Origin of the sequence: Noviherbaspirillum sp. (assembly GCF_035654295.1) — a bacterium.
Classification (GTDB): Bacteria; Pseudomonadota; Gammaproteobacteria; order Burkholderiales; family Burkholderiaceae_D; genus Noviherbaspirillum.
In genome coordinates this window covers 1-46,697 of the sequence record NZ_DASRXF010000039.1, presented here as the reverse complement: position 1 = coordinate 46,697, position 46,697 = coordinate 1, and the positions used below count along the sequence as shown (strand labels likewise).

Below are 46,697 nucleotides of genomic sequence, written 5' to 3'. Positions count from 1 at the left end.
AGGATCTGGGACCAGCGGTAGCTGAACCAGCCGTTGCGGATCACCAGGCATTTCTTGCCGTTGGCGAACTGGCGGCACACCGCTTCCATGCCGAAGGTGCCGCTGCCGGGAACGACGATGGCGGAATGCGCGCCGTACACTTTCTTGAGCGTGGCGGAAACGTCGCGCATCACCCCCTGGAATTGCTGGGACATGTGGTTGATTGCACGATCGGTGTAGACGACCGAATATTCGAGAAGTCCGTCGGGATCGACGTGGGGTAACAAACCTGGCACTCGCGCCTCCATCGTTGTAAGAAGTTCCGGGCCCTTGCAATTGCCGCTGCGTAAGCCGCGCCTGCAAAACGTGCTGCTGTTCAGGCGATTCTACTGGAGCCGGCGGAAAAGGGCAGATAAGGGACAGATCCGCTATTGAACCAGAAAGTGCGGCGATGCACGAAGACCGCGGTCAAGAAAGCACCGGAATAGCGCAAGTCCGTACCGCGGCAGTACACTTGTCCGACACAAATACGACGGGAAAGCAGTGGAATGAACGAGTATCGAGACGCAAGCGCCGCACCCGGCGGCAGCCTGGCGCACTGGATGCGCGAGGGCGCGCGCGCCGCCTTCTTCCTGCGACCGCGATGGAAAGGCCTGCTTCCCACGCCGGCCATGGTCGCGCTGCTGGTGCTGTGCGGCATCCTGCTCAACATGGCGTTCGAACGCCTGTATGTCACCGGCGCGGCGGTCTTCGACTGGCGCGCCGTCGCCAGCGGCTGGCTGCCGACCCTGGCCGCCATCTGGGTCTGTTACATGATGCGCGGCCCGCAGCGCGGCACCGCCAGCCTCGTCTGCATGGTACTGGCGCAGTCGGTGTGCATCTCGCTGCTTACCGGCGCCGTGTATGCGCTGATGATCCACGCGCAGCTTTTCAACGCCCGCGCGCTCGGCACCGCCGGAATGTGGGGCCTGTTGCTGGCGCCGGGGGCGTGGAATATCCTGGCCCAGCTTGCGCTGCTGTGGCGCGAGGGAAACCGGAGGCCGCTGCCGCTGGCCGCACTGAGCCTGGCCGCCGCGGTCGCCCTGCACTACGCCGCACAGCCGCCCAGCTTCTGGCTGCCAGGCGACGATGAGCTGCAGGACCAGCGCAGGCAACTGAGCCTGACGCAGGAGCTGATGGAAGCGCAGCCGCAACTGCTGGCGCAACGCCTGAAGGAAATCCGCAAGCAGCGCCCGGGTACGATCGACGTCTACGCGATCACCTTCGCTCCGTATTCCGACGAGGACGTATTCCGCCGCGAAAGCGCGATGGTGGCCGAGGTCATGGCGCAGCGCTTCGGCGCGGAAGGCAAGAACCTGCAGCTGGTCAACCATGTGCAGACCCTCCAGCAGTGGCCGTGGGCCACGCCGCGCAACCTGCAGCGCGCGATCCAGCGCGTGGCGGAGCTCATGGACCGCAACGAAGACATCCTCTTCCTGCACCTGACTTCGCACGGCGCGCGCGACGGCCAGCTGGCGGCGGAATTCTGGCCGATGACGGTGGCCCCGGTCCGTCCCGCGGACCTGAAAGCCTGGCTGGACGAGGCCGGCATCCGCTACCGCGTGATCTCGATTTCCGCCTGTTACTCGGGAAGCTGGATCCCCGTGCTGGCGGGAGACGGCACGCTGGTGATGACTGCCGCCGACGCGGAGCACACCTCCTACGGCTGCGGCCGCGGCTCGGAACTGACCTTCTTCGGGCGCGCGATGTTCCACGAACAGTTGCGCAGCCGCACGCACTCCTTCGAGGCCGCGCACGCCGCTGCGCGGGACATCATCCGGCAGCGGGAAGAGGAAGCGGGCAAGGACGACGGTTACTCGAATCCGCAGATCAGCGCCGGACCCGCGATCAAGCCGCGTCTTGCCCGGCTGGAAGAACAGCTGAAGGCTCAGCTGCCGCGATAGGTGGAGTATGACCAGGGGGAAACGACCAGCGGTACATGGTAGTTCTGCGCCGGATCGGCGATGCCGAAAGCGATGATCACGCGGTCGATGAAGCGCGGTTCGGGCAGTTTGACGCCCTGGGCGGCGAAGTAGTCGCCGGCGCCGAACACCAGCTCGTACTGGCCGGGACGCATTGTGTCTCCGTGCAGCAGGGGTGCGTCGCAGCGGCCGTCGGCGTTGGTCACGGTGCTGCACAGGAGCGTTCTTTGCGTTGCCTCAACCGCGTACAGTTCGACCTCTACGCCGGCGCCCGGTTTGCCTTGTGTGACGTCCAGTACGTGCGTGCTCAGCTTTCCCATTGCTTTCTCCGGTGGAATTGATGGGGGAATGATATATCGGGGGATGATGCTGCTTATTCAAACTATCGTATAGGTGGCATGTGGGCGGGTGGATAAGGCGGCGCCATCCCTGCAGATTCCCCGTCGTCCCGGCGAATGCCGGGACCCAGTGGCGTTCGTGCGTCCGAAGAAAGACACTGGATCCCGGCCTTCGCCGGGATGACGGGGTAAGTGAGTGGATGCGATGCAACCGTTTGCGCCCGCATGCGCGCCCCTCTACAGGCTTTGCGGGCGGCTGCATACGCCCGCGACATCTCCACCCCTCCCCCGTCGTCCCGTCGAAGGCCGGGACCCCGTGGCGTTTGTGCATCCGAAGAAAGACACTGGATCCCGGCCTTCGCCGGGATGACGGGGTAAGTGAATGGAGGCGATGCAACGTTTGCGCCCGCATGCGCGCGCCTCTACTGGCTATGCGGGCGGCTGCATACGCCCGTGGCATCTCCGCCCCACCCCCGTCGTCCCGGCGAAGGCCGGGACCCCGTGGCGTTTGTGCGTCCGAAGAAAGACACTGGATCCGTGGCCTTCGCCGGGATGACGGGGTAAGTGAATGGAGGCGATGCAACGTTTGCGCCCGCATGCGCGCGCCTCTACTGGCTATGCGGGCGGCTGCATACGCCCGCGACATCTCCGCCCCTCCCCCGTCGTCCCGGCGAAGGCCGGGACCCAGTGGCGTTTGCGCATCCGAAGAAAGACACTGGAACCGCCCTTATATGCCACCCTGTATACCCACTATTGCACCCGTCATCTGACGCCCTAGCCCGCATCTTGCATGATGAAATTTTCAACGATCCTGCCGCCGCCCGATGTTTCCCCTATTGCACATCGAGGATACCCTGCATCATGTTCCGGATATAGCCCGGCGGCGCCCCGGTGCTAATCTAGCGCCACAACAATCCATGGTAGAGAAAGCATGACCCAGCCCATTCGTTTCATTTATCGCGGTGAAGTTCAGACGGTCACGGATGCGTCTCCCACCAGGACCATCCTGCAGCACGTGCGCGAAGACCAGCGCTGCACCGGCACCAAGGAAGGCTGCGCCGAAGGCGATTGCGGCGCCTGCACTGTGGTCATCGGCGAACTGAAGGGTAATACCGTCGCGTTGAAGGCGGTGAATTCCTGCATCCAGTTCGTTCCCACCCTGGATGGCAAGGCACTGTTCACCGTGGAGGACCTGAAGCAGCCGGACGGCGCGCTGCATCCGGTGCAGCAGGCCATGGTCGAGTGCCACGGCTCGCAGTGCGGCTTCTGCACGCCGGGCTTCGTGATGTCGCTGTGGGGCCTGTACCTGAAGCAGGAAGGCAAGTCCTGCCATCCGGAGCGCAAGGAAATCGACGATACCTTGTCCGGCAATCTCTGCCGCTGCACCGGCTACCGCCCGATCATCGACGCCGCGCACCGCATGCTCGACCTGCCGCAGGTGAAGTTCGACCGCGACACCCTCAAGGGCGCGCTGCAGACGATACAGCGCCAGGACATGCTGACTTATACCTTCGAGGGCCAGGCCTTCCACATCCCGCGCACGCTGGAACAGCTGGTGCAAATCCGCGCCGAGAAGCCGGCGGCCACCATCCTGTCCGGTTCGACCGACGTCGGCCTGTGGGTCACCAAGCAGATGCGCGAGCTCGGCGACATCATCTACATCAACGAAGTCGCCGAACTCCAGCGGCTGGTGGAAGACGGTGGCATGCTGGAAATCGGCGCCGCCGTCACGCTGGAGGATGCGTACACTGCCGTGTGCAAACACTACCCGCAGGAATTGTCCGAATTGCGGCAGCGCTTCGCTTCCCTGCCGGTGCGCAATGCCGGCACGCTCGGCGGCAACGTTGCCAACGGGTCGCCCATCGGCGATTCGGCACCCTGGCTGATTGCCCTCGGCAGCGAGATCGTCCTGCGCGGCAAGGAGGGCCGGCGCGTGCTGCCGCTGGAAGCCTTCTACCTCGACTACCAGAAGAAAGACCTGCGCCCGGGCGAATTTGTCGACGCCGTGCGCGTGCCGCTGCCGCAGCCGGACCTGCGTTTCCGCACCTACAAGCTCTCCAAGCGCTTCGACCAGGACATCTCCGCCGTCTGCGCCGCGTTCGCCCTCACGCTCGACGGCAGTACGGTGCGCGATGCGCGCATCGCTTTCGGCGGCATGGCCGCCATCTCGCGCCGCGCGCCGAAGGCGGAGACGGCACTCAAGGGCCGCGAGTGGAATGAAGCGGCCCTCAACGAGGCGATGAAGGCGCTGGCGGAGGATTACACCCCGCTCACCGACATGCGCGCCAGCAGCGCCTACCGCATGAAGGCCGCGCAAAACCTGCTGCGCCGCTTCTGGTTGGAAACCCGTCCCGATGCTCCGCTGCCTGCGCACGCGCTCAATGCCTTCGCCAGCGCATAAGGGGTGACACGATCATGAACAAGACCACCGAATCCTTCCTGCAACAGAAAACCGCGGACTGGGCGGAAGTGGGTGTGCCGCGCCCGCATGAATCCGCCGTCCTGCACGTGATGGGCGAAGCGACCTACACCGACGACATTCCCGAGCTGCACGGCACCCTGCATGCCGCGCTCGGACTGTCGCAGAAGGCGCATGCGCGCGTCAGGGGTATCGACTTGTCCGCGGTGAAGCAGTCGCGCGGCGTAGCCGCCGTCTACACCGCGCAGGACATCCCCGGCACCAACGATTGCGGCCCCATCATCCACGACGATCCCATCCTGGCCGACGGGCTGGTCGAGTATGTCGGCCAGCCGATCTTCCTGGTGGTCGCGGACACGCATGACAATGCGCGCCGCGCGGCGCGGCTGGCCAAGGTCGATTACGAAGAACTGCCCGCCATCCTCACGCCGCAGGAAGCGAAGAAGGCGCAATCCTACGTGCTGCCGCCGATGCGCCTGCAGCGCGGCGATTTCCGCAGGGCCTTCGAACAGGCGCCGCACCGCGTCAGGGGCGAGCTCTACGTCGGCGGACAGGAACAGTTCTACCTCGAAGGCCAGATTTCGTATGCGGTGCCGAAGGAAGACCGCGGCATGCACGTGTACTGCTCGACGCAGCATCCGTCCGAGATGCAGCATGTGGTCGCGCATGCGCTCGGCCTGCACTCGCACCACGTGGTCGTCGAATGCCGGCGCATGGGCGGCGGGTTCGGCGGCAAGGAATCGCAGTCCGCATTGTGGGCCGCCGCCGCTTCCATCGCCGCGGCGAAGCTGAACCGCCCGGTCAAGCTGCGTGCCGATCGCGACGACGACATGATGGTCACCGGCAAGCGCCACGATTTTCACTACGAATACGAAGTCGGCTACGACGGCGACGGCCGCATCCTCGCCGCGAAGGTGGAGATGGTGTCGCGCGCCGGCTACTCGGCCGACCTGTCCGGCCCGGTCGCCACCCGCGCCGTCTGCCACTTCGACAATACCTATTACCTGTCGGACGTCGACATCCTCGCGCTCTGCGGCAAGACCAACACCCAGTCCAATACCGCCTTCCGCGGCTTCGGCGGGCCGCAGGGGGCGATCGCGATCGAGACCATCATCGACGAGATCGCGCGCAATCTCGGCAAGGATGCGCTCGACGTGCGCAAGCTGAACTTCTACGGCCGCAACGACGAGGAAGGCCGCAATGTCACGCAATACGGCCAGAAGGTGACCGACAACGTCATCCACGAACTGGTCGCAGAACTCGAAGCCAACAGCGACTACCGGCAGCGCCGCGAAGCGGTGCGCGCCTTCAATGCCACGAGTCCGGTGCTCAAGAAAGGCATCGCGCTGACGCCGGTGAAGTTCGGGATCGCCTTCAACCTCACCCACCTGAACCAGGCGGGCGCGCTGGTGCACGTGTATGTCGACGGCTCGGTGCTGGTCAATCACGGCGGTACGGAAATGGGGCAGGGCGTCAACACCAAGGTGGCGCAGGTGGTCGCGCATGAACTCGGGCTCGACCTGTTGCAGGTGCGCGTGTCGGCCACCGACACCAGCAAGGTGGCAAACACCTCCGCCACCGCGGCATCCACCGGTGCCGACCTGAACGGCAAGGCCGCGCAGGATGCCGCGCGCCAGATCCGCGAGCGCCTGACCGCCTTCGCGGCGCAAGCCTGGAAGGCGGATCCGGGCGACATCCGATTTGCAGGCAATCACATCCATGTGGCCGGCACCGCGCATCCCTTCAACGAGGTGGTGCGCAAGGCCTACAACGCCCGCGTCCAGCTCTGGTCGGACGGCTTCTACGCCACGCCCGGCCTGCACTGGGATGCGGCGACGATGACCGGCAATCCCTTCTTCTACTTCGCCTACGGCGCGGCCGTCTCGGAAGTCGTGGTCGACACGCTGACCGGGGAATGGAAACTGCTGCGCGCCGATGCGTTGTACGACGCCGGCAATTCGCTCAACCCGGCGATCGACATCGGCCAGGTGGAAGGCGGCTTCATCCAGGGCATGGGCTGGCTGACCACGGAAGAGCTGTGGTGGAACCAGGCGGGCAAGTTGATGACGCATGCGCCGTCGACCTACAAGATCCCCGGCATCTCGGACTGCCCGCGCGACTTCCGCGTGAAGCTGTTCAAGAACCGCAATGTGTCCGACAGCATCCACCGCTCCAAGGCTGTCGGCGAGCCGCCGCTGCTGCTGCCGTTCTCGGTGTTCTTCGCGATCCGTGATGCGGTGGCGAGCGTGGGCGATTACAAGGTGAATCCGCCGCTCAACGCGCCGGCCACCAGCGAAGCGATCCTCAATGCAGTGGACGCGGTGCGTGTGGCATGAACTGGCTTGCGGCAATCCAGCTCCTCGCCGCCCGTGAAGAACCGGCGGTGCTGGTCACGGTGGCGTCCGTCGAGGGCTCCGCGCCGCGCGAACCGGGTGCGAAGATGCTGGTCACGCGCGACAGCCAGTTCGACACCATCGGCGGCGGGCACATGGAAATGCGTGCCTGCGAGCTGGCACGCGACATGCTGGAGATGTCCTCCGCATTACCGGCATCGAAACGCCGCCTCGCGCGCTTCCCGCTTGGTCCCAGCTTGGGGCAGTGCTGCGGGGGCGTTGTGCACCTTGCCTTCGAGCGCGTTGACCATGCTTGCTACGAAGGCCTCAACGAGCGTTGGACGCGCCGGGAGGATAGCTGGCGTGTCGTTGCACTTGACGACGGATCCGTGCCTGTCCTCCTTGTTACGCCGGATGAGACCCTGCCAGGATCGCTCCCCGGTATCGACCGTGAGCGCGGCTGCCATGTCGCTAAAGACGCCGAAGGCCGCCGATGGCTGGTCGATCCCTGCCTCGCCTGGCGTTCGCACCTGGTGCTGTTCGGCGCGGGGCATGTGGGAGCCGCGATCGTGCGTGCGCTTGCCGACCTCCCCTGCCACGTTACCTGGGTGGACGAGCGCGAGGACATGTTCCCGGCGGACGTGCCTGCCAATGTGGCGATCGAAGCGACCGATATACCGGAGGCGGTGGTTGATTCGGTTCCGTCCGGCGCCAGCTACCTCGTGATGACGCACAGCCACGCGCTCGACCAGCAGCTGTGCGAGGCCATCCTGCGCCGCAGGGATCGTGGCTGGTTCGGCCTCATCGGCTCGAAGACCAAGCGCATGCAGTTCGAGCACCGGTTGCGCGAGCGCGGCATCGCAGCGGAAGAACTGGAAACGATGATCTGCCCCGTCGGCATCCCCGGCATCAGCGGCAAGGCGCCGGCGGTGATCGCTGCGTCGGTGTGTGCGCAGTTGTTGCAGGTGTGGGAGGAACAGGCTGAGCGGTGGGTTTCGCTGCGCTCTACCCACCCTACCGTCCTCTATAAAGAATCGTAAAGAACAGCCACCCATAAAGAACCGTAGCGTGGGTAGAGCGAAGCGAAACCCACCAAGCGCCCAAAGAAGAATCCGCCCGTATCCGAAAACATCAAATGAGCATGAACCCCGCATCCCCCCGCTGCCACGCCTACCGCGCCGGCATCCTGCACTTCACCGCCGACCCCGCCTTCGACGACAAGTCCTATGCCTGGCATGAAGACGGCCTGCTGATCGTCGAGGATGGCCGCGTGAAGGCCGCCGGCGATTACGCGCAACTGCACAAGACCCTGCCGCAGGACGCGACGCTGCACGACTATCGCGGCAAGCTGATCATGCCCGGTTTCATCGACACCCACATCCACTACCCGCAGACCGATATGATCGCCTGCCCGGCCCCGGGCCTGCTGCCCTGGCTGGAAACCTATACCTTCCCCAACGAGCGCAAGTTCGACGATCCCGAACACGCGCAGGAAGTGGCGCGCTTCTTCCTCGACGAACTCCTGCGCTGCGGCACCACGACGGCGATGGTCTACTGCACCGTGCATCCGGAATCGGTAAACGCCTTTTTCCGCGAGAGCCACAGGCGCAATCTGCGCATGGTGGCGGGCAAGGTCCTGATGGACCGCCACTGCCCGGAATTCCTGCGCGATACCGCCGAGGGCGGCGTGCGCCAGAGCGAGGAACTGATCAAGTCCTGGCACAATCACGGCCGCCAGCTGTACGCGATCACGCCGCGCTTCGCGCCGACCTCGACCGAGGCGCAGCTGCAGCTGGCCGGTGAGCTGGCGCGCGCCTATCCCGACACCTTCCTGCAGACCCACGTAGCCGAGAACACCGACGAAGTCGCATGGGTGAAATCGCTGTTCCCGAACTCGCGCAGCTACCTGGACGTGTACGACAGCTACGGCATGATGCGCCCGCGCGCCATGTATGCGCACTGCATCTGGCTGGACGACCATGACCGCGCCCGCATGCGCGAGACGCAGTCGGCGGCCTCGGTCTGCCCCACATCCAACCTCTTCCTCGGGAGCGGCCTGTTCGACTTCCAGCGCGCCGACGCGGCACGCGTGCCGGTGGCACTGGCGACCGATGTCGGCGGCGGCACTTCCTTCTCCATGCTGCAGACCATGAACGAGGTGTACAAGGTGGCGCGCATGGGCGGCACCTACCTGCCGGCGCTGCGCATGTTCTACATGAGCACCCTGGGCGGCGCGCGGGCAATGCAGCTCGAAGGCACGATCGGCAATTTCGCGCCGGGCGTGGAAGCCGATTTTGTTGTTTTGGATCCACAGGCCACGCCGCTGCTCGCCCGCCGCACGGCACGCTCCGAAAACCTGGAAGAGCTGCTGTTTGCGCTGGCCCTGCTCGGCGACGATCGCAGTGTGGCTGCGACCTACAGCGGGGGGAACCGGGTCCACGCAAGAGGCGCGGAGCAAGTCATGACCCCATGACAGTTTGACAAAAAAAATTTGACCTCAGTCAAGTTCTCCAGCTTCACCTCAATTTCTCTTACGCAACTGCAAAAAGGATAAGTAGAATGGCTGCCGATTTCGAAGTCGGTGCTGAACGTGTATCGCGGATGCGTAAGTCTTACCGTCCGGGGAGGCCCGGCTTCTTCAACTGCATCGCAACAGGAGACCTCATGCAACAAGCAAGCCTGAAACTGAAACAAACGCTGCTCGCCGCGGCACTTTGCGCCGCCACCGCCGCACCGGCCTTGGCCCAGACCAATGTGACCGTGATGGGCCTGGTGGACACCTACGCAGGTTCCATGCGCATGGCCGGCGACGCGCGTTCGGTCAAAGCCGTCAACAGCGGCGGCCTGACCACCTCCTGGATCGGTTTCAAGGGCTCCGAAGACCTCGGCGGCGGCCTGAAGGCGAACTTCCTGCTGACGAGCTTCTTCCAGGCAGACACCGGCGTGCAGGGCCGCTTCCCCGGCGACACCATGTGGTCGCGCGATGCCGTGGTGGGCCTGTCCGGCGGTTTCGGCTCGCTGTCCTTCGGCCGCGAACTGGCGCCGCACTTCCTGCCGACCATCCTGTTCAACCCGTTCGGCGATTCCTATACCTTCGCCCCGCTGATCCTGCACGCAGACGTACCGCTGTTCAATGCATCGGGCTGGTCCAACTCGGTCGCGGGCGATACCGGCTGGAGCAACTCCATCCGCTACACCACGCCGGACTTCGGCGGCCTGAAGGCCAACCTGCACTACCAGTTCGGCGAGCAGGCAGGCAATACCGGCGTCAACAACATCGGTGCCAATGCGCTGTACTTCAACGGCCCGCTCGCGCTGACCGCGTTCTACCACACCGTGGAAGTGAACAACCCGACGCATACCCCGGGCTCGTCCGTCGGCTTCGGCGCCGCACGCCAGAAGGCATGGATGCTGGGCGGCAGCTATGACCTGAAGGCAGCGAAGCTGTTCGCGACCTACGGCCAGACCTCGCACAACGTCGACCTCGACGACAAGACCCTGTCGCTGGGCGCCACCGTGCCGCTGGGCGGCGGCAAGATCCTCGCCGCATGGGCGCAGACCGATCGCGAAGGCGCAGTCGTCGGCGCCGACCAGAAGCGCAAGACCGCTTCGCTGGGCTACGACTACGACCTGTCCAAGCGCACCGATGTCTATGCGATCTACATGAACGACCGCATCACCAACCAGAACAGCGGCAACAGCTTCGGCGTCGGCATCCGTCACCGCTTCTAAAACAGAATCAGGCAAGGGCGGCAGCCCGAACCTGACTGCCGGGCCGGCCACAAGCCCGCACGGCATGAAACGCAAACCCGGCTCACCGCCGGGTTTTTCTTTTTTAGGCCGGTTTCGCGACCATCAGGTAAAACACCATCACGAAGGCAAAGAATGCCGGGATGCCCAGCGCCACCCAGGTCCAGAAGTAGCGCCAGTAGGTCATGGAAAGCGGCGCATTCCGCTCAACCGCCTCGCGCGCCAGCGCGCGCATGCGGATCTGGAGCCAGACCACCGGCAGCCAGCACGCCAGCGCCAGCGCGTAGAGGATGACGGACCAGCGTATCCAGGTGCTCGACACCGGAAAGCCGGCCAGCCGGATCAGATAGAAACCGGTGAGCGGCTGCAGGATGGCGGTGGTGGTGGTGAACAGCCAGTCGGCCAGTACCACGGTGCGGGTGACGACGGCGATGGCGCGCACGTCGCGGCTGATGGAGGCGAACAACAGGTAGAACGCCGAACCGATACCGGTGCCGAAGAGGAAGGTCGACGACAGGATGTGCAGCCACTTCACGATGACGTAGTCCATCAGCGCCTCTCCATCTCCAGGAGCAACCAGATCGCGGCCAGCATCGGCAGGTTCTTCAGCAGCGGCCCGTAAGGATGCAGCCAGAACTCCGGCAGCCGCCAGCTGATGATCGCGGTATAGAACACGATCACGGCGATCTGTCCCAGCCATAGCCAGTGCCGCCGCTTGAGCAGCAGCGTGGCGATGCCGAACACCAGATCCAGCAGCGCCGCGCCGTAGAGCATCACAGGCGCCAGCATCCCGGTAATGCCGACACGCGCGAGCAACGCGTAGCTTTCCGCTACCGGATACAGCCCGAAGGAAACGATGCCGGTCACGATCCACACGAGCGCGATCGACACGCGCAGCATGGGCAGCAGCCAGTTGAGCTGGGCCGCCTGCCGGACGGCAGGTGCATCGGCGGCGGGAATGAATTCCGCAGGGCTGCGCGGCGTCCGGCCAAGCAGCCGGGTGATGGCATCCGGACTGGCAGTGTTGCCGCGCTCCAGCATCTCCAGCGTCTCCGTGTCGAGAATGCTGCCCGGCAAGGACTGTGCGATTCTCGCGCCCAGGCGGAACAAGGGCATGGGCGCCGCCAGGAAAAATGGCTTGCCGAGTCCCATTGACTGCCGCAGGCCGGCAAGAAAGGCACGGAACGTAGTGGGCGCCGGGCCGACCAGCGCCACGCGTTCGCCGCTGGCCGGAGGACGTGCAAGCAAGGCCATGACAGCGGCCGTCACATCGACGACGTGCACCGGCTGAATTTGCTGCTCGCCGCCGCCCGGCAATGCGGCAAGGGGCAGGCTGGCAAGCGTGGTGAACAGCCGCGCACTCGCCCCGTTTGGGCCGTAGACCAGCGAAGGCTGCACAATGACCGAGTGGACCGGCAGGCCGGCCAGAAAATCGTCCGCGCGCTTCTTGCTCAAGTGGTAGCGGCTGCGCGCCTGCGCATCCGCGCCGAGGGCGGACACTTGCAGCACCAGCCGCACGCCGCTGCGCGCGCAGGCGGCGAACAGGGCGCACGGCGCACGTTCGTGGATCAGCTCGAAGGTCTGGGCGCCGCTCTCGCGGATGATGCCGACGGCATTGATCACCGCATCCACGCCCGCCAGCCGCGGCAGCCAGGTTTCGGGGTCGACGTCGCGGGTGAAGTCCGCGGCCACGTAGCGGAAACGCGGATCACCGTCCTTGCCCGGTCTGCGCGTCGCGCACACCACGACGTGCCCGGCGCTCGCGAGTGCCTCGGCGACGTGTCGACCGATGAATCCGCTTGCGCCTGTCAGCAGCACGACCAAGTTCGTTTCCTTTTCCTTTTCGGGAACCGCCCGCGCGATTCGGCATCACAAAATGACAACGTTACGACCCGTTATCAGTGCGGCAAGTTCATTCGCCGCCAACTTGCATGGAGGAAGCATGAAAACCTGGCCGCAAGCCTTGCGCGACGGTGCCGTGTCCGGCAGCGTCGCAAGCATCCTGTCCACCGCGGTACTCGGCATACGCGGGCAGCAGGAAACCGGAACGCCTTTTGCGCCGACCAATGCAGTCAGCCACTGGTTCTATGGCGACCGCGCCGCGCGGCAAGACGAGCCGAGCGCGCGCTACACCGCGGTCGGCTATGCGATCCATCACGCCTCGGCTACCCTGTGGGCGGTGCTGTACGAAAAATGGTTCGGCGAGCGAGCGGAACGCCGCGAGCTCCTGCCGGCCGTCGCCGGCGGGGCGGCGGTGGCGGCGCTGGCCTGCTTCGTGGATTACAAGATGACGCCGGAGCGCTTGCAGCCGGGTTTCGAGAAGCGGCTTTCCACGCCCTCGCTGTTCATGGTCTATGCCTCCTTCGGCGCGGCACTGGTGCTGCGCGGCCTTGCTGCGTCGGGCAAGGGCCGCCGCTGAAGAAACACAATCCGCTTCGGTGGCCGGATGTACACTGGACTTTCCGGCACACGCGCAGAAGGGAAAGCGATCATGGGCAAAGGGCGTGCAAAACCGCGTAGCGGAATCAGCCGGCGCGAGGCGCTGCTGTTGCTGGGCGCTTCCATGCTCGCGGGGACTGCATCGGGGCAGACTCCGAGACCGACGTGCGTGGTGACGCCCGAACAGACCGAAGGCCCCTACTTTTCCGACTTCATGCTGAACCGGTCGGACATTCGCAGCGACCCGGCGGACGGCAGCGCGAAGCCAGGCGTTCCGCTCGTCCTGAGCCTGCGCGTCCATGCGGTCGACGGCGGACGTTGCACGCCCTTGCCGGGCGCGATCGTCGACATCTGGCATTGCGACGCGGCAGGCGTCTACTCGGATGCCGTCGACTCGTCCTTCGACACGCGCGGCAAGAAGTTCCTGCGCGGATATCAAGTGACCGATGCGGACGGCAGTGTCCGCTTTACGACCATCTACCCCGGCTGGTATCCCGGCAGGGCAACGCACGTGCACTTCAAGGTGCGCACCAAGGCACGCTCGGGGCGGGACGCGGAATTCACCTCGCAGCTGTATTTTCCCGATGCACTCAACGAGCGGGTACATGCCGCCGCGCCCTATGCGCGGGCGGGACGGGACAGAATGAAAAACGAAGGCGACGGCCTGTACCGCCGCGGCGGCCGCATGTTGATGCTCGCGCCGGAGAGCACGGCCGATGGCGGCTATGCGGCGCGCTTCGACATCGGCATTGCCGTGGTGTAAAAATCAGACGAAGCGCCCGATCTTCTTTTCCACCGCCGCGCGCACCGAGCCGCTCGTGACGAAGGATTGCGCCGCGCGGATATCGTCATGGAACCAGCGGTCGCCTTCCAGGCAGGCCGGAATCTGGCGCCGCACTTCCTCGTACGCCGCCTGCGTGCCCTGGCCGAGCACGAAGCCCGGCAGCAGCGATTCGGTCATCGTCAGCGCCTGCGCCGCCAGCAGCATTTCCACGCCCACGATGTACTGCGTGTTGGCCACCACCGTCGCCGCCTTGCGCGCGCACCAGGTCGAGTTCGATACATGGTCTTCGCTGTTGCCCTTGGCCGGGATGCTGTCCACGCTGCCCGGCATGCACAGCGTGCGGTTTTCCATCACCAGCGAACTCATCGAACACTGCACCACCGGATAACCGGTGTTCACGCCGCGGATGCCGCTCATCAGGTTGCGCGGCAAGCCCCAGGACAGCGTCGGGTCGATCAGGCGATTGATGCGGCGTTCGCAGATGCTGCCGAGGTCGGCGACGGCCATCGCCAGCAGATCCATCGCCTGCGCCAGGTACTGGCCGTGGAAATTGCCGCCGGAAATGATTTCGAAGCCGCCGCCCTCCTTGGAAAAGATCAGCGGATTGTCGGTCGCGGAATTGATCTCGCGGCTGACGATGGTATCGATGTAATCCAGCGCATCGAACACCGGGCCGTACACCTGCGGCGCGCAGCGCAGCGAATAGACATCCTGGATGCGCGGCGTGTACGGGATGTCGGTGCGGCGCAGCTCTTCCGGGAACTGGACGGCGCGCGCTTCATGCGTGGTGCGCGTCGATCCCTCGAGCAGCTTGCGCACGATGGCCGCGGCCTTGATCTGGCCGGCATGCGGGCGTGCCTGGTGGATACGGTCGTCGAAGGCCGACATTTCCGCGCGCATCGCTTCCAGCGTCAGGCCGAGCGACAGGCAGGCATCGGACAACAGGTTGCGCGCATCGTGCGCGGCCAGCACCGCCACCGCCAGCGACACGGTGCAACCGTTGATCAGCGCAGACGCGTCCTTGGCCTTGAGGTCGAATTTCACCGGGCCGATGCCGGATTGCCTGATCGCCTCGGGCGCGTTCATGCGCTTGCCCTGGTACATCACTTCCGCTTCATCGAAGCCGGCGACCGCCGCCGCGAGGTAGGCCAGCGGCGCGAGGTCGCCGGAAGCGCCGACCGAACCTTTCTGCGGCATCACCGGATGGATACCGGCGTTGATGAAGTCGAGCAGCCGGTCCACCACTTCCACGCGCGGCGCGGAATAATTGCTGGCGAAGGCGTTCGCGCGCAGCAGCATGGTGGCGCGGCTCACCTCTTCCGAAAACGGCTCGCCCATGCCGGCGGCGTGCGCGCGGATGAGCTGGGTCTGGAACAGCTCGATGTGCTCGACCTTGATGCGCGTGTCCTTCAGCAGGCCGACGCCGGTATTGAAGCTGTACATCATCGGCGCTTCGTCGTGCATCCAGGTGGATTCGATGTAATCGCGGCTCTGCTTGAGCGCGTCGCGCGAGGATTGGGCCAGGCCGACCTTGACCTGCGGATCGCGTGCGATGGCGATGACCTGTTCGGCCGTGAGGGTGAAACCGTCGATGAGAATCGTCGTCATGGTGGTGTCTTTCGTGTTCGTGTTGGCTGGCTTATTGGCTCACTTACTTGGCGCCCGCTTCATACCAGGCACCGACGAGCGCGCGCTCTTCGTCCGTCATGTTGGTCAGGTTCCCGATCGGCATGGACTTCAGCTGCACCGTCTGCTGGTACACCCGCGTCGCATGCTGACGCACCAGTTCGGGCGTATGCAGCAGCACGCCGGCAGGCGCCGTGGCGAAACCCGGCTGCGTCGGCTTGTCCGAGTGGCAGGTGGCGCAGCGCTGCTGGATCACCGGCATGAGCTTGGTCGTGTCGACCACGGCCGCACCTGCCACGGGCGTCGCCGCCGGCTTCGGCGCGATCGAGAACGCAACCACCGCCAGCAGCGCCACGCCCGCGGCCGGATAGCCCCAGGAAATCTGCCCCTTGTGCCGCAGGTTGAAGAAGTGGCGGATCAGCACGCCGGCCGCCATGATGCCCGCCAGGACCAGCCAGTTGTACGGATGGTTGTAGGTCATCGCGTAGTGGTTGCTGATCATGATGAACAGCACCGGCAGCGTGAAATAGTTGTTGTGCACCGAGCGCTGCTTGGCACGCTTGCCGTAGATGGGATCGGGCGACTTGCCGGCCTTCATCGCATCGACCAGCTTGCGCTGCCCGGGGATGATCTGCATGAGCACGTTCCCCACCATCATGGTGCCGATCATGGCGCCGACATGGATGTAGGCAGCGCGCCCGCCGAGGAATTTCGACAACCCGTATGCGGCAGCCACGAGCAGCACGTACATCACGATGCCGAGCAGTCCCTCGCGCTGGCCGAGCGGCGACTTGCACAGCAGGTCGTACACGATCCATCCCGCGGCCAGGCTGCCGAGGCCGATGAGCACGGCCTGCGTGCCGCTGATGTCGGCCACCGACTTGTCCACCATCATCGCCGGCGCATTGAAGTAGTAGACGATGAACAGCAGCGCGAAGCCGGACAGCCAGGTGCTGTAGGCTTCCCACTTGAACCAGTGCAGTTCCTCGGGCAGCTGCTTGGGCGCGACCAGGTATTTCTGCGGATTGTAGAAGCCGCCGCCGTGCACGGCCCACAGTTCGCCCGCCACGCCGGCCTTTTCCAGGTCGGACCCGGGCTTGGGCGGCCGGATCGAGTTGTCCAGCCAGACGAAGTAGAAGGAGGCGCCGATCCAGGCGATGCCGGTGATCAGGTGGAGCCAGCGAACCAGCAGGTTGAGCCATTCGACGCCGTAATTGAGCAGCAAAGCTTCCATGTATTCCTCATAGACAGAAGCTCGTCTGCCTCCGCGGGCGCTTCAGACGAGGGGGATTGCTCCCGGGGTGGTCGCGAACTGTTGAGAGCTCCGCTGCGACCGGTTCCGGACCGTGCATGCCGGGTTTCGCTTCGCTCTACCCAGCCTACGGTCCTCAATACATGCAATGCGAATTTGAATATACCCGGCATTCGCTCCGGGCCATTTGACGCACTGCCGTAACAAGATAGACTTTTTTCTACCCCGAAACATCGGGTGTCCAGTATATTTTACATAGCCGAATCATTATAGAGGGGACGGAATGTCGGGCTTGCCGGAGCACTTGGATATCCATCTTATACGGATCCTTTACCTGCTGCTGTCCGAGAAGAATGTTTCCCGGGTCGCGCTCAAGCTCAACCAGCCCCAGCCCTCGATCTCCGCATCGCTGCGCAAGCTGCGCGAACTCACCGGCGACCCGCTGCTGGTGCGCGGCGCACGCGGCATGGTGCCGACGCAGCACGGCGAGAGCCTGCTCAAGCCCGCCAAGCAGATCCTCGACGAGACCGAGAAGCTGTTCGCGCAGAAGACCGCCTTCGTGCCCCAGCACGATGCCCGCACCTTCCGTATCGCCGCGCCGGACTACCTTGACAGCCAGTTCCTGCCCAACATCGTCGCCAGCGTGCGGCGCGAGTCGCCGAAGAGCCGCGTTGTCATCCACAACATGGGCGCCGACAGCGATTACCTGAAGCTGCTGTCGGACGGCGAGCTCGACGTGGTGATCGCCAACTGGGACGAGCCTCCGGAACACCTGCACCTGTCCAAGCTGTTCGAGGACGAGATCGCCTGCATCATGCGCGCCGACTGCGCCTATGCGCTGCGCACCGGGCCGGACGAAATGACGGTGGAAGACTATCTTTCGCTGCCGCATGTCGCACCGTCGCAGATGCTGCCCGGCTACTCCGGCGTGATCGAATCTTTTCTCGCCAAGCAGAACCTGCACCGCAATGTCGTGGTCGAGTCCTCCTACTTCGGCCTGATTCCCTACATGCTCACGCGCAGCGACCTGGTGCTCACCACCGGCCGCCAGTTCATGCGATTCTACGAGAAGAACCTGCCGCTGAAAATCTTCACGGTGCCGGTCAAGTTCCCGGCGATGCGCTTCTACCAGCTATGGCACGAACGGGTGCACCATGCATCTGAACACAAGTGGCTGCGGGAATTGATCGCTGCCACGGCGAAATCGCTGTTGTCAAAATAAGCCGCGTATATTGACGCGCTGAAGCCGCATATCAGCCGCCACTTATACCGCGGCAGCGATGGCGATTTACTATCGAGCATCAACCACCATGGGTCAAAGCGTGACTGATACTACCAACAACTACCCCCGCGACCTCGTCGGCTACGGCCGCAACCCGCCGCACGCGCGCTGGCCGGGCGGCGCCCGCATCGCGGTCCAGTTCGTGCTGAATTACGAGGAAGGCGGCGAGAACTGCGTGCTGCACGGCGACAAGGCGTCCGAAACCTTCCTGTCCGAGATCATCGGCGCGCAAGCCTTCGAGATGCGGCACATGAGCATGGAGTCGATCTACGAATACGGCTCCCGCGCCGGCCTGTGGCGCCTGCTGCGCATGTTCGAGGAACGCCGGCTGCCGCTGACCATCTTCGGCGTATCGATGGCGCTCAAGCGGCATCCGGAAGCCGTGGCCGCCTTCCGCGAGCTCGGCCACGAGATCGCCTGCCACGGCCTGCGCTGGATCAGCTACCAGCACATCGACGAAGCCACCGAGCGCGCCCACATGCAGGAAGCGGTGCAGATCATCCGCGAGTTGACCGGCGAAGCGCCGCTGGGCTGGTACACCGGGCGCGACTCGCCCAATACGCGCCGGCTGGTGGTCGAGCACGGCGGATTTGCCTACGATGCGGACTATTACGGCGACGACCTGCCGTTCTGGGAATCGGTGACGATTACCGGTCCCGACGGCAAGCCGGTGAGCAAGCCGCACCTTGTCGTTCCTTACACGCTGGATGCGAACGACATGCGCTTCGCCGCGATGCAGGGTTTCAACTCCGGCACGCAGTTCTTCGACTACCTGAAGGATGCCTTCGACGTGCTGTACAAGGAAGGCGACCCCGATGGCCTGGACCGGCCGAAGATGATGTCGGTCGGCCTGCACTGCCGCCTCGTGGGCCGCCCGGGCCGCGCCGCCGCACTCGCCCGCTTCCTCGACTACATCCAGTCGCACGACAAGGTGTGGATCACGCGCCGCATCGATATCGCCAACCACTGGAGTGCGGCGCATCCCTTTACCGGAACCAGCACATGACCACCACCCTGCAGCAGCTCAACGCCTGCGACAGCGCCGAATTCGTGCGCGTCCTGTCCGGCATCTACGAACATTCGCCCTGGATTTCCGAGCGCGCCGCCGCCCGCCGCCCCTTCGCCAGCCTGACCGCGCTCAAGCAGGCGCTGCAGGCGGAGGTGGACAGCGCCCATGAGGAAGAGCAGCTCGGCCTGATCCGCGCCCACCCCGAACTCGCCGGCAAGGCTGCCATCGCCGGCCAGCTGACGAAGGAATCGACCGGCGAGCAGGCCAAGGCGGGCCTCAATAATTGCAGTCCGGAAGAATTCGCCACGCTGCAGAAACTGAATGCGGACTACAACGCGAAGTTCGGCTTTCCCTTCATCCTCGCGGTGAAGGGCCCGGACGGAAAGGGCTTCAACCGGCAGCAGATCATCGCCGCCTTCACCCGCCGCCTGAAGAATTGCCGTGCCGACGAAATGGCGGAAGACCTGCGCCAGATCCACCGCATCGCCGAACTGCGCCTGAACGACCTGTTCGGCTACACGCCCGCGGTGGGCAACACCATCATGGAATGGGCCGAGACCATCGGCGCCTGGAGCGACGACGACGCGGGCCTGACCTGCGCCTACATGACCGCGGCGCACCGCAAGACGGCTGCCCAGCTCGCGACATGGATGCGCGAGGCGGGGATGGAAGTCCATATCGATGCGGTCGGTAACGTCGTCGGCCGTTACCTGTCCGACAGGCCGGACGCAAAAACCCTGATGACCGGCTCGCACTACGATACCGTCTGCAACGGCGGCAAGTACGACGGCCGCGAAGGCATCCTGCTGCCGATCGCCGTCGTGCGCCACCTGCACGAGCGCGGCGAGAAGCTGCCCTTCCATCTGGAGATCGTGGGTTTCTCGGAGGAAGAAGGCGTGCGCTACAAGAGCACCTTCCTCGGCAGCAATGCGATCGCCGGCCGTTTCGACATGACGCTGCTGGACAAGCTGGATGCCGAGGGCATTTCCATGCGTGCCGCGCTGATCGACGCCGGCCACAACCCCGATGCCATCCCGCAGATCGCGCGCAAGCCGGAAGACTTGCTCGGCTTCGTCGAAGTGCACATCGAACAGGGCCCGGTGCTGCTCGAACGCGGGCTCCCAGCCGGCATCGTCACCTCGATCGCCGGCAGCTGCCGCTACCTGGTGGAACTGACGGGCGTGGCCAGCCATGCCGGTACCACGCCGATGCACATGCGCAAGGATGCCGCCGCCGCGGCAGCGGAGATCATCCTGTTCGTCGAACGGCGCTGCGCGCAGGCGCCCTCGCTGGTCGGCACCGTCGGTCAGCTGCAGGTGCCGCACGGCTCTGTGAATGTCGTTCCCGGCGCCTGCCGGCTGTCGCTCGACATCCGCGCCGCCGACGATGCGACGCGCGATGCCGCGCGCGACGACATCCTGCGCGAGATCGAAGCCATCTGTGCACGCCGCAACATCGAATTCAAGATTGACCTGCTGGTGAGCGCGCCGGCCGTGCCCTGCGCGCCGTGGCTGATGGAACAGCTCTCTGCATCCACCGCGCGCGCCGGCATCGCTCCCTTCAAGCTGACTTCCGGCGCCGGCCACGACGCGATGGCGATCGCCGCCGTCACCGACGTCGCCATGCTGTTTACGCGCTGCGGCAACGGCGGCATCAGCCACAATCCGTTGGAGACCATGACCGCGGACGATGCCGAGATATCGGCACAGATCTTCCTCGACTTCCTGAGAAATTTCCGGCGGGATGGGGGAAAATAAGGCCTCCGCCTTATCCGAACTCCCCCCATGGAAAAAACCCTCCTCATCCGCCACGCGCGCGTCCTCGTCACGATGGACGACGCGCGGCGCGAGATTGCCGACGGCGCCGTTTTCGTTCGCGGCAACGTGATCGAACAGGTCGGGCCCAGCGCCGAGCTGCCGCAGGACGCGGATGAAGTGATCGATGCGCGGCACCACGTCGTGCTGCCCGGTCTCGTCAACACTCACCACCACATGTTCCAGAGCCTGACCAGGGCCGTGCCCGCGGCGCAGGACAGCGAACTGTTCAACTGGCTGCAGCACCTGTACCCGATCTGGTCGCGCCTCACGCCGGACATGCTGCGCGCCGCCACGCTGACGGCGATGTCGGAACTGGTGCTGACCGGCTGCACCACCACCAGCGACCACCTCTACCTGTATCCCAATGGCTGCCGCCTGGAAGACAGCATCGAGGCGGCGCAACAGATCGGCATGCGTTTCCATGCGGCGCGCGGTTCGATGAGCCTGGGCGAATCGCAGGGCGGGCTGCCGCCGGACAATCTGGTCGAGGACGAAGCGGCGATCATGAAGGATATGCAGCGCCTGGTCGAGACCTGGCACGATCCTGCGCGCCACGCGATGCTGCGCATCGTCGCCGCGCCCTGTTCACCGTTCTCGGTCTCGCGCGACCTCATGCGCGAATCGGCGGCGCTGGCGCGCCACTACGGCATCTCGCTGCACACCCATCTTGCCGAGAGCAGGACCGACATCGACTACAGCCGCGAGCGCTTCAACATGACGCCCGCGCAGTACGCCGAGGAGTGCGGCTGGGTCGGTCACGACGTGTGGCACGCCCACTGCGTGCAGCTGGACGAGCACGGCATCCAGCTATTCGCGCACACCCATACCGGCGTGGCGCACTGCCCCTGCTCCAACATGCGCCTCGCTTCCGGCATCGCCCCGGTGCGCCGGATGCGCGAGGCGGGCGTGCCGGTCGGGCTGGGCGTGGACGGCTCGGCGTCGAATGATGCCGGCCACATGCTGGGCGAAGCGCGCATGGCGATGCTGCTGCAGCGCGTGGGCCACGGACCGGATGCAATGACCGCGCGGCAGGCGCTGGAACTGGCCACGCGCGGCGGCGCGAAGGTATTGAACCGAGACGATATCGGCGCGCTGGCGCCGGGCATGAGTGCGGATATCGTTCTGTTCGACACCCGCCAGATCGGCTTCGCGGGCGCGCTGCACGATCCGGTGGCGGCGCTCGTGTTCTGCACGCCGCCGCAGGTCGCCTACAGTGTGATCAACGGAAAGATCGTCGTGCGCGACGGCGAGTGCACGACCGTCGAGACGGCGCGCGTGATCGAGCAGCACCAGGTGCAGGCCGCCCGCATCATGGGCGCCTGATTTCTCATTCGATCAGGATCGCGCGGAAGTCGTTGACGTTGGTGCGCGTCGGCCCGGTGGTGACGAGGTCGCCCAGCGCGCTGAAGAAGCCATACCCGTCATTGTTGTCGAGCATCGCCCGCGCCCGCAGGCCGAGTTGTTTGGCCCGCGACAACGAATCGGGCTGGCAGATGGCGCCGGCATTGTCCTCGGAACCGTCGATGCCGTCGGTGTCGGCGGCAATCGCATGGACGCCGGGCAGGCCGTTCAGCGCCGTGCAAAGGCTGAGCAGGAATTCCGCATTGCGCCCTCCCCGCCCGTTGCCGCGCACCGTGACCGTTGTTTCGCCGCCGGAAAGGATCACGCAGGGACGCGCGAACGGTTGGTTGCGCAAGGCTACCTGCCGCGCCAGCGCCGCATGCACCAGACCCACGTCGCGCGCTTCGCCTTCCATGTCATCGGACAGGATGTAGGGCGTTACACCGGCGGCGCGCGCAACCTCGGCCGCCGCTTCCAGCGCCTGCTGCGCGGTAGCAATGATGTGTTGTGCATTGCGCGAGAAGCGCGGGTCGTCCGGTTTCGGCGTTTCGCCGGCGCCGGTGGCCAGATGCCTTTCCATGTTTTCCGGCACGGCGATGCGGTACTTGCGCAGGATGGCGAGCGCGTCCTCGCAGGTGGTCGGGTCGGGCAGCGTGGGGCCGCTGGCGATCACACCGGGATCGTCGCCCGGCACATCGGAGATGAGCAGCGTGACCACACGCGCCGGCGCGCAGGCCAGCGCGAGCCGGCCGCCCTTGATTGCGGAGAAATGCTTGCGCACGCAATTCATCTCGCCGATCGTCGCCCCGCTCTTGAGCAGCGCCTTGTTGACCGCCTGCTTCTGTTCCAGCGTGATGCCCTCCGCCGGCAGGGCGAGCAAGGCCGAGCCGCCGCCGGAGATCAGGCACAGCACGAGGTCGTTTTCCGTCAGGCCCTGCACCATGTCCATGATGCGGCCCGCCGCGCGCCGTCCGGCTTCGTCGGGCACCGGATGCGCCGCCTCGACCACCTCGATACGTCGGCAATCCGCGCCGTGCCCGTAGCGGGTCACCACCAGCCCGCTCAGTTCCCCCTGCCAGTGGTCTTCCACCGTCTTCGCCATGGCTGCCGCACCCTTGCCGGCGCCGATCACGAGCGTGCGTCCCGCCGGCGGCTGCGGCAGGAAGGGAGGCAGGCACTTGCCGGCGCTGACGGCGGCGGTGGCGCTGGAGAACATGTCGAGCAGCAACTGGCGAGCTTTCATCGGATGCGTCCTTTTGTTTCCGGCTATTTTACGCGTCGGCGATCTGGTGGTTGGACAGCAGCTCGATCGCGCGGCACAGCGCCGAATGGTCGAGCCCGCCCATGCCGTGCGCGGCGCAGGCGTTCATGAGTTCCTGAGCGGTCGCGGTGTTCGGCAGCGACACGCCGAGCGCCTTCGCCCCCTGCAGCGCGAGGTTCAGGTCCTTCTGGTGCAGCTCGATGCGGAAGCCCGGATTGAATGTGCGCTTGACCATGCGTTCGCCATGCACCTCCAGGATGCGCGACGAAGCAAAGCCGCCCATCAGCGCCTGGCGCACGCGCGCCGGGTCTGCACCCGCCTTCGAGGCGAACAGCAAGGCTTCGGCCACCGCCTGGATGTTGAGCGCGACGATAATCTGGTTCGCCACCTTGGTGGTCTGGCCGTCGCCGTTGCCGCCGACGAGGGTGATGTTCTTGCCCATCAGTTCGAACAGCGGCTTGACGTCGTTGAACGCGCTCTCCGAACCACCCACCATGATGGTCAGCGAGGCCGCCTTGGCGCCGACTTCGCCGCCCGATACCGGCGCGTCGAGGTACTCGCAGCCGAGGGCGTTGATGCGCTTGGCGAAATCCTTGGTCGCGATGGGCGAGATGGAGCTCATGTCGACCACGATCTTGCCCTTGTCCAGCCCCTTGGCGACGCCGTGCTCGCCGAACAGGACCGACTCCACGTGCGGCGTGTCGGGGACCATGATGATGATCACCTCGGCGCGGCGGGCGACTTCCTCGCCGGAGGTGCACACCGTCGCGCCGCCTTCGATCAGCTCGAAGGGCGGGTTCTTGTGGTCGTGCAGGTAGAGCTTGTGGCCGCCCTTCTGCAGATGCCCCGCCATGGGCGCGCCCATGATGCCCAGTCCGATGAAACCGATTTTTGCCATTGCTTTCTCCGTGTAAAAATTCGCGATTGCTTGCACGCGGGCGGATGCGTTTTGCATGCCCGCATACTCTCCCCCGTCGTCCCGGCGCATGCCGGGACCCAGTGGCGTTTGTCGCGCCGGTGAACGACGCTGGATCCCGGCGTTCGCCGGGATGACGGGGAAAGAAAATGCGGATATTCATCCATCACGTCCCGCATGCATTCTTCCTCGCACTCCGTACAAATGCATGCGTTCCCCCTCCCTCAAACCCCATGCCCCGCACGCCACCCAAGCCCTTCCACCGTCCCCGCGCGCGGCTTGTACTCGCAGCCTATCCATCCGTCATACCCAAGCTCCTCCAGCATCTTGAACAGGTAGCCGAAATTGATTTCCCCCGTCCCCGGTTCAAACCGCCCCGGATTGTCCGCAATCTGAATGTGCCGGATGATGTCCAGGTTGGCCTTGATCGTGTTCGCCAGTTCGCCTTCCATGCGCTGCATGTGGTAGATGTCGTACTGCAGGTAGATGTTGGACGAGCCCGTCTCCTTGATGAGGTCGATGGCCTGCTGCGTGTGCGTCAGGAAGAAGCCCGGGATGTCGTAGCTGTTGACCGGTTCGATCAGCAGCCGGATCCTGTTTTCCTGCAGCATATCCGCGGCGTATTTCAGGTTGTTCACCGTTGTCTTATAAACGGTATCGGCATCCACCCCTTGCGGCAGCTTGCCGACCAGGCAGTTGAGCTGTTTCACGCCCAGCACTTTCGCGTAGCGGAGCGCTTCCTCCACGCCCTCGCGGAATTCGCCCACGCGATCAGGATGGCAGGCGATGCCGCGCTCGCCGGTTTCCCAGTTCCCGGCCGGCAGGTTGTGCAGCACCAGATCGAGCTGGAACGCATTGAGCTTGTCGGCGATCTGGTCCGCATGAAATGCATACGGGAACAGGAATTCGACGCCGCGGAAGCCGGCACGCGCGGCCGCCTCGAAACGGTCCATGAAGGGATGCTCGTTGAAGAGCATGGTCAGGTTGGCTGCAAGTCGTGTCATCTTTCCCTCCTCAATCCAGCAAGGCAATCGCGGTCGGCGCGTGGTCCGGCGAGGTCGCGAGTTCTTCGAATTCGTTGATGTTGTCGATCTCGGTGCCCATGGCGATGTTGGTCACGCGCTCGAGGATGATCTCGACCACGACCGGCACCCGGTATTGGCGCATCCACGCCCGCGCCTGGCCGAAGGCATCCTGGATGTCTTCGTGCCGCCTGACGCGGATCGCCTTGCAGCCCAGCCCTTCGGCGATGGCGACATGATCGACGCCATAACCCTCCAGCTCCGGCGCATTGATGTTCTCGAACGACAGCTGCACGCAGTAATCCATGTCGAAGCCGCGCTGCGACTGGCGGATCAGGCCGAGGTAGGAGTTGTTCACCACCACATGCAGGTAAGGCAGCCGGAACTGCGCGCCGACGGCGAGCTCCTCGATCATGAACTGGAAGTCGTAGTCGCCGGAGATAGCGACGACCTGGCGCTCCGGGTCCGCCGCGCACACGCCGAGCGCCGCCGGCACCGTCCAGCCCAGTGGCCCGGCCTGGCCGCAATTGATCCAGTGCCGCGGCTGGTACACATGCAAAAATTGCGCGGCGGCGATCTGCGACAGGCCGATGGTGCTGACGTAGCAGGTATCGCGTCCGAAGGCACGGTTCATCTCTTCATACACGCGCTGCGGCTTGACGGGCGCGTTGTCGAAATGCGTCCTGCGCAACATCGTGCGCTTGCGCTCCTGGCACTGCGACACCCAGGACGCGCGGCTCTTGAGCTTGCCGGCGGCCTTCCACTCCTGCGCCACCTCGAGGAACAGTTTCAATGCCACACCCGCGTCGGACACGATGCCGAGGTCCGGGCCGAACACGCGGCCGATCTGGGTTGGTTCGATATCCACATGCACGAATTTGCGCCCCTTCGTGAACGCATCGATGGAACCCGTGTGCCGGTTGGCCCAGCGGTTGCCGATGCCAAGCACGAAATCTGATTCGAGCATGGTGGCATTGCCGTAACGGTGGCTGGTCTGCAGGCCTACCATCCCGGCCATCAGCGGATGGTCGTCGGGGATGGCGCCCCAGCCCATGAGGGTCGGGATCACCGGCACGTTGACGGTCTCGGCGAAGGCCACCAGCAATGCCGCCGCATCCGCGTTGATGATGCCGCCGCCGGCGGTGATCAGCGGCCGTTCTGCCTCGTTGAGCATCGTCAGCGCCTTCTCGATCTGCGCACGCGTGGCGGCCGGCTTGTACACCGGCAGCGGCGCATAGGTCTCGGGATCGAACTCGACCTCCGCCATCTGCACATCGAACGGCAGGTCGATCAGCACCGGGCCGGGGCGTCCGGAACGCATCAGGTGAAAGGCTTGCTGGAACGCACGCGGCACCTGCGCCGGCTCGCGCACCGTCACCGCCCACTTGGTCACCGGCTTGGCAATGGCTTCAATATCCACTGCCTGGAAGTCTTCCTTGTACAGCCGTGCCCGCGGCGCCTGGCCGGTCACGCAGAGGATCGGAATCGAATCCGCCTGCGCCGAATACAGCCCCGTGATCATGTCCGTGCCCGCCGGGCCGGAAGTGCCGATGCACAAACCGATATTGCCCGCCTTCGCGCGGGTATACCCCTCCGCCATGTGCGACGCTCCCTCGACGTGCCGCGCGAGGATGTGCCCGATGCTCCCCCGCTTCCTCAGCGCCGCATAAAACGGATTGATCGCCGCGCCCGGCACACCGAATGCCTGGACAATGCCCTCCCTTTCCAACACATGCACTGCGGCTTCCGCCGCCGTCATCCTTGCCATACGTCCTCCTGAGAACAGTGGTATCCGATGGAAGGATGCTAATGGCAAACAATATGTTTGATAAGAAGACAAACTATCGCTGTATTCGATACTTGGAGTATGGAATAATGATGAGCGAAAGGCGGAGAACGGCACTTTCTTCGGTGACCCGGTTGCGGTTGGTTCTCCGTTGTTACTTGCCGGGACTGGCCCCGGCGGGCCACTCACTTTCTTTGCTTCGCCAAAGAAAGTAAGCAAAGAAAGGCGACCCCGGTACGCAGCCCCCTTCGGGGGTTCCCGAAAAAATGCAGCGGAAAGCGGGAAGCGCGGAAACTCGCCTTCGGCTCAGACACTCCGCGCTTCTTTATCCGCTTTCCACTGCATTTTTTCGGCTGCGTACAGGGGCCTAACTGCCGAAACCCATCCCCACCCTAACCCTCCCCTTGAAGGGGAGGGAACTGTTGGGCTTGGCAAGCGGTGAAGATGGCTCGAAGAGAGGCTGTTAGTTCCCTCCCCTTCAAGGGGAGGGCTAGGGTGGGGATGGGTTTCGGTGTTAATCCCTTGTACCGACGCCAAAAGAGCGGACGCAAAATCGGAAAAAGAAGCGCAGATGTCTGAGCCGAAGGCGAGTTTCTGCGCTTCCCGATTTTGCGTCCGCTCTTTTGGGGACCCCCGAAGGGGGCGGCGGTACAGGGTCGCCTTTCTTTGCCTACTTTCTTTGGCGAAGCAAAGAAAGTAGGTCGCCCGCCGGGGCGAGTCCCGGCAAGCGTCCACGAAGAGCAGAACGCGTTGCACCACCGAAGAGAAGCACGCCACCGATTCCCGCCTGCGCGTGAATGACTAAAAGGTTGAAACACCATGGACAAATTCAAGCAGATAGAAGCCTTCGTCGACGTCGTAGAAAAAGGCAGCCTGGCCCGCGCCGCCCTCGAACAAAACATCACCCCCGTCATGCTGGGGCGCCGCATCGACGCCCTCGAACGCAGGCTGGGCGTCAAGCTCATGCACCGCACCACCCGCCACCTCACGCTCACCGAAGAAGGCACCGTCTTCCTCGACCACTGCCGCAAGCTGCTGGACGAACTCGACTTCGCCGAAAAGATCATTTCCGAGGGCAGGCACAAGGCCACCGGCCACCTCGTCGTCTCCGCCCCCGCTGCCTACGGAAGAAAACACGTCGCCCCCCACGCGCCCGCCTTCGTCGCCGCCAACCCCGACGTGCGCATCTCCTTCAACCTGACCGACCGCGTGGTCGACCTCGTGCGCGAAGGCTACGACGTCGGCATCCGCATCGGCGGCGTGATCGACCCCAACTTCGTCGCAGTCAAACTGGCCGCCAACCGCCGCGTGGTGTGCGGCAGCCCGGCCTACTTCGCAAGACACGGCATCCCGAGAACGCTGGCCGACCTCGAACAGCACAACTGCCTCGCCTTCAATCTGCAGGGCGGCCAGCAGCGCGGCTGGTACTTCCAGCAGAACGGCAAGCCCGTCACCATCAAGGTCAACGGCAACCTCGACTGCAACGACGGCGAACTGCTGCATCGCTGGGCCTGCGAGGGCCTTGGCCTGGCGTGGCGCTCGACCTGGGAAATCCAGCCCGAGCTCGCCGCCGGCCAGCTCATCACCGTGCTCGACGAATACGCGCTCGACAATTACGACATCATGGCCGTCTATCCGCAGCAGCGGCACCTGCCGGCGAAGATCCGCTTCTTCATCGACATGCTCAAGGCGGTGTACGCGCAGCCCGGCTACTGGAACCGGCCGCAGAACTGGTGACGAAAAAAAGCCCGCATCTGCGGGCTAATCCTGTCCACTTGCGGTGGATTCCACCACCGTCATCCCGACGAAAGTCGGGATCCAGCGACTTGCATGCGGTATTCAACGACACTGGATTCCTGCTTTCGCTGGAATGACATCCTTGCCCTGCTCAGGCGGCGGCCTGATCGAGCGTCGGCCGCCCCTTGCCGGTGACGACGCCGCAGTAGGCGGGCGCGGCTGCGCCGCAGTAAGCCGCGGCCTTTTCCGCGGCGATGTCGCAGTAAGCCGCAGAACCCTTGTCGGCAGCAATGCCGCAATAGGCCGCCGACGCCTTGTCCGACGCTACCCCGCAGTAGGCGGTCTTTTCGGCAGCGACGCCGCAATATGCAGCCGCCGCCACGCCGCAGTAGCCGGCGTCCGGCTGTTTCGCGGCGCCGAACTCCTGGCGGTACAACTCCTGGGTCCTGCCCGATGCCTTGGCAAGATTGGCGGCATCCTCTTCGTCGCGCATGCCGAAGTAGGGGAAGTGGTGCAGGAAGTAGCCGAACACGTTCCGGCAGTCCTCCGCATACTTCATCGTATCCAGGATGTGGCCGTGCCAGAACTTGTCCACGTTCTTGTCCGGCACGATCGCTTCCTCCGGATATTTCGCGACCAGCGCCAGGAAGCGCTTGTATTCCAGTTCGTGCCGGTCTGCCTCGGCACGCGTCCAGCCATAGCCCTCGTCGGCGTCCATCAGCTTGAACTTGATGGGGTCAAGGTCAAGCGCGAACACGGCTTCAACGATCTGTTCCGGTGTCTTTTGCTGAGCATGCTGGTTCATTTTTCGGTCACCTCTCGATGTTGTTGACTTCAGGTTTGATTCGACGAAAAGGCATTCCTGGCGTTGTTGTCCGGCACCCTTTCGGACGGCCAATGTAGCATGCGGCTCCCGTTGCAGACTTGTAACACTGTTGAGGAAAATCAAATTTCCTGTGGGGTACAAGCATGGGCCGCAGCGAGCCTGAAACAATACGCTTGCATGACCGCCGCTGCCCGGCAGGGCGGCAATGCCCGTGTCATAATTTCTCGACAGAAATCGATATACACTGCTGTTTTCCTCCGCCGCAACGCATGCGGAGAGACGCCCCGACCACCGCACAGTCACCGTACCGATGCCCATCTCCAGACGCTTTGTCAGGTCGCTTTTTGCTTCTCCCGCCTGGTGGGTCGGGGTGGCCGTATCGCTCGTGCTGTACCTGCTGGTGGAGCAGGCCATCACCCAGCGCAGCCAGGCCGAGTTCGAGTATCGCGTCGAGAACGCGCAACTCTCGATACAGAACCGGGTGCGCTCGTACGTGGACGTGCTGCGCGGCGCTGCCGCCCTCTTCCATACCGCCGACGAGATCACGCGCGACCAGTTCAGGGCTTACGTCCGGGAACTGAACCTGCAGCAGACCTTCCCCGGCATCACCAACCTGAATTACGCCCGCCGCGTCACTCGCGAAGAGAAGGCGGCCTTCGAGGAGGCGGTACGCGCCGATACGCGCATCGACAAGCGGGGCTATCCGAACTTCGCCGTCAAGCCCGCCGGGAACCGTCCGGAATACCATGTCATCACCTATATCGAGCCGATGGAAACCAACCTCGTCTCGTTCGGCTTCGATATTGCTTCCAACGCTGTCGTCGCCAATTCCCTGGACGTGTCGCGCGACAGCGGCCGGCTGGCATCGTCGGGGCGGCTCATCCATATCACCGGCCCGTACCAGCATGTTGCGCTGGCCATGCGCATGCCGCTTTACCAACGCGGCATGCCGACCGGCACTGTGGCTGAGCGGCGGCGCGCGTATGTCGGTTCGGTCGGCGCGGGATTCGATATCAACAAGCTGATGCTCGGCGCGGTGGACAAGAACACCCTCGACCGCATCCGGTTGCGCCTGTACGACGTCGGCCGTGGGGACGGTTCCGCGAGTGCGGAGACCCTGCTCTTCGACAGCAGCGCCGGGCCTGAGGCGACGCCTGCCCATGGACTGGACGCACCGGATTCGCGCCTGTTCGTGAAACGGGTGTCGATGAGCGTGGGTCCGCGCGTGTGGTCCGCCGAATTCACCGCCCACAAGTCGTCCATGATGAACAGCTTCGAAGCCTATCTGCCATGGCTGGTGCTGGCGACCGGGCTGGCGGCATCGCTGCTGCTCTACGGGGTGTACTACTCGCTGGCCACGGCGCGCCGCCGCTCGGTGGAGCTGGCGCGGGAAATGACCAAGGACCTGCGCGCGAGCGAGGCCAGCCTTGCCGAGGCGCAGCACATGGCGCGCCTGGGAAGCTGGGTGCTGGATCCGTCGAACGGCAGCATGTCGTGGACCGCCGAAACTTATCGCATCTTCGGCATGGACCGTTTCAACGCCACGCCGACGCAACTGGATTTCATCCACCGCATCCACGAAAGCGACCGTGCGCACGTCGAGGAAGGCCTGGAGAAATGCCTTGCCAGCGGCATCGAGTTCGATACCGAGCACCGGATCACGCAGGTGGATGGCTCGGTGCGTTGGGTGCATACCATTTGCCGGCTGGGCTATAGCGGCAGCACCAGGCTGCTGCGCGGCACCATCATGGACGTGACCGAGCGCAAGGATACGATGGAGGCATTGAAGCGTTCGCAGGAATTGCTGCGCGAACTGACGGCGCACCAGGACCGGGTGAAGGAAGATGAACGCAAGCGCATCGCGCGCGAGATCCACGACGAACTCGGGCAGACGCTGCTGGCGCTGCGCATCGACGTCTCGATGCTCGACGCCCGCACCGGCCAGTCGCATCCGCGCCTGAACGAAAAGGTGCGCGGCGCGCTGCAGCACATCGATGCGACGGTGAGGACCATCCGCACCATCATCAACAACCTGCGTCCGGCGGTGCTCGACCTTGGCCTGAACGCAGCCATCGAATGGCAGGTCGCCGAATTCCGCCGCCGCACCGGCATCGAATGCGAGCTGCGCATGGGCGAGGCGGAGATCGTGGTGGACGACATGCGCGCCACCTCGCTCTTCCGCATCCTGCAGGAGTCGCTCACGAATGTGATCCGCCACGCCCAGGCGACGCACGTCGTGATCGAGCTGTACCAGGAGGACAAGCGCCTCGTCATGAAGATCACGGACAACGGCATCGGCATCTACCCCGAGACCCGCAAGTCATCGAACTCCTTCGGCCTGGTCGGGGTGGAGGAACGCGTCAATGCGCTCAACGGCGAATTCATCATCACCAGCGCGCCGGGCAAGGGCACGATGCTGACCATCTACATTCCGCTGGAGAGCGGCGGGCAGGACCTGTACGGCTTCAAGCTGGTCGACAGCGGCCGGTAAGGCCTAGCGTATCAGCTGGATGCCCACCAGCGCCCACGACATGGCAGCCGCCGCGGTGGCCAGCTTCAGGTGCGTGATCTCGCGCTGTTCGGCCTTCTTTTCATCCAGCCGGCGCCGGAATGCTTCATTCCTTTTCTTTGCCTGCCGGCGCAGGCGCTGCCGCGCCGCCGGCGACAGTTCCGCATCGAATAGCTCCATGATGTTCCCCCTGATGTATTTGTCATTCTTATTCTCTTGGCAACTCGCCGGGTAAATTTGCGGTGGCGCAAACCCGCCCGGGCGGGAGTTAGGGAAAACTCAAGGAAAGTGAGGCTGAGTAAGTTTATGTCCGTAGGGAAACGGAACAATCAGAGCCTTGCGCCGACCAGGCCGGCGAGCTCCGCATCGTGGAGCACGATCGGGTTGGTGCGCATGCTGCCGCCCCGGCTGCCCTCGACGATCCTGCCGATGTCGCTCGCCGTCACGCCGAAGTCAGCGAGCCGCGGCAGGCGCAAGCGTTCGGTCCATGCGCGGAGGATGTCGACGAGCGCGTCGCACCCGTCCGTCTCCGATGCATCGGATGCAGCACCGAGGACGCGACCGGCATCCGCATATTTTTTCAGGGACGGCGACTGCGGCGCCCTCTCCCGCAACGCGCGTATATTGAGCGCGGTCGCTTCCGCCACCAGGGTGCCGCAGACCACGCCATGCGGAATCGGGAAGAATGCGCCGAGCGGCGAGGCCAGTCCGTGTACCGAGCCGAGGCCTGCCTGCGCGAGCGTGATGCCGGACATCAGCGATGCATAGGCCACGCCGGAGTAGCCCTCGCGCTGGCGCGGATGGCCCGGTTCCCATGCGAGCCAGAAGCCTTCGCGGAATGCCTGCAGCCCGGAGCGCGCCAGCGCATCCGTGAACGGGCTCGCATTCGTCGACACATAGGACTCCAGCAGCTGGGTGAAGGCATCCATGCCGTTGGCGGCAATCAGGTCCTTCGGGCATCCCGCGAGCAGATCGGGATCGACGATGGCCACGCGCGCCACCAGCGCATCGTGGCGGAAGGATTTCTTGAACCCGTCGCTGCCCTGCACGCTGAGCACTGCATTCTTGGTGGCTTCGCTGCCGGTGCCTGCAGTGGTGGGGACGGCGACGAAGGGGACCGCCGGTCCGACATAGGGCACGCCGCGGCCCACGCCTTCGAGGTGGTCCATCACGGAATTGCCCGTCGCCAGCAGGCCGGCGATGGCCTTGGCGGCATCGAGCACACTGCCGCCGCCGATGCCGGCGACCACCTCGATGCCCGAGGCGCGAAAGCGCGCAACGGCCTCATCGACCAGTGCAGGCGAAGGCTCCTGCCTGACCTGCATGCTTTCCCATGCGATGCCCTGCGCGGCGAGCGATTCCTGCAGTGCCGGCCACTGCGGCGTGGCGACGAAGGAGCGGCCCCCGGTCACGATCAGCGCCTTGCGGCCGAACTGCGCCAGCACCTCCGCCGTTTCCCTGATCCGTCCCGGACCGAAGCGGATCTCGGGCAGGCGTGCAACGGAAAATGCGGGGATGTTCATCGGCGCGTCCTCGTGGAGTGAAGACCGCACTATAGCGCGATCCAAAAGAAAACGCCCCGTGCCGGACGGGCACGGGGCGTCTCTCCTTACTGTAAAGGGATCAGCGGGCCCCGGCTATCTTTCCGAGCGCGACGCTGAGCGCCACACCGCCGAGGGTCTTGCCTGCGTGCGGGTCCACGGCGAAGAACTCGCTCATGCGATCAATGATCGACGGGTCATCCTGCGCAGCCTCGCGCGCGAGACGGCGTATCACCTCCGTATCCAGGCCTTGCACCAGGCCGGTGTCCACCGGCACCTCGGGGTGCCCGCTGCCGTTGGCGGCCCGCGGCAGCAGGCCGTCGTCGATCAGCGGTTTCACCGCAGCCGGACTGGCGCCGTCGATCAGCTGTTTCAGCATGGCCGCGCGCAGTTCGTCCGAACCGCGCTCGTAGGCATCGCCCACCATGTCTTCGAAAGGAGGCGTTTGCTCCGAGTGCATTGCTTCGGCGAGACCGGTCGTTACATGCTCGGCCGGGACATGCTGCGCAACGGCCACGAAATCCTGCTCGACCTTTTGCACGGAATGCACACCGGTTTCGGCTGCGTACTGTTGCAGCACTGCACTCACATCGTTTTCTCGACTCATCGTTTCTCCTTGAAAAAAACGTGGCGCAGGCAGTTGCCCGCGTCACGTGTGTAAGGCGGGGAAAGCGCGCGTTAGTTCGCGGTCGAAAAAAATTTCATATGGATGAAACATCCGGCGGGGGTTTCGGTTCGCCGAGATTGACGAGGTCGGGTACATCCTGCTGCGGCACTTCCACCGGCTGCAGCTGGCCTGCATCGAGCTGGTGCGAGAAGTTCTCCACCGAATCGAGCCGCTCTTCCCGGTCTTCGGCCAGCGTCGGCCCGCTCTGGATGTAGACAGCCAGGAGTTCCGCCAGGTGCACCAGCACCGACAGGTGGGTGCGCTCGTAACCGTGCGAGGCATCCGTGCCGAAGCACAGCAGCGCGGTGCGCACGTCGCGGCCGGCGCTCACGGCAGCCCCCGCGTCCGAGTGATAGAAACGGAACACGTCACGACTGCAAGGAATCCCGTGCTCGCCGCACAGGCGCAGCAGACGGCGCGTGAGGTGATAGTCGTGCGGCCCGGCGGAATCCATCATCGGGATGGTGACGCCGTGCTCGCGCGCCCCCTGCCCCGCCGCCACCGGGCCGATGTCGATCCCGATCACTTCGCTGACATCATCCTTGATCACGGCGCGCGCCCCGGAACCGACTTCTTCGGTCACGGTGAAGACCGCATGGCAGTCCATGGGTATGGACGCGGCGTTGTCTACCACCGCCTTCAATGCCGCCAGCACCGCCGCCACGCCGGCCTTGTCGTCGAGGTGCCGCGACACGATGTACCCGTTCGGCAGCCATTCGGGATTGGCATCGAAGGCGACGAAGTCGCCGATCTGGATGCCGAGCGCGACCACGTCGGCCGCACTCGCGATCTGCTCGTCGATGCGAAGTTCGAGCTGGTCCCAGCTGACCGGCTGGGTATCGATGGCTTCGTTATACACATGTCCGGATGCCAGCAGCGGCAACACCGATCCCCGGTAGCGCCCGGTCTCGGTGAACAGCGTGACGCGCCCGCCTTCCGCCCAGCGGCTCGACCAGGTGCCGACCGGCATCAGCGACAGCCTGCCGTTCGGCTTGATCTCCCGCACCATCGCCCCCAGCGTGTCGAGATGCGACACGATGGCGCAGGCGGGGCTGGACTTGCGGCGTTCCGGCAGCGTGCGCGGCAGGATGGCGCGGATGGTGCCGCGCCGCGTCAGTTCATAGGACACGCCGATCGCATCCAGCCGGCCGCCGGTGTAATGCACGATTTCATCGGTCAGCCCGGCCGGACTTGGAATGGCAAGCAGTTCGAGCAGCGTTGTCTTCAGGTAGTCGGCATCGATGCGCAGCTTTTCCATGACGGATCAGGTTTGCACGGCAGTGAAGGGAAAGAGCAGGTCGACGAAGCGTTGCGCGGTCGGCTGCGGGTCGTGATTGGCGAGGCCCGGGCGTTCGTTGGCTTCGATGATCACGTACTGGTCCGAGTCCGGCGAGGGCACGAGGAAGTCGAGGCCGACCACCGGGATGCGCAGCGCCCGCGCCGCGGTCTCCGCCACCTCGCGCAGTACCGGATGGAGCTCGGCGGTGACGTCGTGGATGGTGCCGCCGGTGTGCAGGTTCGCCGTCTTGCGCACCTTCACCGGCTGTCCGGCTTCGAGCACCGAATCGTAATCCAGGCCCTGCGCGGCGAGGCAGCGCTCGGTTTCCGTGTCCACCGGAATGCGGCTTTCGCCGCCGGTGGCCGCCGCGCGCCGCGCGCTCTGCCGCTCGATCAGCTGGGCCACGGTCGACGTGCCGTCGCCGACGATCTCCGCCGGCTTGCGGATGGCCGCGGCAACGACCCTGTAGCCGATGACGACGATACGCAAGTCCTGGCCCGAGCAGAATTCCTCGATCACGACGTGGCCGCCTTCCTTCGCCGCACGCTCGATGGCTTCGGCCAGGTGCTCCTCGGTGCGCACGTCGACGCTGATTCCCTTGCCCTGTTCGCCAAGCGCAGGCTTGACGACCACGGACTCGCATTCCTGCAGGAATTCCGCATTGTCCTTCGGGTCGCCGGCGACGATCTGCTTCGGCACGCGCAGCCCGATCGAAGCCAGCCGGCGCGAGGTGAGCACCTTGTCCTGGCACCATGTCATGGCCACGCCGCCGGTCAGTTCGGTGAGCGACTCGCGGCACAGCATTTCATGGCCGGCGTTGCGCAGCTTGAAGATGCCGGCTTGCGCATCGATCACCTCGACGCTGATGCCGCGCCGCCGCGCCTCGTTGATGATGATCATCGCGTAGGGATTGAGGCCGCCGATATCGGTGCTGTCGACGAACAGCTTTTCATTGATGGCATTCTTGTTCTTGACCACGAAGCCCGGCGCCTGCTCGAAGCCGAGCTTGCGGTAGAGGCTGATCGCCGGCTCGTTGTCGTGCAGCACCGACAGGTCGAGGAACTTTCGCCCGCGCGCGGTGAAGTGGCCGATGAGGTAGTTGACCAGCGCGCGCCCGGCGCCGCTCAGCCCGGTCTGCGGATCGACCGCAAGGCACCAGAGGCTGCAGCCGCCCTCGGTGTCGCCGAAGGCTTCGGCATGATCGATACCCATCGCGGTGCCGACGATCTCGCCGGTGCGGTCGTCTTCCGCGATCACGAAGTGGACTGCTGCCGAATTGCGCTGCCGCCACACGGTCTGCTGGTCCACCGGCACCATGCCGCGCATGCTATAGAGGCGGTTGATGGCGGCGATGTCGGCGCGCGTGGTGAGGGGACGCACGGCAATGCCGGACATGGGCGCTTCCTCGGGCATGTCACCCAGGGGCCGGCGGAAGATCAGGGACGGGTCGAGGAACAGTTGGGACGGCGCTTCGGCAAGCACCAGTTGCGGCGACTCCACATGCAGGGCGATGTCGCGCTTTCCCGGCTCCTCCTGCCGCAGGGACTCGGCGAGCACTTGCGGCGATTCAAAGGACGGTCCGTATAGCAACCGGCCCCAGCCGCAATCGATGAAGGCGTTCGGACGGCACGACGCACTTTCTTCCCGGGGAAGCGGGTCGCCGTCGTCGGCATGCCTGAACAAGGCATGGTGCTGGTGGCTTCCATTGATGGAAAGCTCGTGAGGGGAGACGCTCATATTGCTGTCCTCCGAAATAAGATTGATCTGGTATGGCTGGAAGCCACTCAACGCCGGTCAGAGGCCGTTGGTCTGCAACCATGCTTCGAGCAGCGCGATCTGCCAGACCTTGGAACCACGCAAGGGCGTGAGGTGGCTGTCGGGCGATTCCAGCATGTGCTCGATCGCATCGCCGCGGAACAGGCCGCGTTCGCGCGCCGCCCGGGAATCGAGCGTGTCGCGCACGTACTGCAGGAAGTCGCCGCGCAGGTATTTCAGCGCCGGTACCGGGAAATAGCCCTTGGGCCGGTCGATCACCTCGGCCGGGATCACGCTGCGCGCAGCTTCCTTGAGCACATGCTTGCCGCCGTTGGCGACCTTGTGTTGCGCCGGAATGCGGGCGGCCAGCTCGACCAGTTCATGGTCGAGGAAGGGGACGCGCGCCTCGAGACCGAAGGCCATCGTCATGTTGTCCACGCGCTTGACCGGGTCATCCACCAGCATCACCGTGGTGTCCAGGCGCAGCGCGCGGTCGATGGCGCTGTCGGTGCCGGGACGCGTGAAGTGGGCGGCAACGAAGGCGCTGCTCGCGTCCTCGACGCCGATGCCGGGCGCCAGCAGTCCGCACAGCTCCTCGTGGCTGCGGTCGAAGAAGACGCGCTTGTAGACGTCGAGACCGGTATTCGAATCGTGCACGTCGGTGAGCGGCGGATACCAGTGATAGCCGGCGAACACTTCGTCCGCGCCCTGCCCGCTCTGCACCACCTTGCTGTGGCGCGAGACGGCCTGCGACAGCAGGTAGAACGCCACGCAGTCGTGGCTGACCATCGGCTCGGCCATCGCGGCGATCGCCTCGGGCAAGGCCGCCAGCAGGTTGTCGGCGGGGATGTGCAGTTTTTCATGCACCGTGCCGTAGCGGCTGGCGATGAGGTCGGAATACGCGTATTCGTTGCCCGCCTCGCTGCCGACCGACTCGAAACCGATCGAGTAAGTGCGCAGTTCGGACGTGCCGGCTTCCGCCAGCAGGCCGGTGATCAGGCTGGAATCGAGCCCGCCGGACAGCAGCACGCCAACCGGCACATCCGATACCAGGCGGCGCTTCACCGACAGGCGCAAGGCATCGAGCACCTCCGACTTCCAGTCCTCGAAGCTGCGCTTCTCGTCGTCCTCGTTGCGCGTGAAGTCGAGCCGCCACCATTCGCGCACGCTGCAATCGCCGTCCGGCGTCACCTTCATCCAGCAACCGGGCGGCAACTTGCGCACGCCCTTGATGATGGTGTGCGGCGCCGGCACGACGGCATGGAAGCTCATGTAGTAATGCAGCGCCTGCAGGTCGAGCGCCGTATCGACGCCGCCGCCCTTGAGCAGGGCCGGCAGCGTGGAGGCAAAGCGCAGCCTCCGCTCATCCCGCGTGTAGTACAGCGGCTTGATGCCCAGCCTGTCGCGCGCGAAGTATGTGATGCCGCTGTCACGCTCCCACAGTGCGAACGCGAACATGCCGTAGAAGCGCTCCAGCGCCTGCGGCCCCCAGGCATGCCAGGCCTTGATGATGACTTCGGTATCGCCGGTGGAGGCGAACTGGTAACCCTTCTCGCGCAGCTCCGCGCGCAGTTCGTGATGGTTGTAAATGGCGCCGTTGAAGACGACGCCCATGCCGAGCTGGTTGTCCACGAATGGCTGGTGCGCCCGGCTGCTCAGGTCCATGATGGACAGGCGGCGGTGGCCGAAACAACGGCTGCCGAGGCTGAACACCCCTTCGCCGTCGGGCCCTCTCCGCGCCATGCTTTCCGCCATGTCCGCGACCGCTCGAATATCCGCGAATTGCTGGTCGAAACGCAATTCCCCCGCAATTCCACACATGAAGATTCACTCCGGAAAAAAAAAGAAAAGACAGCATGCCTGTCATGCTGCCCACCCTCGTGTAGAGGTTTTGCAAGCAGGTTTTGTTCCTGACAACTTGCCGGACAAGAAAGCTCCTCAATATGCGGAACGTTTTGCCGTCCTGCCAATCAACACCTTGTCCGTCGCATACATTTTTGCAACTTTCCCATGAGAACCTTCCACTGCGACAAGTGCGGGCAGCTCGTCTTCTTTGAAAACGTACGCTGCGAGAATTGCGGCAGCATCCTCGGCTATATCCCGGAGCAGCTCGCGATCTTTGCCTTTGAGAGCGACGCGGAGGGGCTCTTGTGCAGCCCGAATCCCGAGCTCTCGGGCCGCCGCTTCAAGAAGTGCATCAACTATTCGCGTGAAGACGTGTGCAACTGGATGCTGGACGCGGATGAATCGAGCGAGCTGTGCGCCTCCTGCCAGCTCACCCGCATCATTCCGGCGCTCTCGTCCGAGAAAAACCGCGTGTACTGGCAGCGGCTGGAAGCGGCCAAGCGGCGCCTCCTGTACACCTTGTGGGCGCTGCACCTGCAGCCGACGCCCAAGCTGAACGATGCCGACGCCGGGCTTGCCTTCGAGTTTCGCGAAGACATGCCCGGTGAGCATGTGATGACCGGGCACGCTGACGGCGTCATCACCATCAACATTGCCGAAGCCGATCCGGCGCACCGCGAGAAAACGCGCGAGCAGATGCACGAGCCTTACCGCACCCTGCTCGGGCATTTCCGTCATGAAAGCGGCCATTTCTATTTCGACCGCCTGCTCAGCGGGGGTGACTGGCTCGACCGTTTCCGCGAACGCTTCGGCGACGAACGGCAGGACTACGGCGCCTGCCTGCAGCGCCACTACGACAACGGCCCGCCGCCGGACTGGTCGCAGAACTTCGTCAGCGCCTATGCCACCATGCACCCGTGGGAAGACTGGGCCGAGACCTGGGCGCATTATCTGCACATGGTCGATACGCTCGACACCGCCTACGCCTGCGGCATGATGCTCAAGCCGAAACGCCCCGATGAACCCGAATTGGTGATCGACGAACAGCCGGTGCGCAGCGATGATTTCAGCGACATCATCGACGGCTGGTTCTCGCTGTCCTACGTGCTCAACAGCCTCAACCGCAGCATCGGCATGCCCGATCCGTATCCGTTCACGCTGTCGACGCCGGTCATCGACAAGCTGCGCTTCGTGCACGACGTCGTCCGTTCGCGTGCCGGCGGCCATCAATGATTCGTGCAGTCATGCGGTGAGGGAATTTATCGGCCTCATCGTTGTCAGTTGCTACATCCGCCAACGCGAAGCAACGAAGGTCCAATGACTCAACGCCACACCCCGGAACTGTTCGATCCGAACCGACTGTTCGATACGCTGCTGCAGATGCTCGACCTGGAGAACGACGAAGCGCTTGCGCACAGGCTCCATGTCGAGCCTTACCTCGTCAAGCGCGTGCGCGAGGGACAGCATCCGCTCGATCCGTCGCTCTTGATCCGCATCAACGAAGCTACCGACATCAACATGCGCGAGCTGCGCCGGATGATGGGCGACCGGCGCAATGAATACCGGCTCGACCAGGTGCCGCAGCCCGTGGTTGCGCCGGTGAAGGAAGCGGTGGAAAAGCACGAGGAAGGCGAGGAACGGGAAAAGCTGCGCCGCTCCTTCGAGCGCGACGATACCGGCCTGCCCAACTTCGTGCAGTGGTCCTGAGACCGCTGTCTCCTGAACCGTCCTAGATCGGCTGCATCTTCTCGAACATCGGCGACGCCTTGATCGCATCGCGCACGTCGGCATACCGCGTCTGGTACTCGCTGACCTGCGCGTCGTACTCCTCGCGCCCGATATGGTTTCCCAGCTGGTAGGCGATTGCTTCGGTCAGCTCCTTGCTCAACGGCGACGATAGGTCGAAATGCCGCACCGCCCAGATCTTGCGCGATGCGCGGTCGACCAGCACGAGCTGCAGCCGGTACCTGCCATCGCGCGTCAGGATCTCCGGCGTCGGCCGCGTTTCGGGCGGATACAGGAAGACATGGAATTGCGCATCCCCGCTCATGTGGTCGCCGATCTGCCACGGCACGATGGCGATGTCGCGCTCGCGTAGCAGGCCGAGCCAGCAATCCGCATCGTTCACATGGCGGGCGATATCGTCGGTAATGCCGGAAAAAAACAGGCGCAGTTCCGGCCCCTCCTTTGAAAATTCGAAAACGGCCGCATCTTCATCAGGCAGATTGCCCGGATACAGTTTGCCGGCTTCCAGCATGTCAGGCGTCATAGGCTCTCCCGGTTGTTGACCGTTTGAGTACGCCATGGGCCGAAAAATCCGGCACCGGCGGGAGCAAGGGATGCTCCATGTCAAGAACAGGGATCGTGGAGGCTGGCATTCTTATTGCACGTTCTCGTGCACTTGTACTGATTTTCGGATTTGCAAGCGGCGGCTTCACCCATGCTTGTCGTATGGCCGGCGCACTCCGATCCCGAAGGCAACCGGCGAGCAATCTGAAGCCTTGAACCACCCAATTTCAAGAAACGTAAAAAATGCAAACAATGACCTACTACATGGATAATCTGAAGGCCACTGCAGAGATCCAGGAAACCGACGTCGGCGGTGGCCGCATCCTTGCTGTCGTCTCCATCCTGGAGGGTTCGCACGAACCTTCCCAGCGTTCGCACCACACCATCGTGTTCGAGCCCGGCACGGGCAAGAGCATCGTCGAAGCCACCAAGACGCTCGTGCATAACCTGATGCACAAGCACCATCTCCGAAAGCCTGCCGCGTAAAAATTACGCAGCAATCCTCCAACTCAGGCGCGGGTGCCTTGCACCTGCGCCCCCCGTTTCCCCGCGCGCTGGCGCATGGCCCGGTTTTGCGACTGCAGGATGCCGTCGATGCGCTCCGAGGCCACCCGCGCCATGTGCTGAGCCTCTTCACCATGGGGAAAGAATTCCGGGCAGCGATAGCTCAGCCATGCATAGGCCGAGTACAGCTTGCAGTTGTCCTCCACCTCCTGCAGCGTTTCGCGCGACGCGTGCGTGCCGATCGATTCGAGCGTGCTCGCATGTCCGCGCGCCAGTGCGCGCGCCCACTTCTGCCACGCTGCATGCAGTGACGGAATGCGCGACGAGATCGGCACCAGCGACAGGGTGAACTTGTCGGCCAGCGTCAGCGGCAGCGTGTCGAGCCAGAGCGCGCGTTCGGCCTGCTCTTCAGTGATGCGCGGAGCGAAGAAGCCGTCGGGAACATCGATATCGGTCTCGAAGCGCTTGAGCAGCTTCGCCAGCGCCTGTTCGCCGGTGACCGAGGTGATGCGGTTCAGGTGTTCGAGCGTGGGCGCGACGGAAAAGCCGAGTGACGAGACCGGCGGCACCTTTTCCTTGAGCAGCGCGCGGATCACATAGTGCGTGTCGTCGTCGAAGCCGGCGACGAAGCCTTCCTCGTGCACGCCGAAGCGCCCCGCCCGTCCGGCGATCTGCTTGGCAAGCGCGGCCGTCAGTTCTTCTTCCTCGACGCCGTTGTACTTGACGGCGGTAGTCATCACCACGCGCTGGATCGGCAGGTTCAGGCCCATCGCGATGGCGTCGGTGCCGACCACGATATCCGCGCTGCCCTCCCGGAAGCGTGCGGCCTGCGCGCGCCGCACTTCCGGCGAGAGGTTGCCGTACACGGTGGCCACCGAGAATCCGCTTTCGGTGATCATGTCGCGCCACATCAGCACTTCGCGCCGCGAGAAGGCGATCACGGCGTCGCCGCGCCGCAGGTTGCGCAGCTTGCGCACTGGTTGTCCTTCCATCGACAACGGCGCCTTGCGGGTGAGCGTCTTCACTTCGAGCGGACAGTCGAGGCGCTTGGCGAGCGCTTCGATGGCGCGGCGCGCTTCGGGGGCGCCCACGAGATACACGACGTTGGCCGGCGCACCGCACACCGCGGCTGTCCATGCCGCGCCGCGGTCGCGGTCGCCCAGCATCTGGATCTCGTCGATCACGGCAACCTCGACACGCGTCTTGGTATCGAGCATTTCCACGGTGCTGGCGACGTGTGTGGCGCCCTCCACTTCCCGGCGCTCTTCGCCGGTGACGAGGCTCACCTTGAGCCGCTCGCCCTTGCGCTCCACTTCGCACAGGCGCTCATAGTTTTCCAGCGCCAGCAGGCGCAGGGGGGCGAGATAGACGCCGCTCTTTGCCTTGGCCAGCGCTTCCATCGCCTCGTGCGTCTTGCCGGAATTGGTCGGCCCCAGCAGCGCGATGAAGCGACGCGGCAGGCGATGCGCGAGCTCGAAGGTCGCCGGGTATTCCGCAAGGTTGATGCTCTCGCGCGTACGCGCCGCGTTCCATGCTTCCTGCTGGCGCTCGATGGCGTGGATCAGGCGCTGCTCGATGCGGTCGAGCACATGGTCGACCGGCGATGAGGATTCCTTCAGGGCAAGCACATGCAGGAAGTCGGCGGCATCGAGGCCGTGATCGTCCGCACGGGACGCAAGCGCCTCGACGAATTCGCACACCTTGGCATGCAAGGCGCGCCTTGCCTTCGGGTGCACGCGTTCCCGCACCAGCGCGAGTCTTTTCTCGCCGGACAGGTTGCGCCATTTGCTCGCGTTGGCGAGCACCCCGTCAGGCGGAACAAGATCATAGGGAATGTGCAGGCCGCCGGCTTCGGCTATGCCTGCAAAGCGGATCATGACGCGGCCTTCGAGTTTGGCCAGTGCCGCGCCTTCCGCACGGAGGTGCTGCTCCAGGGCATCGGCCAGCACGCTTTCATTGTCGGGGACCTGCCCCGGGGTTTCCTGCTCGGTCGGGTTCATGCGAATAGGATGTCTTGCCTGAGTTGCGGTTCCGCGCAGTATGCCATTCCCTGCGCAAACCGTTCTTGCCGCAAGACATCCCGCCGCTGCCGCCTTACATCAGTTCGACCGCCATCGCCGTGCCTTCGCCGCCGCCGATGCACAGCGTTGCCACGCCGCGCTTGAGCCCGCGCTTCTTCAGCGCCCCGAGCAGGGTGGCAATGATGCGTGCGCCGGAGGCGCCGATCGGATGGCCAAGCGCGCAGGCGCCGCCGTTCACGTTCACGATGTCGTGCGGCAGGCCGAACTCCTTCATCAGCGCCATCGGCACGGCGGCGAAGGCTTCGTTGACTTCGTACAGGTCGAAGTCCCTGGTCGATGCATCGATTCGGTCCATCAGCTTGCGCACCGCGCCCACGGGCGCCGTCGTGAACCATGCGGGATCCTGCGAGTGTGTGGCATGGCCGAGGATGCGGGCCACCGGCGCGACGCCCAGCCTGTCCGCTGTCGAGGCGCGCATCAGCACGAGCGCCGCCGCGCCGTCGTTGATCGACGACGAGGATGCGGCCGTGATCGTGCCGTCCTTTTTGAACGCCGGCTTCAGCGACGGAATTTTTTCCAGGCGTGCCTTCGTCGGGCCCTCGTCCTTCGTTACCTGGATCGTTCCTTCGCGCGTCTCGACTGCCACCGGCACGATTTCCCAGTCGAAGCTGCCGTCGGCGGATGCAGCCTGCGCGCGCTTGACCGATTGCACGGCGAAGGCATCCTGCTCCTCGCGCGTGAAGCCGTACTTCGCCGCGCAATCTTCGGCGAACACGCCCATCGCCTGGCCCTTCTGGTAGGCATCCTCGAGGCCGTCCAGCGCCATGTGGTCATAGATGGTGCCGTGGCCGATGCGGTAGCCGCCGCGTGCCTTCGGAATGAGGTAAGGCGCATTGGTCATCGATTCCATGCCGCCTGCCACCACCACATCGTTGGTCCCGGCCAGCAGCGAGTCGTGCGCGAGCATCGCGGCCTTCATGCCGGAGCCGCACATCTTCGACAGCGTCACGGCCCCTGCCGAGTAAGGAAGGCCCGCCTTGATCGCCGCCTGCCGCGCGGGCGCCTGCCCCTGGCCGGCCATCAGGCAGTTGCCGAACAAGACTTCCTGGACGGCGTCGGTGGCAATGCCGGCGCGCTCGATCGCGGCCTTGATGGCTGCGGCGCCAAGGTCGTTGGCCGACAGGGAAGAGAACGCGCCCTGGAAAGCGGCGATCGGCGTGCGGGCCGCGCTGACGATGACAATCGGATCTTTCATGATGATGCTCCTTTACGGTTTACGGGAGTTTCTGTTGGAGGAAGGCGACGGCCTTGCCGATCACGGCCGGGTCTTGCACGATGCGGCGATGTCCGAGCCCGGTGACTTGCATCAGCTCCGCCGATGGCCAGCGTGCCTGCAGCCGGCGGCTTTCCTCGCAGGGCACTTCCTTGTCGGCCTTATCGTGGATCAGCAGCGCCGGATGTGCCAGGCCGCGCACGATGGCGTCCTCTTCAAGCTGTTGCGGATCGATGCCGATCGCTTCGTGCACCAGTCCGCGGAAGCGGATGAATCCCGCTTCGTCGAGTCCGCAGGCTTGCGCGAAGCGCTGCAGCACGCGCTCGAACGATGCCGGCCCGGCGATATGGACGCTGGCGCCGGCGTTCAATCCATGCGTCATTGCGTAGAGCGACGCAGGAGAGCCGGCGGAGTGGGCGATGACGGCATCGATCGTCCCGATCGCCTCGCGCGATGCGAGCACCGCCTTGCCCATTTCGACGACGTGACCCTGCGCGCCTTCGGAATCGCCATGTGCAGGAGCATCGAAGGCAGCCACACGGAATCCGGCCTGCAGCAATGCCTGCGCAAAGCCATGCAGGTGTGCGGCGAGGCTTTCCCAGCCGTGCACCAGCAATACCGTCTTCGTGCCGCTGCCCGCGGTGTAGCCGCGCAAGACGTTGCCTTGGTAGCGGAAGGCGAGCGGCGTGGCGCCGGGGAGCGCGGTTACGGTTTGCGCGCTATTGCCGTTGCGGCGCGGATAGAGAAAATACGCACAGGCGGTTTCGGGGGACATGGTCGGTATCCTTGTTCAGGCCGTAGCCGCGGCGGCGGTGCGCGGCACCGGCTTCGCTTCGCGGATGGGCAGGTTGGCGATCGCCGCGGCAAGCGCGAGGACGATGTCCGCGTACCACATCCAGTTGTAATTACCGAAGCCGGCGAAGGCGAGACCACCCAGCCAGGCACCGAAGAAGCCGCCGATCTGGTGCGACAGCAGCGTCAGGCCGAACAGCGTCGCGAGATAGCGCGTGCCGAACAGCTTGCCGACGAGGCCGGCGGTGGGCGGCACCGTTGCCAGCCAGGTGAAGCCGAGCGCGGCGGCGAAGATGTAGAAGGTCCATTCGGTCTTCGGCGCAAGCAGGTAGATCACGATCATC

At 64.6% G+C, this 46,697-nt stretch carries 38 protein-coding genes and 2 pseudogenes; 18 read left to right on the top strand and 22 right to left on the bottom strand.

Annotated features, from left to right (window positions below; translation table 11 throughout):
• Positions 1-275, bottom strand: a pseudogene (locus VFF99_RS04680) (alanine--glyoxylate aminotransferase family protein); the annotation flags it as partial.
• Between the two features lie 252 nt (positions 276-527).
• On the opposite strand from VFF99_RS04680, the gene VFF99_RS04675 reads away from it, so the two are divergent.
• Positions 528-1,922, top strand: a complete 1,395-nt coding sequence (locus VFF99_RS04675) for a C13 family peptidase (RefSeq protein WP_325015436.1) — start codon at positions 528-530, stop codon at positions 1,920-1,922.
• On the opposite strand, the gene uraH is transcribed toward VFF99_RS04675, so the two are convergent.
• Complete coding sequence (uraH, locus tag VFF99_RS04670; RefSeq protein WP_325015434.1) at positions 1,907-2,260, bottom strand: hydroxyisourate hydrolase; 354 nt, start codon at positions 2,258-2,260, stop codon at positions 1,907-1,909. The genes VFF99_RS04675 and uraH overlap by 16 nt on opposite strands.
• A 949-nt stretch (positions 2,261-3,209) precedes the next feature.
• Here uraH and xdhA point away from each other — a divergent pair.
• From xdhA to VFF99_RS04645, 5 genes are all read left to right on the top strand, one after another.
• Complete coding sequence (xdhA, locus tag VFF99_RS04665; RefSeq protein WP_325015432.1) at positions 3,210-4,679, top strand: xanthine dehydrogenase small subunit; 1,470 nt, start codon at positions 3,210-3,212, stop codon at positions 4,677-4,679.
• Positions 4,680-4,693: 14 nt separating this feature from the next.
• Positions 4,694-7,033 carry a xanthine dehydrogenase molybdopterin binding subunit gene (gene xdhB / locus VFF99_RS04660; RefSeq protein ID WP_325015430.1) on the top strand — a complete coding sequence of 780 codons (2,340 nt, stop codon included), beginning with the start codon at positions 4,694-4,696 and terminating at the stop codon, positions 7,031-7,033.
• Positions 7,030-8,070 carry a xanthine dehydrogenase accessory protein XdhC gene (gene xdhC / locus VFF99_RS04655; protein ID WP_325015428.1) on the top strand — a complete coding sequence of 347 codons (1,041 nt, stop codon included), beginning with the start codon at positions 7,030-7,032 and terminating at the stop codon, positions 8,068-8,070. The genes xdhB and xdhC overlap by 4 nt, the downstream gene beginning before the upstream one ends.
• A 101-nt stretch (positions 8,071-8,171) precedes the next feature.
• Positions 8,172-9,503: a guanine deaminase gene (guaD, locus tag VFF99_RS04650; RefSeq protein ID WP_325015426.1), complete on the top strand. Its 1,332-nt coding sequence runs from the start codon at positions 8,172-8,174 to the stop codon at positions 9,501-9,503.
• 191 nt (positions 9,504-9,694) lie between these two features.
• The gene (locus VFF99_RS04645) at positions 9,695-10,762 is read left to right on the top strand and encodes a porin (protein WP_325015424.1); all 1,068 of its coding nucleotides are present in this window, start codon (positions 9,695-9,697) and stop codon (positions 10,760-10,762) included.
• 103 nt (positions 10,763-10,865) lie between these two features.
• Here VFF99_RS04645 and VFF99_RS04640 read toward each other — a convergent pair whose 3' ends face one another.
• Together VFF99_RS04640 and VFF99_RS04635 are read right to left on the bottom strand one after the other, a co-directional pair.
• Complete coding sequence (locus tag VFF99_RS04640) at positions 10,866-11,330, bottom strand: DUF2269 domain-containing protein (RefSeq protein WP_325015422.1); 465 nt, start codon at positions 11,328-11,330, stop codon at positions 10,866-10,868.
• Entirely contained in the window at positions 11,330-12,598 is a 1,269-nt protein-coding gene (locus VFF99_RS04635) for an SDR family oxidoreductase (RefSeq protein ID WP_325015438.1), read from the bottom strand. The genes VFF99_RS04640 and VFF99_RS04635 overlap by 1 nt, the downstream gene beginning before the upstream one ends.
• Positions 12,599-12,722: 124 nt before the next feature.
• On the opposite strand from VFF99_RS04635, the gene VFF99_RS04630 reads away from it, so the two are divergent.
• Positions 12,723-13,199, top strand: coding sequence for a hypothetical protein (locus VFF99_RS04630; protein WP_325015420.1), 477 nt, complete (start codon positions 12,723-12,725; stop codon positions 13,197-13,199).
• A 72-nt stretch (positions 13,200-13,271) separates the two neighbouring features.
• Positions 13,272-13,982, top strand: coding sequence for an intradiol ring-cleavage dioxygenase (locus VFF99_RS04625; RefSeq protein ID WP_325015419.1), 711 nt, complete (start codon positions 13,272-13,274; stop codon positions 13,980-13,982).
• A gap of 3 nt (positions 13,983-13,985) precedes the next feature.
• Here the strand turns inward: VFF99_RS04625 and VFF99_RS04620 are convergent, their stop codons facing one another.
• Together VFF99_RS04620 and VFF99_RS04615 are read right to left on the bottom strand one after the other, a co-directional pair.
• On the bottom strand, positions 13,986-15,611 hold the full coding sequence (locus VFF99_RS04620) for an aromatic amino acid ammonia-lyase (protein WP_325015417.1): 1,626 nt from the start codon (positions 15,609-15,611) through the stop codon (positions 13,986-13,988).
• Positions 15,612-15,654: 43 nt separating this feature from the next.
• The gene (locus VFF99_RS04615; protein WP_325015415.1) at positions 15,655-16,863 is read right to left on the bottom strand and encodes a urate hydroxylase PuuD; all 1,209 of its coding nucleotides are present in this window, start codon (positions 16,861-16,863) and stop codon (positions 15,655-15,657) included.
• Positions 16,864-17,164: 301 nt separating this feature from the next.
• Here VFF99_RS04615 and VFF99_RS04610 point away from each other — a divergent pair, with 301 nt between their 5' ends.
• The 4 genes from VFF99_RS04610 to VFF99_RS04595 all read left to right on the top strand — a co-directional run bounded on the left by VFF99_RS04610 (position 17,165) and on the right by VFF99_RS04595 (position 22,312).
• Complete coding sequence (locus tag VFF99_RS04610; protein WP_325015413.1) at positions 17,165-18,103, top strand: LysR substrate-binding domain-containing protein; 939 nt, start codon at positions 17,165-17,167, stop codon at positions 18,101-18,103.
• A 100-nt stretch (positions 18,104-18,203) separates the two neighbouring features.
• Positions 18,204-19,169, top strand: coding sequence for an allantoinase PuuE (puuE, locus tag VFF99_RS04605; RefSeq protein WP_325015411.1), 966 nt, complete (start codon positions 18,204-18,206; stop codon positions 19,167-19,169).
• Positions 19,166-20,929 carry an allantoate amidohydrolase gene (locus VFF99_RS04600; protein WP_325015409.1) on the top strand — a complete coding sequence of 588 codons (1,764 nt, stop codon included), beginning with the start codon at positions 19,166-19,168 and terminating at the stop codon, positions 20,927-20,929. The genes puuE and VFF99_RS04600 overlap by 4 nt, the downstream gene beginning before the upstream one ends.
• Positions 20,930-20,956: 27 nt before the next feature.
• Positions 20,957-22,312 (top strand): 8-oxoguanine deaminase, encoded by a 1,356-nt coding sequence (locus VFF99_RS04595; RefSeq protein WP_325015407.1) that lies wholly within the window; start codon positions 20,957-20,959, stop codon positions 22,310-22,312.
• A gap of 4 nt (positions 22,313-22,316) precedes the next feature.
• Here the strand turns inward: VFF99_RS04595 and VFF99_RS04590 are convergent, their stop codons facing one another.
• The 4 genes from VFF99_RS04590 to gcl all read right to left on the bottom strand — a co-directional run bounded on the left by VFF99_RS04590 (position 22,317) and on the right by gcl (position 27,297).
• Positions 22,317-23,573 (bottom strand): glycerate kinase, encoded by a 1,257-nt coding sequence (locus VFF99_RS04590; protein WP_325015405.1) that lies wholly within the window; start codon positions 23,571-23,573, stop codon positions 22,317-22,319.
• A 28-nt stretch (positions 23,574-23,601) separates the two neighbouring features.
• Positions 23,602-24,489 carry a 2-hydroxy-3-oxopropionate reductase gene (glxR, locus tag VFF99_RS04585; protein WP_325015402.1) on the bottom strand — a complete coding sequence of 296 codons (888 nt, stop codon included), beginning with the start codon at positions 24,487-24,489 and terminating at the stop codon, positions 23,602-23,604.
• Between the two features lie 242 nt (positions 24,490-24,731).
• Complete coding sequence (gene hyi, locus VFF99_RS04580) at positions 24,732-25,511, bottom strand: hydroxypyruvate isomerase (RefSeq protein WP_325015400.1); 780 nt, start codon at positions 25,509-25,511, stop codon at positions 24,732-24,734.
• Positions 25,512-25,521: 10 nt separating this feature from the next.
• On the bottom strand, positions 25,522-27,297 hold the full coding sequence (gcl, locus tag VFF99_RS04575) for a glyoxylate carboligase (RefSeq protein ID WP_325015399.1): 1,776 nt from the start codon (positions 27,295-27,297) through the stop codon (positions 25,522-25,524).
• 837 nt (positions 27,298-28,134) lie between these two features.
• Between gcl and VFF99_RS04570 the strand changes: the two genes are divergently transcribed.
• Entirely contained in the window at positions 28,135-29,052 is a 918-nt protein-coding gene (locus VFF99_RS04570) for a LysR family transcriptional regulator (RefSeq protein WP_325015397.1), read from the top strand.
• A gap of 151 nt (positions 29,053-29,203) precedes the next feature.
• On the opposite strand, the gene VFF99_RS04565 is transcribed toward VFF99_RS04570, so the two are convergent.
• Positions 29,204-29,857, bottom strand: coding sequence for a hypothetical protein (locus VFF99_RS04565; protein ID WP_325015395.1), 654 nt, complete (start codon positions 29,855-29,857; stop codon positions 29,204-29,206).
• A 391-nt stretch (positions 29,858-30,248) separates the two neighbouring features.
• Here VFF99_RS04565 and VFF99_RS04560 point away from each other — a divergent pair, with 391 nt between their 5' ends.
• On the top strand, positions 30,249-32,369 hold the full coding sequence (locus VFF99_RS04560; protein ID WP_325015393.1) for a CHASE domain-containing protein: 2,121 nt from the start codon (positions 30,249-30,251) through the stop codon (positions 32,367-32,369).
• A gap of 3 nt (positions 32,370-32,372) precedes the next feature.
• On the opposite strand, the gene VFF99_RS04555 is transcribed toward VFF99_RS04560, so the two are convergent.
• The 6 genes from VFF99_RS04555 to VFF99_RS04530 form a co-directional block, all read right to left on the bottom strand.
• Positions 32,373-32,567 carry a hypothetical protein gene (locus VFF99_RS04555; protein ID WP_325015391.1) on the bottom strand — a complete coding sequence of 65 codons (195 nt, stop codon included), beginning with the start codon at positions 32,565-32,567 and terminating at the stop codon, positions 32,373-32,375.
• A 149-nt stretch (positions 32,568-32,716) separates the two neighbouring features.
• On the bottom strand, positions 32,717-33,910 hold the full coding sequence (locus VFF99_RS04550) for an iron-containing alcohol dehydrogenase (RefSeq protein ID WP_325015389.1): 1,194 nt from the start codon (positions 33,908-33,910) through the stop codon (positions 32,717-32,719).
• A 100-nt stretch (positions 33,911-34,010) separates the two neighbouring features.
• Positions 34,011-34,535 (bottom strand): hypothetical protein, encoded by a 525-nt coding sequence (locus VFF99_RS04545; RefSeq protein ID WP_325015387.1) that lies wholly within the window; start codon positions 34,533-34,535, stop codon positions 34,011-34,013.
• 94 nt (positions 34,536-34,629) lie between these two features.
• Positions 34,630-35,853 (bottom strand): osmoprotectant NAGGN system M42 family peptidase, encoded by a 1,224-nt coding sequence (locus tag VFF99_RS04540; RefSeq protein ID WP_325015385.1) that lies wholly within the window; start codon positions 35,851-35,853, stop codon positions 34,630-34,632.
• Positions 35,854-35,859: 6 nt separating this feature from the next.
• On the bottom strand, positions 35,860-37,611 hold the full coding sequence (gene ngg, locus VFF99_RS04535; protein ID WP_325015383.1) for an N-acetylglutaminylglutamine synthetase: 1,752 nt from the start codon (positions 37,609-37,611) through the stop codon (positions 35,860-35,862).
• 57 nt (positions 37,612-37,668) lie between these two features.
• The gene (locus VFF99_RS04530; protein WP_325015381.1) at positions 37,669-39,450 is read right to left on the bottom strand and encodes an N-acetylglutaminylglutamine amidotransferase; all 1,782 of its coding nucleotides are present in this window, start codon (positions 39,448-39,450) and stop codon (positions 37,669-37,671) included.
• Here VFF99_RS04530 and VFF99_RS04525 point away from each other — a divergent pair.
• From VFF99_RS04525 to VFF99_RS04515, 3 genes are all read left to right on the top strand, one after another.
• On the top strand, positions 39,449-39,643 hold the full coding sequence (locus VFF99_RS04525) for a hypothetical protein (protein ID WP_325015379.1): 195 nt from the start codon (positions 39,449-39,451) through the stop codon (positions 39,641-39,643). The two genes, VFF99_RS04530 and VFF99_RS04525, sit on opposite strands and share 2 nt — an antisense overlap.
• Positions 39,640-40,707: a putative zinc-binding peptidase gene (locus tag VFF99_RS04520; protein WP_325015377.1), complete on the top strand. Its 1,068-nt coding sequence runs from the start codon at positions 39,640-39,642 to the stop codon at positions 40,705-40,707. Before VFF99_RS04525 ends, VFF99_RS04520 begins: the two co-directional genes overlap by 4 nt.
• Positions 40,708-40,791: 84 nt before the next feature.
• On the top strand, positions 40,792-41,181 hold the full coding sequence (locus tag VFF99_RS04515) for a hypothetical protein (RefSeq protein ID WP_325015375.1): 390 nt from the start codon (positions 40,792-40,794) through the stop codon (positions 41,179-41,181).
• Positions 41,182-41,203: 22 nt separating this feature from the next.
• Here VFF99_RS04515 and VFF99_RS04510 read toward each other — a convergent pair whose 3' ends face one another.
• A complete protein-coding gene (locus VFF99_RS04510) occupies positions 41,204-41,743 on the bottom strand; it encodes a hypothetical protein (RefSeq protein ID WP_325015373.1) in 540 nt (179 codons plus the stop codon).
• A gap of 263 nt (positions 41,744-42,006) precedes the next feature.
• Between VFF99_RS04510 and VFF99_RS04505 the strand changes: the two genes are divergently transcribed.
• On the top strand, positions 42,007-42,249 hold the full coding sequence (locus VFF99_RS04505) for a hypothetical protein (RefSeq protein ID WP_325015371.1): 243 nt from the start codon (positions 42,007-42,009) through the stop codon (positions 42,247-42,249).
• Positions 42,250-42,272: 23 nt separating this feature from the next.
• On the opposite strand, the gene VFF99_RS04500 is transcribed toward VFF99_RS04505, so the two are convergent.
• From VFF99_RS04500 to VFF99_RS04485, 4 genes and pseudogenes are all read right to left on the bottom strand, one after another.
• Complete coding sequence (locus VFF99_RS04500; RefSeq protein ID WP_325015369.1) at positions 42,273-44,267, bottom strand: helicase-related protein; 1,995 nt, start codon at positions 44,265-44,267, stop codon at positions 42,273-42,275.
• A 94-nt stretch (positions 44,268-44,361) separates the two neighbouring features.
• Positions 44,362-45,543 carry an acetyl-CoA C-acyltransferase gene (locus tag VFF99_RS04495; RefSeq protein WP_325015367.1) on the bottom strand — a complete coding sequence of 394 codons (1,182 nt, stop codon included), beginning with the start codon at positions 45,541-45,543 and terminating at the stop codon, positions 44,362-44,364.
• A 19-nt stretch (positions 45,544-45,562) separates the two neighbouring features.
• A complete protein-coding gene (locus VFF99_RS04490) occupies positions 45,563-46,336 on the bottom strand; it encodes an alpha/beta hydrolase (protein ID WP_325015365.1) in 774 nt (257 codons plus the stop codon).
• 15 nt (positions 46,337-46,351) lie between these two features.
• A pseudogene (locus VFF99_RS04485) lies at positions 46,352-46,697 on the bottom strand (MFS transporter); the annotation flags it as partial.

Excerpts from the sequence above, each read along its gene's own strand:
- VFF99_RS04570 (WP_325015397.1), top strand. The coding sequence starts at position 28,135 with ATGGACAAATTCAAGCAGATAGAAGCCTTCGTCGACGTCGTAGAAAAA.
- VFF99_RS04525 (WP_325015379.1), top strand. The coding sequence starts at position 39,449 with ATGAAGATTCACTCCGGAAAAAAAAAGAAAAGACAGCATGCCTGTCAT.
- VFF99_RS04555 (WP_325015391.1), bottom strand. The coding sequence starts at position 32,567 with ATGGAGCTATTCGATGCGGAACTGTCGCCGGCGGCGCGGCAGCGCCTG.
- glxR (WP_325015402.1), bottom strand. The coding sequence starts at position 24,489 with ATGGCAAAAATCGGTTTCATCGGACTGGGCATCATGGGCGCGCCCATG.
- VFF99_RS04675 (WP_325015436.1), top strand. The coding sequence starts at position 528 with ATGAACGAGTATCGAGACGCAAGCGCCGCACCCGGCGGCAGCCTGGCG.
- gcl (WP_325015399.1), bottom strand. The coding sequence starts at position 27,297 with ATGGCAAGGATGACGGCGGCGGAAGCCGCAGTGCATGTGTTGGAAAGG.
- guaD (WP_325015426.1), top strand. The coding sequence starts at position 8,172 with ATGAACCCCGCATCCCCCCGCTGCCACGCCTACCGCGCCGGCATCCTG.
- ngg (WP_325015383.1), bottom strand. The coding sequence starts at position 37,611 with ATGAGCGTCTCCCCTCACGAGCTTTCCATCAATGGAAGCCACCAGCAC.
- VFF99_RS04500 (WP_325015369.1), bottom strand. The coding sequence starts at position 44,267 with ATGAACCCGACCGAGCAGGAAACCCCGGGGCAGGTCCCCGACAATGAA.
- VFF99_RS04490 (WP_325015365.1), bottom strand. The coding sequence starts at position 46,336 with ATGTCCCCCGAAACCGCCTGTGCGTATTTTCTCTATCCGCGCCGCAAC.
- uraH (WP_325015434.1), bottom strand. The coding sequence starts at position 2,260 with ATGGGAAAGCTGAGCACGCACGTACTGGACGTCACACAAGGCAAACCG.
- VFF99_RS04550 (WP_325015389.1), bottom strand. The coding sequence starts at position 33,910 with ATGAACATCCCCGCATTTTCCGTTGCACGCCTGCCCGAGATCCGCTTC.
- xdhA (WP_325015432.1), top strand. The coding sequence starts at position 3,210 with ATGACCCAGCCCATTCGTTTCATTTATCGCGGTGAAGTTCAGACGGTC.
- xdhC (WP_325015428.1), top strand. The coding sequence starts at position 7,030 with ATGAACTGGCTTGCGGCAATCCAGCTCCTCGCCGCCCGTGAAGAACCG.
- VFF99_RS04640 (WP_325015422.1), bottom strand. The coding sequence starts at position 11,330 with ATGGACTACGTCATCGTGAAGTGGCTGCACATCCTGTCGTCGACCTTC.
- VFF99_RS04545 (WP_325015387.1), bottom strand. The coding sequence starts at position 34,535 with ATGAGTCGAGAAAACGATGTGAGTGCAGTGCTGCAACAGTACGCAGCC.
- VFF99_RS04615 (WP_325015415.1), bottom strand. The coding sequence starts at position 16,863 with ATGGAAGCTTTGCTGCTCAATTACGGCGTCGAATGGCTCAACCTGCTG.
- VFF99_RS04540 (WP_325015385.1), bottom strand. The coding sequence starts at position 35,853 with ATGGAAAAGCTGCGCATCGATGCCGACTACCTGAAGACAACGCTGCTC.
- VFF99_RS04515 (WP_325015375.1), top strand. The coding sequence starts at position 40,792 with ATGACTCAACGCCACACCCCGGAACTGTTCGATCCGAACCGACTGTTC.
- VFF99_RS04495 (WP_325015367.1), bottom strand. The coding sequence starts at position 45,543 with ATGAAAGATCCGATTGTCATCGTCAGCGCGGCCCGCACGCCGATCGCC.
- VFF99_RS04520 (WP_325015377.1), top strand. The coding sequence starts at position 39,640 with ATGAGAACCTTCCACTGCGACAAGTGCGGGCAGCTCGTCTTCTTTGAA.
- VFF99_RS04510 (WP_325015373.1), bottom strand. The coding sequence starts at position 41,743 with ATGACGCCTGACATGCTGGAAGCCGGCAAACTGTATCCGGGCAATCTG.
- VFF99_RS04600 (WP_325015409.1), top strand. The coding sequence starts at position 19,166 with ATGACCACCACCCTGCAGCAGCTCAACGCCTGCGACAGCGCCGAATTC.
- VFF99_RS04630 (WP_325015420.1), top strand. The coding sequence starts at position 12,723 with ATGAAAACCTGGCCGCAAGCCTTGCGCGACGGTGCCGTGTCCGGCAGC.
- VFF99_RS04595 (WP_325015407.1), top strand. The coding sequence starts at position 20,957 with ATGGAAAAAACCCTCCTCATCCGCCACGCGCGCGTCCTCGTCACGATG.
- VFF99_RS04620 (WP_325015417.1), bottom strand. The coding sequence starts at position 15,611 with ATGACGACGATTCTCATCGACGGTTTCACCCTCACGGCCGAACAGGTC.
- VFF99_RS04565 (WP_325015395.1), bottom strand. The coding sequence starts at position 29,857 with ATGAACCAGCATGCTCAGCAAAAGACACCGGAACAGATCGTTGAAGCC.
- VFF99_RS04530 (WP_325015381.1), bottom strand. The coding sequence starts at position 39,450 with ATGTGTGGAATTGCGGGGGAATTGCGTTTCGACCAGCAATTCGCGGAT.
- VFF99_RS04610 (WP_325015413.1), top strand. The coding sequence starts at position 17,165 with ATGTCGGGCTTGCCGGAGCACTTGGATATCCATCTTATACGGATCCTT.
- VFF99_RS04590 (WP_325015405.1), bottom strand. The coding sequence starts at position 23,573 with ATGAAAGCTCGCCAGTTGCTGCTCGACATGTTCTCCAGCGCCACCGCC.
- hyi (WP_325015400.1), bottom strand. The coding sequence starts at position 25,511 with ATGACACGACTTGCAGCCAACCTGACCATGCTCTTCAACGAGCATCCC.
- VFF99_RS04625 (WP_325015419.1), top strand. The coding sequence starts at position 13,272 with ATGGGCAAAGGGCGTGCAAAACCGCGTAGCGGAATCAGCCGGCGCGAG.
- xdhB (WP_325015430.1), top strand. The coding sequence starts at position 4,694 with ATGAACAAGACCACCGAATCCTTCCTGCAACAGAAAACCGCGGACTGG.
- VFF99_RS04505 (WP_325015371.1), top strand. The coding sequence starts at position 42,007 with ATGCAAACAATGACCTACTACATGGATAATCTGAAGGCCACTGCAGAG.
- VFF99_RS04645 (WP_325015424.1), top strand. The coding sequence starts at position 9,695 with ATGCAACAAGCAAGCCTGAAACTGAAACAAACGCTGCTCGCCGCGGCA.